Origin of the sequence: Herbaspirillum autotrophicum (genome assembly GCF_001189915.1) — a bacterium.
In the GTDB taxonomy this organism is placed as follows: Bacteria; Pseudomonadota; Gammaproteobacteria; order Burkholderiales; family Burkholderiaceae_D; genus Herbaspirillum; species Herbaspirillum autotrophicum.
On sequence record NZ_LFLS01000002.1, the window covers coordinates 1 to 57,671 of the forward strand.

At 59.6% G+C, this 57,671-nt stretch carries 48 protein-coding genes (1 of these 48 running past the window's edge); 25 read left to right on the forward strand and 23 right to left on the reverse strand.

The window, feature by feature from the left end; translation table 11 throughout:
• The first annotated feature begins 513 nt into the window (after positions 1 to 513).
• The gene (locus AKL27_RS28080; protein WP_408609749.1) at positions 514 to 2,520 is read left to right on the forward strand and encodes a beta strand repeat-containing protein; all 2,007 of its coding nucleotides are present in this window, start codon (positions 514 to 516) and stop codon (positions 2,518 to 2,520) included.
• 87 nt (positions 2,521 to 2,607) lie between these two features.
• On the forward strand, positions 2,608 to 3,456 hold the full coding sequence (locus AKL27_RS01495; protein ID WP_157056747.1) for a hypothetical protein: 849 nt from the start codon (positions 2,608 to 2,610) through the stop codon (positions 3,454 to 3,456).
• Positions 3,457 to 3,497: 41 nt separating this feature from the next.
• Here AKL27_RS01495 and AKL27_RS01500 read toward each other — a convergent pair whose 3' ends face one another.
• The 3 genes from AKL27_RS01500 to AKL27_RS01510 form a co-directional block, all read right to left on the reverse strand.
• Positions 3,498 to 3,833, reverse strand: a complete 336-nt coding sequence (locus tag AKL27_RS01500) for a chaperone modulator CbpM (RefSeq protein ID WP_050460837.1) — start codon at positions 3,831 to 3,833, stop codon at positions 3,498 to 3,500.
• Positions 3,830 to 4,774: a DnaJ C-terminal domain-containing protein gene (locus AKL27_RS01505; RefSeq protein WP_050460838.1), complete on the reverse strand. Its 945-nt coding sequence runs from the start codon at positions 4,772 to 4,774 to the stop codon at positions 3,830 to 3,832. The genes AKL27_RS01500 and AKL27_RS01505 overlap by 4 nt, the downstream gene beginning before the upstream one ends.
• Positions 4,775 to 4,927: 153 nt before the next feature.
• Positions 4,928 to 5,629: a Crp/Fnr family transcriptional regulator gene (locus AKL27_RS01510; RefSeq protein WP_050460839.1), complete on the reverse strand. Its 702-nt coding sequence runs from the start codon at positions 5,627 to 5,629 to the stop codon at positions 4,928 to 4,930.
• A gap of 439 nt (positions 5,630 to 6,068) precedes the next feature.
• On the opposite strand from AKL27_RS01510, the gene AKL27_RS01515 reads away from it, so the two are divergent.
• Together AKL27_RS01515 and AKL27_RS28585 are read left to right on the forward strand one after the other, a co-directional pair.
• Positions 6,069 to 8,678 (forward strand): EAL domain-containing protein, encoded by a 2,610-nt coding sequence (locus tag AKL27_RS01515; protein ID WP_050460840.1) that lies wholly within the window; start codon positions 6,069 to 6,071, stop codon positions 8,676 to 8,678.
• Between the two features lie 55 nt (positions 8,679 to 8,733).
• The gene (locus AKL27_RS28585) at positions 8,734 to 10,377 is read left to right on the forward strand and encodes a methyl-accepting chemotaxis protein (RefSeq protein ID WP_050460842.1); all 1,644 of its coding nucleotides are present in this window, start codon (positions 8,734 to 8,736) and stop codon (positions 10,375 to 10,377) included.
• Between the two features lie 264 nt (positions 10,378 to 10,641).
• Here AKL27_RS28585 and AKL27_RS01525 read toward each other — a convergent pair whose 3' ends face one another.
• The 6 genes from AKL27_RS01525 to AKL27_RS01550 all read right to left on the reverse strand — a co-directional run bounded on the left by AKL27_RS01525 (position 10,642) and on the right by AKL27_RS01550 (position 17,609).
• Entirely contained in the window at positions 10,642 to 11,979 is a 1,338-nt protein-coding gene (locus AKL27_RS01525) for an LLM class flavin-dependent oxidoreductase (protein WP_050460843.1), read from the reverse strand.
• A gap of 68 nt (positions 11,980 to 12,047) precedes the next feature.
• Positions 12,048 to 12,704: a methionine ABC transporter permease gene (locus AKL27_RS01530; RefSeq protein WP_050460844.1), complete on the reverse strand. Its 657-nt coding sequence runs from the start codon at positions 12,702 to 12,704 to the stop codon at positions 12,048 to 12,050.
• A complete protein-coding gene (locus tag AKL27_RS01535) occupies positions 12,685 to 13,857 on the reverse strand; it encodes a methionine ABC transporter ATP-binding protein (RefSeq protein ID WP_083438787.1) in 1,173 nt (390 codons plus the stop codon). Before AKL27_RS01535 ends, AKL27_RS01530 begins: the two co-directional genes overlap by 20 nt.
• A 75-nt stretch (positions 13,858 to 13,932) precedes the next feature.
• Positions 13,933 to 14,754 (reverse strand): MetQ/NlpA family ABC transporter substrate-binding protein, encoded by an 822-nt coding sequence (locus AKL27_RS01540; RefSeq protein ID WP_050460845.1) that lies wholly within the window; start codon positions 14,752 to 14,754, stop codon positions 13,933 to 13,935.
• A gap of 132 nt (positions 14,755 to 14,886) precedes the next feature.
• Complete coding sequence (locus AKL27_RS01545) at positions 14,887 to 16,119, reverse strand: acyl-CoA dehydrogenase family protein (protein ID WP_083438788.1); 1,233 nt, start codon at positions 16,117 to 16,119, stop codon at positions 14,887 to 14,889.
• The gene (locus tag AKL27_RS01550) at positions 16,116 to 17,609 is read right to left on the reverse strand and encodes an FAD/NAD(P)-binding protein (protein WP_050460846.1); all 1,494 of its coding nucleotides are present in this window, start codon (positions 17,607 to 17,609) and stop codon (positions 16,116 to 16,118) included. The genes AKL27_RS01545 and AKL27_RS01550 overlap by 4 nt, the downstream gene beginning before the upstream one ends.
• A 204-nt stretch (positions 17,610 to 17,813) precedes the next feature.
• Between AKL27_RS01550 and AKL27_RS01555 the strand changes: the two genes are divergently transcribed.
• Entirely contained in the window at positions 17,814 to 18,395 is a 582-nt protein-coding gene (locus AKL27_RS01555) for a TetR/AcrR family transcriptional regulator (RefSeq protein WP_198155857.1), read from the forward strand.
• A gap of 28 nt (positions 18,396 to 18,423) precedes the next feature.
• Here the strand turns inward: AKL27_RS01555 and AKL27_RS01560 are convergent, their stop codons facing one another.
• From AKL27_RS01560 to AKL27_RS01585, 6 genes are all read right to left on the reverse strand, one after another.
• Complete coding sequence (locus AKL27_RS01560) at positions 18,424 to 19,794, reverse strand: dihydroorotase (protein WP_050460848.1); 1,371 nt, start codon at positions 19,792 to 19,794, stop codon at positions 18,424 to 18,426.
• Positions 19,791 to 20,864, reverse strand: a complete 1,074-nt coding sequence (locus tag AKL27_RS01565; protein ID WP_050460849.1) for a CobW family GTP-binding protein — start codon at positions 20,862 to 20,864, stop codon at positions 19,791 to 19,793. The genes AKL27_RS01560 and AKL27_RS01565 overlap by 4 nt, the downstream gene beginning before the upstream one ends.
• A 6-nt stretch (positions 20,865 to 20,870) precedes the next feature.
• A complete protein-coding gene (gene folE2, locus AKL27_RS01570; protein WP_050460850.1) occupies positions 20,871 to 21,791 on the reverse strand; it encodes a GTP cyclohydrolase FolE2 in 921 nt (306 codons plus the stop codon).
• 6 nt (positions 21,792 to 21,797) lie between these two features.
• Positions 21,798 to 23,000: a zinc metallochaperone GTPase ZigA gene (gene zigA / locus AKL27_RS01575; RefSeq protein ID WP_050460851.1), complete on the reverse strand. Its 1,203-nt coding sequence runs from the start codon at positions 22,998 to 23,000 to the stop codon at positions 21,798 to 21,800.
• A 448-nt stretch (positions 23,001 to 23,448) separates the two neighbouring features.
• Positions 23,449 to 24,177, reverse strand: a complete 729-nt coding sequence (locus AKL27_RS01580; RefSeq protein ID WP_050460852.1) for a FadR/GntR family transcriptional regulator — start codon at positions 24,175 to 24,177, stop codon at positions 23,449 to 23,451.
• 10 nt (positions 24,178 to 24,187) lie between these two features.
• Positions 24,188 to 24,931, reverse strand: a complete 744-nt coding sequence (locus AKL27_RS01585; RefSeq protein WP_050460853.1) for an SDR family NAD(P)-dependent oxidoreductase — start codon at positions 24,929 to 24,931, stop codon at positions 24,188 to 24,190.
• Positions 24,932 to 25,228: 297 nt separating this feature from the next.
• Between AKL27_RS01585 and AKL27_RS01590 the strand changes: the two genes are divergently transcribed.
• The 15 genes from AKL27_RS01590 to AKL27_RS01660 all read left to right on the forward strand — a co-directional run bounded on the left by AKL27_RS01590 (position 25,229) and on the right by AKL27_RS01660 (position 43,415).
• Positions 25,229 to 26,050 (forward strand): shikimate dehydrogenase family protein, encoded by an 822-nt coding sequence (locus AKL27_RS01590; protein WP_050460854.1) that lies wholly within the window; start codon positions 25,229 to 25,231, stop codon positions 26,048 to 26,050.
• Positions 26,051 to 26,125: 75 nt separating this feature from the next.
• The gene (locus AKL27_RS01595; RefSeq protein WP_050460855.1) at positions 26,126 to 27,361 is read left to right on the forward strand and encodes a branched-chain amino acid ABC transporter substrate-binding protein; all 1,236 of its coding nucleotides are present in this window, start codon (positions 26,126 to 26,128) and stop codon (positions 27,359 to 27,361) included.
• A gap of 130 nt (positions 27,362 to 27,491) precedes the next feature.
• A complete protein-coding gene (locus tag AKL27_RS01600) occupies positions 27,492 to 28,433 on the forward strand; it encodes a branched-chain amino acid ABC transporter permease (protein ID WP_050460856.1) in 942 nt (313 codons plus the stop codon).
• A 4-nt stretch (positions 28,434 to 28,437) separates the two neighbouring features.
• Positions 28,438 to 29,745, forward strand: a complete 1,308-nt coding sequence (locus AKL27_RS01605) for a branched-chain amino acid ABC transporter permease (protein ID WP_083438789.1) — start codon at positions 28,438 to 28,440, stop codon at positions 29,743 to 29,745.
• Positions 29,742 to 30,503 carry an ABC transporter ATP-binding protein gene (locus tag AKL27_RS01610; protein ID WP_050460857.1) on the forward strand — a complete coding sequence of 254 codons (762 nt, stop codon included), beginning with the start codon at positions 29,742 to 29,744 and terminating at the stop codon, positions 30,501 to 30,503. The genes AKL27_RS01605 and AKL27_RS01610 overlap by 4 nt, the downstream gene beginning before the upstream one ends.
• Positions 30,500 to 31,258, forward strand: coding sequence for an ABC transporter ATP-binding protein (locus AKL27_RS01615; RefSeq protein ID WP_050460858.1), 759 nt, complete (start codon positions 30,500 to 30,502; stop codon positions 31,256 to 31,258). Before AKL27_RS01610 ends, AKL27_RS01615 begins: the two co-directional genes overlap by 4 nt.
• Entirely contained in the window at positions 31,255 to 32,100 is an 846-nt protein-coding gene (locus AKL27_RS01620) for an SDR family NAD(P)-dependent oxidoreductase (protein WP_083438790.1), read from the forward strand. Before AKL27_RS01615 ends, AKL27_RS01620 begins: the two co-directional genes overlap by 4 nt.
• A 44-nt stretch (positions 32,101 to 32,144) precedes the next feature.
• Positions 32,145 to 34,334 carry an alpha-ketoacid dehydrogenase subunit alpha/beta gene (locus tag AKL27_RS01625; protein WP_050460859.1) on the forward strand — a complete coding sequence of 730 codons (2,190 nt, stop codon included), beginning with the start codon at positions 32,145 to 32,147 and terminating at the stop codon, positions 34,332 to 34,334.
• Positions 34,335 to 34,346: 12 nt separating this feature from the next.
• Positions 34,347 to 34,838, forward strand: a complete 492-nt coding sequence (locus tag AKL27_RS01630; RefSeq protein ID WP_050460860.1) for a VOC family protein — start codon at positions 34,347 to 34,349, stop codon at positions 34,836 to 34,838.
• A gap of 1 nt (position 34,839) precedes the next feature.
• Positions 34,840 to 36,069, forward strand: a complete 1,230-nt coding sequence (locus AKL27_RS01635) for a pyruvate dehydrogenase complex dihydrolipoamide acetyltransferase (RefSeq protein WP_050460861.1) — start codon at positions 34,840 to 34,842, stop codon at positions 36,067 to 36,069.
• Between the two features lie 7 nt (positions 36,070 to 36,076).
• The gene (gene lpdA, locus AKL27_RS01640; protein WP_050460862.1) at positions 36,077 to 37,480 is read left to right on the forward strand and encodes a dihydrolipoyl dehydrogenase; all 1,404 of its coding nucleotides are present in this window, start codon (positions 36,077 to 36,079) and stop codon (positions 37,478 to 37,480) included.
• 39 nt (positions 37,481 to 37,519) lie between these two features.
• Positions 37,520 to 38,974: an NADP-dependent succinate-semialdehyde dehydrogenase gene (gene gabD / locus AKL27_RS01645; RefSeq protein ID WP_050460863.1), complete on the forward strand. Its 1,455-nt coding sequence runs from the start codon at positions 37,520 to 37,522 to the stop codon at positions 38,972 to 38,974.
• 207 nt (positions 38,975 to 39,181) lie between these two features.
• A complete protein-coding gene (locus tag AKL27_RS01650) occupies positions 39,182 to 40,579 on the forward strand; it encodes a sensor histidine kinase (RefSeq protein ID WP_050460864.1) in 1,398 nt (465 codons plus the stop codon).
• Positions 40,560 to 41,282: a response regulator transcription factor gene (locus AKL27_RS01655; RefSeq protein ID WP_198155858.1), complete on the forward strand. Its 723-nt coding sequence runs from the start codon at positions 40,560 to 40,562 to the stop codon at positions 41,280 to 41,282. Before AKL27_RS01650 ends, AKL27_RS01655 begins: the two co-directional genes overlap by 20 nt.
• Before the next feature lie 198 nt (positions 41,283 to 41,480).
• Positions 41,481 to 43,415, forward strand: coding sequence for an autotransporter family protein (locus AKL27_RS01660; RefSeq protein WP_083438792.1), 1,935 nt, complete (start codon positions 41,481 to 41,483; stop codon positions 43,413 to 43,415).
• Between the two features lie 118 nt (positions 43,416 to 43,533).
• Here the strand turns inward: AKL27_RS01660 and AKL27_RS01665 are convergent, their stop codons facing one another.
• The 8 genes from AKL27_RS01665 to AKL27_RS01700 form a co-directional block, all read right to left on the reverse strand.
• Positions 43,534 to 44,655 (reverse strand): mechanosensitive ion channel family protein, encoded by a 1,122-nt coding sequence (locus AKL27_RS01665; RefSeq protein WP_050460868.1) that lies wholly within the window; start codon positions 44,653 to 44,655, stop codon positions 43,534 to 43,536.
• 431 nt (positions 44,656 to 45,086) lie between these two features.
• Positions 45,087 to 46,160, reverse strand: coding sequence for an ABC transporter substrate-binding protein (locus AKL27_RS01670; RefSeq protein WP_050460869.1), 1,074 nt, complete (start codon positions 46,158 to 46,160; stop codon positions 45,087 to 45,089).
• Between the two features lie 55 nt (positions 46,161 to 46,215).
• Entirely contained in the window at positions 46,216 to 47,295 is a 1,080-nt protein-coding gene (locus AKL27_RS01675) for an ABC transporter ATP-binding protein (protein WP_050460870.1), read from the reverse strand.
• A gap of 21 nt (positions 47,296 to 47,316) precedes the next feature.
• Positions 47,317 to 49,110: an ABC transporter permease subunit gene (locus AKL27_RS01680; RefSeq protein WP_083438794.1), complete on the reverse strand. Its 1,794-nt coding sequence runs from the start codon at positions 49,108 to 49,110 to the stop codon at positions 47,317 to 47,319.
• A complete protein-coding gene (locus tag AKL27_RS01685) occupies positions 49,107 to 50,450 on the reverse strand; it encodes an LLM class flavin-dependent oxidoreductase (RefSeq protein ID WP_050460873.1) in 1,344 nt (447 codons plus the stop codon). Before AKL27_RS01685 ends, AKL27_RS01680 begins: the two co-directional genes overlap by 4 nt.
• 34 nt (positions 50,451 to 50,484) lie before the next feature.
• Positions 50,485 to 51,576, reverse strand: a complete 1,092-nt coding sequence (locus AKL27_RS01690) for an LLM class flavin-dependent oxidoreductase (RefSeq protein WP_050460874.1) — start codon at positions 51,574 to 51,576, stop codon at positions 50,485 to 50,487.
• A 160-nt stretch (positions 51,577 to 51,736) separates the two neighbouring features.
• Positions 51,737 to 52,498: an IclR family transcriptional regulator gene (locus AKL27_RS01695; protein WP_050460875.1), complete on the reverse strand. Its 762-nt coding sequence runs from the start codon at positions 52,496 to 52,498 to the stop codon at positions 51,737 to 51,739.
• 164 nt (positions 52,499 to 52,662) lie between these two features.
• Positions 52,663 to 53,580: a LysR substrate-binding domain-containing protein gene (locus tag AKL27_RS01700; protein ID WP_050460876.1), complete on the reverse strand. Its 918-nt coding sequence runs from the start codon at positions 53,578 to 53,580 to the stop codon at positions 52,663 to 52,665.
• 249 nt (positions 53,581 to 53,829) lie between these two features.
• On the opposite strand from AKL27_RS01700, the gene AKL27_RS01705 reads away from it, so the two are divergent.
• From AKL27_RS01705 to AKL27_RS01725, 5 genes are all read left to right on the forward strand, one after another.
• Positions 53,830 to 54,660 (forward strand): transporter substrate-binding domain-containing protein, encoded by an 831-nt coding sequence (locus AKL27_RS01705; RefSeq protein WP_050460877.1) that lies wholly within the window; start codon positions 53,830 to 53,832, stop codon positions 54,658 to 54,660.
• Positions 54,661 to 54,693: 33 nt separating this feature from the next.
• Positions 54,694 to 55,356 (forward strand): amino acid ABC transporter permease, encoded by a 663-nt coding sequence (locus tag AKL27_RS01710; RefSeq protein ID WP_050460878.1) that lies wholly within the window; start codon positions 54,694 to 54,696, stop codon positions 55,354 to 55,356.
• Between the two features lie 3 nt (positions 55,357 to 55,359).
• Positions 55,360 to 56,085 carry an amino acid ABC transporter permease gene (locus AKL27_RS01715; RefSeq protein WP_050460879.1) on the forward strand — a complete coding sequence of 242 codons (726 nt, stop codon included), beginning with the start codon at positions 55,360 to 55,362 and terminating at the stop codon, positions 56,083 to 56,085.
• Positions 56,086 to 56,089: 4 nt separating this feature from the next.
• The gene (locus AKL27_RS01720) at positions 56,090 to 56,815 is read left to right on the forward strand and encodes an amino acid ABC transporter ATP-binding protein (protein WP_050460881.1); all 726 of its coding nucleotides are present in this window, start codon (positions 56,090 to 56,092) and stop codon (positions 56,813 to 56,815) included.
• A gap of 132 nt (positions 56,816 to 56,947) precedes the next feature.
• Positions 56,948 to 57,671 carry the 5' portion of an NAD(P)/FAD-dependent oxidoreductase gene (locus AKL27_RS01725; RefSeq protein WP_050460882.1) on the forward strand. It continues 593 nt past the right edge of the window, so only the first 724 of its 1,317 coding nucleotides appear in the window; its start codon is at positions 56,948 to 56,950; its stop codon lies beyond the right edge, outside the window.

A 57,671-nucleotide genomic window follows, 5' to 3' on the forward strand; every position in this document is an offset into this window, starting at 1 on the left:
TATGCCGCCTCGAATACCGGCGTCGTCGTCGATCTGAACTACACCAACGGTACCGGCACCTCGGGGGGGTATGCGCAAGGCGATACGCTGGTCAATATTCAGGATCTGACCGGCAGCAGCAGCGATGACACCTTCGTCGCCAGCGCGGCATCCAATAACTTCGACGGCGGCGTCAGCATTGCCGGTTCGCATAACCGCGTCAGCTATGCGGCCTCGAATACCGGCGTCACGGTCGATCTGAATTACACCAACGGCACCGGCACCTTCGGCGGTTATGCCGACGGCGATACGCTGACCAATATTCAGGATCTGACCGGCAGCAGCAGTGATGACACCTTCATTGCCAGCGCCGCGTCCAACAAATTTGATGGCGGCATCAGTACCGCCGCTTCGCATAACCGGGTCAGCTATGCGGCCTCGAATGGCGGCGTCACGGTCGATCTGTCACAAACCAATGGCGGCGGCACCTCGGGTGGTTATGCCGCGGGTGACACGCTGATCAATATCCAGGATCTGACCGGCAGTGGCTTCAACGATACGTTTGTTGCCAATGCCGCCGCGAATAATCTGGATGGCGGCGCCGGCAATGACACGGTCAGTTATGCCACGGCCAACAATGGCGTCGGCGTTACGGTCAATTTGTCGACCGGCCTCGGCTCAGGTGCGGCCGGCAGCTGGGCCGTCGGCGATACCTATACCAATATCGAAAACATCATCGGCTCTCAGTACGCCGATATTCTTACCGGCGCCAACAGCGGCGTCTCGGTACTGAACGGCGGTGTGGGCGCCGATACCCTGATTGCGGTGGCGGCCAATCGTGCCAATACCTTTGCCAGTTATGCCGATATCACCGGCTTTACCGCAACCACCGGCGTCACTGTGGATTTGAGTGCCGGTACCGGCAGCGGCGGCTGGGCGCAAGGGGATATCCTGATCAATATCGATAATGTCATCGGTAGTTCCAAGGACGATACGTTCATCGCCAATGCCTACGCCAATATTCTCGATGGCGGCGCCGGCAATGATACGGTCAGTTATGCGGCTGCCAACAATGGCGTTGGCGTCACGGTCAATCTGTCGACCGGCCTTGGCTCTGGTGTGAGCGGCAGCTGGGCCATCGGCGATACGTATGTCAATATCGAAAACATCATCGGCTCCCAGTACGCCGATATCCTGACCGGCGCCAGTGGCGGCAACTCGGTGTTGCGCGGCGGTGGCGGGGCCGATGTCATGACCGGTATCGGCACCGGCAATTACATCAGTTACGCCGGCTCGGCGGCAGCGGTCAGCATCGACTTCAAGAATGGCACCGGCAGCGGCGGTGATGCGCAGGGCGATACGTTCTTCAATATCTGGAATGTCATCGGCAGCAGCAACGACGACACCTTTTATGCCAGCACCCAGGCTAATGTGTTCAATGGCGGGGGCGGTAACGATACGGTGAGCTACATGTATGACACCGCCGGCGTGGTGGTGGACCTGGCCAATATCACGGCGGCCAGCGGTTTGTACGCCCTCGGCGATACCTTCATCAATATCCGCAATGTCACCGGTGGCAGCGGCAACGACATGTTTTACGCTACCACCGATGCCAATGCCTTCATCGGTGGCGGCGGCAGCGACACCGTCAATTATTCGCACTCAACCACCGGCGTGGTGGTCGATCTGTATCACGGCAACAATAATCTCTTCGCCGGTAATGGTGCCTTTGCCGCCGGTGACAGTTATTCGGGCATTCAGAATGTCGTTGGCAGCACGGCCAACGACACTTTTTACGCCAATGCGGCCGCCAATGCCTTTACCGGCGGTGGCGGCAGTGATACGGTCAGTTATAAATATGCCAACAGTGACGGCTTGTCGACCGCGACCGTGATCGCCAATCTGGCGACCCATGCCGGCACCGGCGGCGATGCCGCCGGTGACACGTATTCCGGCATCGCCAACCTGACCGGCAGCGCGTACGTCAACAGTAATCTGACCGGCGATGGCGGCGCCAACATATTGACGGCGCTGGGGTCCAATACCGTCAACCGGCTCGATGGCGGCGGTGCTGCGTCCGGCATGGATTATCTGTATGCCACGGATGGCGGCATGAATACCCTGATCGCCGGCAGCGGCGCCACCACCTTCATGGTCAGCGCCCACAATTCCAGCACGATCGTCAATTACAGCACCGGCACTGCCAATCTGGCGCTTGCCACCGGTGCCGGTGCGGCGGGCACGACGGTATTGCATTTCGACGATCTGGGGGCGCAACTGAATGTCTCCAGTTTTTCCAATCTGGTACATGGCATCACCACACTCGATGTCAGCAGCGGCACCAACACTAATGTTTTGATCAGCGCTGCCGATGTACAACATATGGGCGTCAATAATGTCCTGACGGTAAAATTGTCGAGCAATGAGAGTTTCCAGATTCCGACCACGGATTATTACCGGACATTCTTCAACGGCGACTATGTGTTTTACGATTCGACCTATACCAATCAGATCGCGATCATTCATACGACGCTGACCTGAGACCGCAATACAGCAACATCAGTACCAATGGAATTGCCGGTCACAGGGGTGGCCGGTGAGGTTCCGATGAACACGGAAAACAAGAAAATGAATAGCACTCCGTTGCAGGAAATCGCAGTTTTTTTCAGCGGCATTGATGCTTGGCGCGCGGCTTACCACCGCGCGCATCTGCATTATCTGGCGCGCGAACAGGATGGCCAGTTGCTGATTGTCGTGGCGCGGCTGGTGCTGGACGTGGCGCCGGATGCAGCGGTCGCGGCCGTGCATCGGGCCGGGCCGTTTCAGGCCGGCCATATTGACTTGTCGGCAGCCCTCAATACGATTGAACACAGCGTGACGGCATTGCTGTCGGATGCCGGGCTGACAGTGGCCGGGCACGGTTGTCTGCGCTTGCAGGCGTCCGCCAGCGGCAGCATTCGCTGTTCGGAACCGACGTTTCGGCAAGTCGAAGGCGTCAACAACGTCGCCCGCCGCATGGCGATGACCGCGCTGGGCACCTCGCAGGAAGAGATCGTCGGTCACGATGCCCATTGGACCCTGCGCGGCGGCGAACTGCCATTTGATACCTTGCACGAGCTGGCGCAAGAATATGAGCTGAATCTGGGCGACGGCCGTCATACGCGCCTGAGCATCGAAGCCCACAATGCGGTACGGGTGTTTGCCGGCTCGGCGATTTTTGGCGACAGCGCCAGCCTCGGCATCTGGACCGCCAAAACACTGGACCGCTCGCGCTTGCGTCTCGGCTATCGGATCCTGGCCGACGATCAGGTAGTGCAACGCTACTCGGTGACGGGGTCGGCGCTGCACTGGAGCGAAGCCGGGGTAGCGGCGGTAGGGCGGGTCGACATCCCGATATATCAGGGCGCCAGCGTGCAGTGTTACGCCTCTTACGACGGACGCGCCTATCACCAGCAATGGATTGCGCCGGCGCAGTAGCCGGGCTGAACGAGTGGCCGTCAGCGCCGGCGCGGCTCAGCTTAGATCTTCCCGGATGGTGCGTGCCGCGCTCTGGCATGCACGTCGCTCAACTGCTGTTCCAGCGTTTCGATACGTTGCAACAGATTCAGCGCCAGCGCCAGGCCGTGATTGTCGAGCTGGAAGTCGTCACGCAAGCGGCGCGCGGTTTTCAGTATCACCACATAGTGCAACTGGAATGCCGGCGGTTGCGCTGCGGGCGTGACCGGCACAATGACGCCGCTGTCGACCAGATCTTCAATCTCGGCAATCGACAGCCCGGAGACTTCGGCCAGATAGTCGATACGGCATACCTGATGCTCATTGAGCCAGACGGTTTCGGTAACCTGCGTAGTCATTTGGCAACTCCTTGCTCCAGGTGTTGGCGGGGATTGAATGCGGATGCGCTGGCCAACTGTTCATACAATGCACGTTCAGCGGCGCTGATACTGGCCGGAACTTCTATATTGACGATGGCATACAGGGCGCCGTTGCCGCCGTCGGCAGTCGGCAAGCCACGGTTTTTGAGGCGCAGCTTTTGACCGCTGACAGCGCCGGGACCGACCTTGAGTTCGACCGTGCCGCCCGGTGTCGGTACCCGCACGGTGGCGCCGAGCACGGCTTCCCACGGTGCCAGCGGCAAATCCAGATAGAGGTCGCGACCGCTGACCCGATACAGCGGATGCGTTTGCAGCGCCAGCGCCACGTACAGGTCGCCGGGCCGGCCGCCATCGAAGCCGGGACCACCTTTGCCGGTCAGCCGCAGACGCTGGCCATCGGCGGCGCCTTTCGGAATATTGATGCGAAAGGTGCGCGCCACATGATGCGCCAGACCATTGGCATCGTATTCAGGCAGGTTGGCGCGGACTTCGATTTCACCGCCCTGATAAATCTGTTCCAGCGTCACCGCTGCCGTGATTTCGTAATCCTGGCCCGATTGCGGCATGTGTCGCTGCGCTTGCTGGCCTTGCCGGCTGCGGCCAAATGCGGCAAACAGGTCGGACAGATCAACATCGTCGAAGCCGGAACCATTCATGTTGGCGTGCTGTTGCCATTCCGGCGGCGGCGTGAACTGTTCGCCGGCGGCGTGGTTGCCGAGATTGTCGTAGGCCGCGCGTTTTTCCGGATCTTTCAGCGTGGCGTAGGCTTCCGCCACTTCCTTGAATTTTTCTTCGCCGGCCGGATCCTTGGAAATATCCGGGTGGTACTTGTGCGCCAGCTTGCGATAGGCTTGCTTGATCTCTTTTTCGGTGGCGTCACGGGCGACGCCCATGATGTCGTAATAATCTTTGAATTTCATGTCTGGCCTCTGGTTGACTTGCGGACACAGCCGGAATACGGATCAGGCGCTGGCAGAAATCATTGCGGTTACGTCAGCCAAACGGCAACTCCGGCGGTGCAGGCGATTACATTGGGATCTAGCATACATCAAGTCCTGCAGACGGTCTGTGCTTCACAATGCAGACAGGCCGAAATCGCGCAGGGCGGGCAAGTCCAGCATGCGTACCGATTGATAAGAAATATCGATGATCTTCAGCGCTTCCAGGTTTTTCAGCGCGCGGTTGACGCGCTGGCGCGACAGGCCGGTCAGCAGGCCGATTTCCTTTTGCGACAATTCCAGCACCATTGAAGTCTGCGGATGCAGCACCGGATGAAACAGTTGCGCGATAGCCTGCGCCACGCGGGCATTGACGTCCAGCAGGCGTTCGGCTTGCAGGGTAAAGATGAACAGTCCCATGCGTTCGTTGAGATGATTGATGATGAAGCTGGAAAAGCTCAGACTTTCTTTGAGCAGCGTATGAAATACCTCAGCGGGAATCATCAGCAGTTCGGAGTTGCGAATCGCCACTACGTCGTATTTGCGCAGCTCACGTTTGATGACGCTGCCTTCGCCGCACCATCCCCGGGGCGGAATTCCGCACAAGGTGCAGCTTTCACCGTCGAGGCTGTATACCGAGAGCTTGATCAGACCCTGATGCACGCCGATCCAATGGGTTGACGGCTGCCCGCGATACGCAACGAAGCCGCCCGCGGCGACGGATCGCAGGGACGCACGGCGCCTGACAAGTGCCTGATGGCGCGGCATGAGATCGGTGAACCACGGGTGCATCAGAAGGCATTGGTTGACTTTTCCCATTATGTTGATAACGAACATCTCATGGCGGAAATTTAATCGCGATTTCTGCATGGAGATGTCTCCCGGGTGACAAACTCCCGGGGACACTGGCGGTACCGTAACTGGCCGCATTGCTGTTCATGGCAGTTCATTGTTGTTGTTTATCGGTCTATGGTACGCAGTGCTGACCGGCAGCAGAAACTATTCGGCAGGGATTTGATCTGGATCAGAGATCGCGCGGGCAACATCTGGAAATGTAGCGTCGGTGTGGCGATGGCACGTTGGTACCTCAGAGACTGCGGCCCGTTGCACGGTAGTTGCAGGCGGCGTTCGGACGCTGCTTGCATGAAATCCGCCGTCGATACGACGGTCATGCAGCTTAATCAGAAAAAAATGGGGCGGGGATGCATAATTTGACGGCGATACGGGCAGCGTCAGGAGCGGCTGACGGCGACACCACAAGAATCCGGAGTTGCTGATGCGGCCGACGGCGCAACTGCTGGAAGACATCTTCCAGGAAATCGGACTCAGCGATAAGGAAATCAGGCTACGGAAAGAGTTTCTCGATTTTACGGAAACCGACGTCACCATGCTGGTGCATGCGCATGCCTTACTGGCGATGCACAAATCCGAATTCGCCGACGCCTTTTACGCGCATCTGCTGAAATTCCCGGCCTTGCAGCCGTTTCTGTCCGACAGCGCTACGCTGGCACGGCTGAAGCTGGCGCAGGCGGCTTATTTCGACAGCATGACTGCCGGCGATTACGACATGGATTATGTGCGTCATCGTTTGCTGGTGGGGGTGGTGCATCAGCAGATCGGACTGGACCCGAAATGGTATATCGGGGCCTACCGCAAATACCTGTCGCTGGTGCTGCCGTTGCTGTGGCGGCTGCTGTCGGCGGACATGAACTGTTTTTTCGCCACCTGCGATGCGTTGCTCAAGGTGGCGTGTTTCGACATGGGCCTGGCGTTCGATACCTACGGCAATGCCAGCCGGCAGAGTATTGCGCAGCATAAAAACTATACCGAACACATTGTCAGTTGCCTGCCGAGCGGGGTGATCGTGGCCGACAGCAAATTGCGCGTGTGTCTGATGAATCCGGTGATGCGCCAGATGCTCAGGATGCCTGCCGCGGCGCCGGCCCCGGAAGGGATGCCGCTGGCGGTGTTGCTGCATTCGCAACAGATGCTTGAAATCGCTGCCGAAGTACTGGAAAACGGTGTCGCCCGGCGCGAGCTTGGCATGTCCGCTGCGGGCCGCCAGGCCGGCCGCTTCGATCTGCAATTCAGCTTCGCGCGCAGTGCGCTCGGGGGCGAGCCGCTGGTGGTGGTGATTTGCGAAGATCTGGCGCCGTTGCTGCAAACCAAACTGGCATTGCAGGAAAGCGAAGAGCGGTTCCGGCTCAGCTTCAGCGACGCCGCCGTTGGCATGGCGCATCTGGCGACTGATTGCCGCATGTTGCGCACCAACCGCAAATTGCAGGAGATGCTTGGCTACAGTGCGGCGGAATTGATGCAACTGACATTGCAGGCCATTACCCATCCCGATGACCACGAACCCGACCGCTTGTTGCTGCAACAACTGCTGCATGGCGAGATCCGCGAATATACGCGCGAAAAACGCTATGTCCATAAAAATGGCAGCTACATCTGGGTCAGCGTGGCGGTTTCGTTCATGCGCGACAGTCGCGGCCGGACCCGGTTCATCGCGGTCATTGAAGATGTCTCGCAGCGCAAACAGGTCGAGCATGAAATATTGCATCTGGCCAATCACGACGCCCTGACCGGTTTGCCGAACCGGGCCCTGATGCAGGCGCGTCTGTACGATGTCATCTTGCAGGCTCAGGACCGGGATGGCCAAATCGCGGTGTTGTTTCTCGATCTGGACCGCTTCAAGAATATCAATGACAGCCTCGGCCATCATGTCGGCGACCAGGTCATCATTGAAGCCGGCAAGCGGATTGCCGGCGTCATGCGCACCAGCGATACGGTGGCGCGCCAGGGCGGCGACGAATTCCTGATCTTGCTCGGTGAAGTCACCAGCTTTACTGATGTCGAGACGGTGGCGCGGCGGATTCTGGACGCCATCGCCAGGCCTATGATCTTGCAAGATCATGAGGTATATATCAGCGCCAGCATCGGCATCAGCATGTATCCCAAGGACGGTCGCGATGGCGTGACGCTGATGAAAAATGCCGATACCGCGATGTATCAGGCCAAGCGCTCGGGACGCGGCCGTTATGAATTCTTTGGCGATGAACTGAACGGCCTGGCGCTGGCGCGCTTCAAGCTGGAAGGGGCATTGCGCCATGCGCTGGAACGGCACGAATTCGTGTTGTATTACCAGCCGCAGATTGACATCGTAAGCAACGATATCGTCGGCCTGGAAGCACTGATCCGCTGGCAATCCGGCACCAGTCTGGTGGCACCGGATGAATTCATTCCGCTGGCCGAAGAGAGCGGTCTGATCATTCCGATGGGGGAATGGGTACTGGCTACCGCCTGCCGTCAAATCAAATGCTGGCACGATGCCGGCCGGTCCGATCTGAAAATGTCCGTGAATTTGTCGGGCTGTCAGTTCCGGCAACAGGACATCGTTGAAATGGTGCAGCGTATTCTGAGCGAAACCGGTTGTCCCGCCAGCGCGCTGGTCCTGGAAATTACCGAGAGCGTGGTGATGGACAATCCGCAAGCGACCGCCGAGATTTTGCGTCGGCTCAGCGCCATGGGGGTGGGGCTGGCGATTGACGATTTCGGCACCGGCTATTCGAGCCTGACGTATCTGAAGCGGTTTCCCATCGATACCCTGAAAATCGACCGCAGCTTCATTCGCGATCTGGTGACGGACAACGACGATGCCGCCATCGTCAAGTCGGTGATTGCGCTGGCCCATGCGATGAACCGCAATATCGTGGCAGAAGGCGTGGAAACCGGGGAACAACTCGAGTTCCTGCGCCTGCACGGCTGCAATCAGGCGCAAGGCTATTACTCCGGGAAGCCGTTGCCGGCAAATTTGACGACGCCGATCCTGCTGGCGCAGCGCATGACCATCATCGGTGATTCGTCCGTCACCATGGAGGATTGAATGCGCGCTGGCCGCGCCGTGGTGCGTTACTTTTTTTAACCCGAATGGATGAAGTATGTTTATTGCGAACTGGAAAGTCGGTACCCGTCTGACGCTGGGATTTGGCATCCTGATATTGATTGCGGCAGTCTCCACCGCCGTCGGCATCAGCCGTATGCGCTCCCTCAACGACAGCATTGATCTTATCGTCAATGACCGCCAGCCGAAAGTGGCCCTGGCCAATAAGGTACTGGACGCGATCAATGCCACCGCAATCGGGTTGCGCAATCTGTTGATGACCGACGATCCCGCGAAACTGGCAGCCTTGCATGCCCGTATCGATGCGATTCACAATCAAGCCAGCGCCAGTGTAGCCGAGCTCGGGCGGCGACTGAATACGCCGCGCGGTATTGAAGTGTTTCGCCAGCTGGAAGCGGCACGCGCCGGATATCTGGCAGTACAGACGGAGTATCTGGCATTGGTGACGCAAGGCAAGAAAACCGAAGCAGCAGCTTTTTTGCTGGACCAGGTGACGCCGGCCGAGGAAAAATATCTTGCTCAGGCCAGCAATCTGGCACAGCTCGGCGCCAAACTGATGACGGAAAGCAGCCTGCTGGCGGCGGATCAATATCGGATCGGCGTGGAGCTGATGTTCGGCCTGGCGGCGGCGTCGATGTTGCTGGCGGCGGCGTTTGCGTATTGGGTCACGCGCAGCATTACGGTACCGTTGCGGGCGGCGGTACAGATTGCCAGCACCGTTGCCAGTGGTGATTTGCGCAGTCGTATCGGGGCCCAGAGTGCGGACGAAACCGGCGACCTGATGCGGGCGCTGGCGGCAATGAATCGCAGTCTGACGGAGATCGTACGGCAGGTCCGTGGCGGCACCGATAATATTGCGGCAGCCTCTACCGAGATCGCCAGCGGCAATCTTGATTTGTCTTCCCGTACCGAGCAGCAGGCAGCGTCACTGGAAGAAACCGCGTCCTCGATGGAGCAATTGACGTCGACCGTCAAACAAAATGCCGAGAACGCCCGGCAGGCAAATCAGATGGCGTTGTCGGCGTCCGACGCCGCGCGTCATGGCGGCGCTGTCATCGATAACGTGGTGGCTACCATGTCGGCGATTCACGCCTCCTCGAAGAAGATGGCGGAAATCATCAGCGTGATCGACGGCATTGCCTTTCAAACCAATATTCTGGCCTTGAATGCAGCAGTCGAAGCGGCACGCGCCGGGGAGCAGGGGCGCGGTTTTGCGGTGGTCGCCAGCGAAGTGCGCAATCTGGCGCAACGTTCGTCCAAAGCAGCCCGGGAAATCAAGTTGCTGATCGATGATTCGGCGCGCGAAGTGGCTGCCGGCAATCTGCATGTCAGCGCCGCGGGTGCCACCATGGAAAGCATTGTCACCAGCGTGCGCAAAGTGACCGATATCGTGGCGGAAATCGCCGCCGCCAGCGAAGAGCAGCAATTGGGTATCGGTCAGGCGTATCAGGCGATCACCGCCATGGATGGCGTGACGCAGCAAAATGCAGCCCTGGTGGAGCAAGCTGCTGCCGCCGCTCAATCCTTGCAGGATCAGGCCGCCACATTGCTCAACACGGTCAGCACCTTTACGCTGGAAGCAGAACCACCGGCGCTTGCCGGCGGCCTGCATGCCGTTGCGGTATCGGTTGCAGTATCAGCGTCAACTTCAACCGCGACCGCGCCGCAATTGGCCGCCTGACCGTTACCAGCGATACGTGGCAGTCAGTCTGGCCGTACGCGGATTGCCGTAGATGCAGCAGATATCGTTGTAGCAACCGGAGATGAATTCCTTGTCGAACAGACAATCGACGGCGCCAGTATCTGGCGCGGGTCGGTACCGGGGTTGTTGTGCACGTTCTGTTCTTTGACCAGGCCTGTCGGGCGAGAGGAAAATGCGCCGCTGTCATCGACGGCATCTCCACCAAGAGGCCGCTGCGATTGTCGCCTGATGCGTTGCCGGCAATCAGGCCGCCCGGCGGCTGAAATGAGGCGGCCGCACCAGCCCCAGATGCTCGCGCAGGGTGCTGCCCTGATAGTCGTGGCGGAACAGACCGCGCCGCCGCAGCTCGGGCAACACCAGTTCTATGAAGTCTTGCAGGCCGCCCGGCAATACCGGCGACATGATGTTGAAGCCGTCGGCGCCGCCTTGTTCGAACCATTGCTGTAACTGGTCGGCAATCGACGCCGGCGTGCCGACCACTTGCAAATGTCCGCGTGCCCCGGCCACGCGCAAGTATGTCTGACGGATGGTGAGGTTGTCGCGCCGCGCCAGATCCAGCAATAAACGCTGGCGGCTCTTCATGCCGTTGGTCTCAGGCAATTCAGGCACCGGGCCATCCACCGGGTAACCCGAAAGATCGGCGCCGGTCAGTTGCGACAGCAGCCCCACGCCGACTACCGGGTGAATCAAGTCCTGTAATTTCTGGAATTTTTCTTCCGCTTCGGCCTGGGTCTTTGCGACCACCGGAAAAATGCCCGGCATGATCTTGACCGCATCCGGTGAGCGTCCGGCAGCTTGTGCCCGGGTTTTGATATCGGCGTAAAAGGATTGCGCTTCCTGCAAGGTCTGGTGGGCGATAAAAATCACTTCAGCGGTGCGCGCGGCCAGACTTTTCCCGGCTTCCGATGCACCGGCTTGCACCATGACCGGCTTGCCTTGCGGCGAACGCGATACATTCAGCGGCCCGCGCACCGAAAAATGCGGACCTTTGTGATGCAGGACGTGCAGCTTGTCGGGTTCAAAATAGATGCCGTTTTCCTGATCGCGGACAAAGGTATCGTCTTCCCAGCTATCCCACAAACCACTGACCACGTCATGAAACTCTTCTGCGCGCTGATAGCGATGTTCGTGCAGTGCATGTTGATTCAGACTGAAATTCTCGGATTCGCCATTGCCGCTCGATGTCACCAGATTCCAGCCGGCGCGGCCGCCGCTGATCAGATCCAGTGAGGCGAATTTGCGCGCCACGTTATACGGTTCGTTGAAGGTTGTCGAGGCGGTGCCGATCAGTCCGATTTTTTCGGTGGCGGCAGCCAGCGCCGACAATAATGTCAGCGGTTCGAACTGGTCGGAGCGGGCGGTGCGCGATAACGACGGCAGGTAACTGCCGCGCACGCCGACCGAATCGGCGACGAAGATGGCGTCGAATTTTGCTTGCTCGGCCATTTTTGCCAGCGCCACATAATGCCGGAAATTGCTGCCGGCATCGGCTTGCGCATCGGGATGACGCCAGGCGGCGATGTGATGCCCGGTCGCCATCAAAAAAGCACCGAGGCTAAGTTGTTGTTTGCGAGATGTCATGAACGGCAAGCTCCTGAGACTGGTAAAGAAACGTTGGTGATGGTGTTGCCGCCCGGGCTGGCGGGTGCTTAGCGGTGGCGGCGCAGATATTGCACAAAGCGGTCGCCAAAGGTTTGCGAGCCGGTGACCAGCACAAACAGCAGCGCCACCACGTACAACATGATGGCGGTGTCGTAGCGCTGATAGCCGTAGCGGATTGCGAGGTCGCCCAGACCGCCGGCGCCGAGTGCGCCGGCCATGGCCGAGGTGTTGAACAGCGCGACGATGGAAATCGTCATGCCGGCGGCAATTCCCGGAAAGGCTTCCGGCAACAGCACATGGCGCACGATGTGCCAGCGACCGCACCCCATTGCCTGCGCGGCTTCAATCAGGCCGCCATTGACTTCGCGCAGGCTGATTTCCGTAATGCGGGCGAAGTAGGGCGTAATGCCGATGGTCAGCGGAATGATCGCCGCCGGTACGCCGATGGCGGAGCCGATCAGCAGCCGCGTCACCGGGATGAACAAGATCAGCATGATGATGAACGGCGTGGCGCGGACGCCGTCGACGACAGTGGCAAGCAGGCGATACACGCGTGGCGAAGGTTCGATGCCGCGCGGCGACGTGACTACCAGCAATACCGCGAGCGGCAAACCGATCAGAAACGCAATCACGGCCGAGACGCTGACCATGGTGAGCGTCTCCAAGAATGCTTGCAGGAATTTTTCAAACAAGGGACTGGACATAGCCGATGATCTCCGGAACAGGTAATTCTTTATCTTGATGCGCTGCTGCATTGAAATCCGGCTGCCAGGCGCCGGGGACGGTAATCAGCAAGCGGCCATACAGATAGCCCTGGACGTTTTCGACATTGCCGTGCAGCACTTGCGCGCCGGGGCCGGCCAGTTGGTGCAACTGCGTCAGATCCAGCTGACCGGACGGATTGCCGGTATAACGCAAGCTGACGACAGTACGGTAAGGCGCAGCCGGCGGCGTTGCCAGCAAGCGACTGCCAAGATTGGCCGGCAACGTTTGCAGCGCGGGATTGAGCAGGGAGGCGGTCACCGGATGCCGCGGATCGCCGAGAACGGTCCACACTTCTCCCTGCTCCACTATCTGGCCGCGGTCCAGTACGGCGACCCGGTCGCAAATCTCGCGCACCACGTCCAGTTCATGAGTGATCAGAATGATGGTCAGTCCCAGCCGGCGGTTGATGTCGCGCAGCAGGGCCAGGATCGATTGCGTGGTTTCCGGATCAAGTGCGGAAGTTGCCTCATCGCACAGCAACAGATCGGGCGAATGCACCAGCGCGCGGGCAATGCCGACGCGCTGCTTTTGACCGCCGGACAGTTGCGCCGGATACGCGTCGCGTTTGTCAGCCAGCCCAACCAGTTCCAGCAAGGCCGCCACTTTGTCGTCGATCTCGCGCTTGGGCGTTCCCGCCGCCAGCAAGGGCAGGCCGATGTTTTGCGCGACGGTTTTGGCCGACAGCAGGTTGAAGTGCTGAAAGATCATGCCGATCTTGCGTCGCAAGGCACGCAATTGCAAACGGTCCAGCGATGCAATATCGCGGCCGTTGATATGTACCGTGCCGGTGCTGATGCTTTCGAGACGGTTGATGGCGCGGATCAGCGTCGACTTGCCGGCGCCGCTGCGGCCGATCACGCCAAATATCTCGCCGCGCACGATATCGAGCGCGATATCTTTCAGCGCGAAGGCATCACTGCGTTGTCCGGCATACTGTTTGGATACCAGGTCGAAGCGCACCAGCGGCAGCGTGTCGGGTGCAGCGGTGCCGGCTGTTGGCGCCACCGGTAAATGCCTCGCGGCGGCTGCCGATCCGGTGGTGTCAGTGCCGGCCTCAAGCTGGCCGGAATCTGATAGAGCAAAAGTTGTCATGGTAAATAGCAGTCGGTGGTTGAGGCGGTGTTGCTCTGCGGCGCGCAACGGCGTGGCAACACCGTGGGGCCAATATCAGAACGCCGGCGTCATTACATTCTTGAATTTGCTGTCGATCAGTTGTCGCACTTCATCTGATTGGTACGACTTGATCAGTGGCGCGACCCAAGGCTTGTTTTTGTCTGCTTCACGAATCACCAGAATCTGGGTGTAGCGTTTGGTGGTTTCCTTGTTTTCCACTGCCAGTGCGTCGCTGAGTGACAGTTTTGCCAATTGGAATGCCAGGTTGGCATTGACGGCACCGGCATCTACGTCGGGTAGCGAGTTGGCCAGAATCGTGGTGGAAATTTCGATCAATTGCAGTTTTTTCGGATTGGCGACGACATCCAGCACGCTGGCATTGCCTTTGAGCGGATTGAAATCGGCCCGCAATTTGATCAGGCCGTTGTCTTGTAGCGCCAGCAGGGCACGGCTCTGGTTGGCTTCATCGGCAGGGATGGCAAACTTGCCGCCCACCGGAATATCGGCCAGCGTCTTGTGCTTTTTGGAATAGATGGCCAGCGGCACGGTGTAGATGTCGGCGGCCTTGATCAGTTTGTATTTGCGGTTGGCCACTTCGCTGTTGAGAAATACCACGTGCTGATAGGCGTTGGCGCTGATGTCGCCGCCGACCAGTGCTTCATTGGGACTGACGATGCCATCGAATACCACCGGCACAATCTTGAGGCCGTTGCGCGGCGCCGCCTTGGCGGCAGCTTCCGTGACTTGCTCGAACGGACCGCCGAGCGTGCCGACGCGTACCGCAGCAGGATCGGCGGCCAGCGCCTGCGCGCTGACGCCAGTCAGCAGCAGGGTGGAAAGGGTGGTGACCAGCAAAGCGTGCAAAGGTTTTTTCATGTAGTTTCCCCGAAAATGTATAGATGAAATTGAACGACGTTGAGTAAAAAAATAAATGAACAGGCGACCAGAAATCCGGCGCTGACGTCGTTGCCGTCGCGCAGCGCATGCGATGTCAGAAGATGGTCCGTTTCAGGTAGCGTTGAGCGGCGCGTTCTGTTCGAGTGCGAGGCAGCCGGCACCTTCCAGAATCAGATCGTTTTGCGGTTGATGTACGCGGCTGCAAAGCACGTCCCGATAATGTCTTTCGAGCGGATTGTTGCGGGTCAGGCCGTGATTGCCGATCAGACTCAGGGCGCGTTCAACCACCGCAATCGCGTTTTGCGTCACGCTGTATTTGATCAGCGCGGGGTTGAGTGCCGGAGCCACTGCCGGGTTCAACGCGGAAGCGGTCGGTTCGCGCTTGCCGCCAAGATCGCGTTTTGCAGCGGCCAGCAACTGGGCATTGACTTGCAGCCAGGCTTCGATTTCACCGACGGCGTGCCGGAAGCGCGGTACCTGCGCCAGCGACGTCTTCAGATTGCTCGGCCGGCGCTGGTTGATCCATGGCAGCAGCCAGTTCCGCGCGGATCTGGCGACACCGTCGTACAAGGCGGACAGCATGACCGGCAGCCAGGCATTGAGGCCGATGTCCTGGCGTGCCCATTCTTCCGGCGTGCGCAGATCGACGGCATGGTTGTCGGGAATCCAGACATTGTCCAGAATCACATCGTGACTGCCGCTGGCGCGCAGGCCGAGGTGATCCCAGGTCGGTTCGATGCGCACGCCGGGCGCTTGCAACGGCACCAGAAATTCGCCGATCCTGCCATCGCTGGCATCGGTAGTACCCCAGACGATGCCCCAGGTCAGCCCCGGTGCACCGGTGGAATACAGCTTGTGCCCGCTGATGCGCCAGCCGCCTTCGCTTCTGACGGCGAGCGTGGCCGGCCTGCCGCCGCGTACCGGACTGCCTTGTTCCGGTTCGACCCGCAGCGCATTGATCAGCGCACCGTCTTGCACCGCGCGGCGAAATACTTCTTGCCGTACCGCCAGCGGCCAGGTGTCATTAACCACGATGGAGCGATGGTGCAAGGTTTGCATCAGCAACACCAGCGCGGTGGAGGGATCGCCGGCGGCGATCAGGCCGATGACATCCACCACGTCAGCGAAATCGGCATCGACGCCGCCCGCCGCCGCTGGCACTGCCAGCGCCAGCAAGCCATGCCGGTGCAGGTCGGCGATGTTGTCATGATTGAAGCTGCCGTCGCGGTCGGCCTGCGGTGCACGCTGCGCCAACTGGTTCACCAGTTGTGCCGCGGCCGCCACCGGGTGCTGTCGGACCTGAGCAAGTGCGGTATGCAAATGGGTGCTGTCGATGGCATTCATGTCAGATTTGCTCCAGCCAAAACAGGGAATTTGTCGTCTTCAAGAGATTCAGTTGCATCGGCATGGGTCTCCTGCTCGATCAATGCCGCCAGTGCCAATGCGGTTGCGGTAGCGCCCGTCAGTTGTTCCGGAATCGAATTGGATTCCCACACCGCGCCGCGCAGCGGATGGCCGACGGCAAACAGCTGCCGGGAAGCGCGGCCATCGCGGCCGATGACGGCGCCACTGGCAGGATCGGCAGCAATGCCGAAGCCGGTTTCGTGCGGCTGCACCAGTTGCTGCTTCAGCAAATTGCGGATCAGTGCATCGTCGATCTTGCGCCAGTCGAATTCATAACCTTGCGCATTGACCACGCGATCCACCAGAATGCTGTGGGAGGTGCCGTCGCTGCGCTGAGCCCAGAGCACGTCGATTTTCTGTCCGGGGCCTGACCGTACTGCGGTGATGCGGCCGGTGAGTTGTTGATAGCGGCCGGCGGCAACGATTTTTTCCAGCTTGTAACCGGACTCCGGCGCTGCGCGGTGCAGCGCAATTTCCCAATAGGGTCGCAAATGGCGCAAGAAGCGCTGCCGGTCTTTGAGAGAAGCGTGGGTCCAGAGTTGTGGCAAATGCGGACGGACTGCACCGGGCAGGCGTTGCCAGTTATGACCGCCGGCACGGATCGCATGCCGCGCCGCTTGCACCTGACGCAACAGCGCGCGCAGTGTGCGGGGCAGATTGTCCGGCGCCAATACGTCGGGCCACGGGTCGGCATCTTCGCGGCGTTTGACCTGCAGGCCACGACGCGAAATGCTGAAGTAATTTCCGTTAAAACCGTGTTTTTCGGCATTCAGCATCGCATCGAGCGCAGTCAGGCTGGAGCCGATCAGCAACAGGCTGCTGTCCGCGCGCACCGCCCGCCAGGCGTCATCACGCCAGACATCGTCAATCAGGCGCGGATCGTGTTGCAATTCCGGTGCAATGGTGAATGTGCTGGCGGCATCGGCACGAAACAGGCCGGTCGCCAGCACCACTTTGTCGGCGTTCCACGTGTCGCCGCTGGCAGCGGTAATCAGATAGCCCCGGTTGCTTTCCTGGAGATCGGTTACCCGATCTTTCACTTTCTCGATGTGGACGCGACGCGCATCCTGCAGCAACGCCGCTTGCAAGGTCGCTTGCACGTAGATGCCGAAAATCCAGCGCGGCGGAAAGCTGTTGTCGAATGCCACGCCGGCCGGTGGTTGCCAGCCATACTGTGCCGCGTGTTGCGCCAGCCATGTAGCCAGATGCCCCGGGTTTTCCGGATACAAGCCGAACATGCGCGCCGGACCGTTGATCAGATGATCGTTGTTGCGGGTACTGTAAGCGATGCCGCGCCCCAGTTCATGCGTGCTTTCAAAGATGATCAGATGCAGCGGCCGGGTGCAGGCCTCGATCAGCTTGAGCGCCGTCACTGCGCCGGCAAAGCCGCCGCCGATGATGGCAATGCGTTGACGTGAGATGGTTGTCATGGTGATGAAATCCGGAAGATGATTTGTCTGAATTGATTTGAATAATAAGACAGACAGACCTGTCTTGTTAGTCTATTTTCTGATATCGTTATGACGTTATTGCCGCGCCGGAAAAATGCATCAGCCGACTGTCGCAAGTACAATCAACAGCATTTCCCGATGATGACGAATCATCAGATTTCATTTACGAAAGTTCTCATTTCCATGCGTGAGCATATTTTGGAAACCGCAGCCGGCCTGTTCTACCGCGAAGGATTGCGCAGCGTCGGAGTGGATCGCATCATTGCCGATGCCGGTATCGCCAAGGCAACCTTGTATCGGCATTTCGCGACCAAGGAGCAGCTGATCGTGGTCTATCTCAAGAGCCGGCACGACATTACACTGGCAGCCATGAGCGCGGCGATCCACAAGGCAGGAACCGATCCCGTGCAGCGTGTCTGTGCGCTGTACGACTGGCTTTACACCAGAGCCAATGCAGAATTTCGTGGCTGTGCCTTTTTGCTGGCGGTGGCCGAACATGGCGATGCCGAGGCAGTCCGGGAGGTGGTGCGCGAGCATAAGGATGCGGTGCGGCTGATGTTCGAAGCGGCGTTGGAGGGTGTCAGGAAACCGGTACTGCAAGAATTGCCGGAACAACTGGCGTTGCTCTACGACGGCGCTCTGGCGACGATCATGGTGCGACGCCGTCCCGATGCCGCCCGTCTGGCCCGCAAGAGCGCATGTCTGCTGATGGAGCTGTATCTGGCGGCACCCAAGAAGCGCGCCGTGCGCAGTGCAGTGGCCTAGTGCGTCATGGCCGGCGCCCGGACCTCGGTTACGCGTTGGCGCGACATTCCAGAAACTGCACCGGTGCACCGCGAGGTGCGCCCGTCAACTGTTCATCACGCACCACGAATTGCCCGCGCAACACGGTCGCTACCGGCCAGCCGGTGACCTGCATGCCGTCATAGGGCGTCCAGTTGGAAATGCTGGCGATCCAGCGATTGGAAATGGTGCGGCGGGCGGCCAGGTCAACCACCGTCAGATCGGCATCGTAACCAAGCGCGATGCGGCCTTTGCCTTGGATGCCGAACACCCGTGCCGGGCCGGTGCTGGTCAGTTCCACCAGTCGTTGCAGACTGAGGCGGCCGGCATGCACGTGTTCCAGCATCACCGGCAGCAAGGTTTGCACACCCGGCATGCCGCTCGGCGAGTGCGGATACGAGGCGGCCTTTTCCTGCAAGGTATGGGGAGCGTGATCGCTGCCGATGACATCCACCAGACCATCGCGCACCGCCTGCCATAAGGCCTCGCGATGCTCGGCGGAACGGATCGGCGGATTCATTTGCGCCAGCGTGCCGAGTCGTTCATAACAATCGGGGGCGGCCATGGTCAGGTGATGCGGAAGAACTTCGATCGTGACGCGCTCTTTGTGGGCGGCCAGAAATGCCATTTCCTGCGCGCTCGATATATGCAGCAAATGCAGACGACGCTGATGCTTGCGCGCCAGCGCCACGATCCGTCTGGTTGCCAGCAAGGCACTGTCGACATCGCGCCAATGCGGATGAGATCGTACATCTTTGCTTTGCTCGGCCAGATGCTTGCGCTGTTGCAGGCGCAAATCATCTTCCGCATGTACCGCCACGCGGCGCCTGCCGCAGCGCAGAATGTCGTCGAGCACATGATCTTCGCTGGCCAGCAGGGCGCCGAAGGAACTGCCCATGAAGACCTTGACGCCGGCACAGCCGGGCAGCATTTCCAGCGCGGCAAGGTGTTCGGCATTTGCGGCCGAACCGCCGACATAAAAGGCGTGATCGCACCACGCATGGCCGGCAGCGCGTTGCAGTTTGTTGTCGATATCAACGCTGGTCAGGGTCAGCGGATCGGTATTGGGCATTTCAAAGATGGCGGTGACGCCGCCGAGTACCGCGCCACGGGTGCCGGCCTCGATATCTTCTTTATGCGTCAGGCCCGGATCGCGAAAATGCACCTGACTGTCAATCACCCCCGGCAGGATATCCAGACCGGCGAGCTGGACGACTTCATCTGCGCTCCAGTCAGCGGCATCGAATGCCACGATTTTTCCGTGCAGACAAACGAGATCACTATGTTGCGGCCCGGCCGGCGTCCACACCCGGGCGCCACGCAGAATGATGTCGGCGTGGCGGGTGCGCAGTTTGTCGCTGATGTCTTGCGGCGGAATCATGGCAGGCTTTCCGCCGCCGGCATCAGTGTGCCGAACTGCTTGAACGTTTCGCTGATCACGATCGGCTTGAGATCCTGCGTGATGAAAACGATGCGGGAACGGTGATCCGGCGATGGCCACGTTTCCAGAAATACAGGTGGATGGAAAATGTGCTGGACGCCGTGAATCACGACCGGACCCGGCTCTCCTTTGACGTTGATGAGTCCTTTGACGCGCAGCATCTTTTCGCCCCTGAGCATGGTCAGCGTGCCGATCCATTGTTCGAACACATCGCCCGTAACCGGCTCGTCAATGACATAGCAAAATGCCTGAATGCGGTCATTGTGGCGGTTGATGTCGTTATGCTTGCCGCGTGACAGATAGTTGAGACGATACGGCGCGCGCGATGCCGATACCAGGGTATAGGCTTCCTGTTGCAGCCAGCGCTGTACATTGGCTGACTTGGTGGTGGTGTCGAACAGCCCCAGATTGAGAATGCTGGCCGGATTCAGGTCGCCGTTGCTGACGCTGATCTGCGGTGCGGCAGGATTGATTTCGAGCAAGCGCTGCTGCAGTCCGGCTACGGCATCGGTGGTCGCGACGTCGGTCTTGGTCAGCAGCAGACGATCCGCCACGGCAATCTGTTTGACCGACTCCGGATGCGCATCCAGGGTGGCGTTGCCGCTGGCAGCATCGACAGTGGTGATGATGCCGTCCAGCTTGTAATGTCCGGCAATGAACGTGTCGGTGATCAGCGTATGCAGAATCGGTGCCGGATCGGCCAGCCCGGTGGTCTCGATCAGCACCCGGTCAAACTGGCATATGCCGTCGCGTGCAAAGCGCCACGTGATATCGCGCAAGGTGTTGGCCAGATCTTTGCGGATGGTGCAGCACATGCAACCGCTGCTCATCTCGACGATCAGGTCTTCCTCGCTGTTGGTGACCAGCAAATGGTCGAGCCCGATTTCGCCGAACTCGTTGATGATGATCAGCGTTCTGTGCAGGTCGGGATGCCGCACCAGTCGGTTCAGCAAGGTGGTCTTGCCGCTGCCGAGAAAACCGGTCAGCAAGGTAACGGGGATCAGATCCATAAGGCCTCAGCCGACTGACGGTTTGAATGAAGAAACCTGCGCAATTGCGTCATGCGGATGCAGGCTTTCCAGGTGCCGGACGTTGACGGCGGATTGCGGGAAGTGCGCTTGCAACGCGTGTTGCACTTTGCGCGCCGCGTCTTCGACATACATCAGGTTGGCGCCGTTGAGGCGGGCGAATGCCTGCTCATCGGCGCGTTTGACGGCGGTCTGTACCGGCGTCGCGAGTGTGTTCTCGACCAGATCGATCAGGCTGACGATGTCGAAATTCAACGCGTCACCGGCGAGGCTGACTTGTGCCTCGGCGAGGCTGCGTTGGCTGTGGGGCGTGGCAAAGGTCGCGTGCCGGTCCAGCCAGGCCGCTGCGTCTTGCCGCGAAACCTGTTGCTGCGCCGCGAAATCGGCATTGAATTTTTCTTGTACCACTTGACGCGCCAGCGCAGCGGAGCAGGGGCAGGTGGAGGAATAGAGCACGGCAACCCCGAGTTGCAAGTGCATCTGATCATCTTGCCAGAGCGCATTGATGGTCACCGGATACGTCTTCCAGCCGTGCAATTCCGGCGTGATCAGTGCCGCTCGCTGGCGCAGCAGCGCAAAGCGGATGGCGAGGCGGGCACGGCTGGATTGACAATCGGCATGGCTGGCGACCATCGCCCGCAAGACATCGCCGATGGCGGCCGGTGTCAGCACTTGTGGTGCGGCCATATGGTCCAGCAGACGATACAGGCGCGACATGTGAATGCCTTTGATGGCCGGATCCGGCAAGTCGACTTCGGCATCGACACTGGCGGCCAAGGAAAATGGGCTATCGGCAGCGGGCCGCAGCGGCAGATCGATACCTTGCATGCCGACCCAGTCAAGACGGGATGGAATCGCGGCGGGTTCATTTGAAGCAACATCAGGCAGTGCGGGAAGTCGTGAGTTCATCGCGGTTCAGTCCCAGGTTGGAAACGGATCGGGCAGCTTGACCCAGCCCAGCGGTCCTGACGCCATTTCGGCATCACTGAGCAAGCAGTTATCGAGTGCCGAGCGCAATTGGTCTTGCGGCATGTCGATCCCGATCAGTACCAGCTCCTGACGGGCATCGCCGACGTGCAAGTCCCAGTTTTGCATGATGAATTCGGTGGTCTCGGCATCCTCCGGCCATTCTTCGCGCGGCACGGCGGCCCACCATTTTCCGGCCAGGCCGTGCCGGCATACGGCGCCGGCTTGCGACCAGGAGCCGGCTTCGGTCGGTCGGCTGGCCAGCCAGAAGAAGCCTTTGGAACGGATCACGCCTTGCCACTCGGTATTGATCAGCGCAAAGAAACGTTGCGGGTGGAACGGCCGCCGCGCCCGATAGACAAAGCTGGCGATGTTGTATTCCTCGGATTCCGGAACATGTTCGCCGCGCAGTTCCTGCAACCAGCCGGGGGCTTTTTGGGCTTCTTCGAAATCGAACAGGCCGGTATCGAGTACTTTATCCAGCGCCACTTTGCCGAAGCTGGAGGCCTCGATGCGCGCGCGTGGATTGAGGCCGCGCAAGATGGCATGCAAATGTTTGTGTTGCTGACCGGTAATCAGATCCAGCTTGTTCAAAATGATCACGTCGCAGAATTCAATCTGTTCAATCAGCAAATCGACCACGGTGCGCTGATCTTCTTCGCCCAGCGATTCGCCGCGTTCGCCGAGACTGTCTTGCGAGCTGTAATCGCGCAGGAAATTGAAGGCGTCGACTACCGTCACCATGGTATCGAGTCGCGCTACATCAGAAAGACTGACGCCATCTTCATCGGTAAAGGTGAATGTTTCAGCGACTGGCAGCGGCTCTGAAATGCCGGTGGACTCAATTACCAATTGATCGAATTTACCTTCGCGCGCCATCTTGCCGACCTCGATCAGCAAATCCTCACGCAAGGTGCAGCAAATGCAACCGTTGCTCATCTCGACCAGCTTTTCATCCGTCCGCGACAGCGCCGAGCCACCGTCACGGACCAGCGCGACGTCGATATTGACCTCCGACATATCGTTGACGATCACCGCCACGCGCCGGCCTTCGCGATTGTTCAGGATGTGATTGAGCAGGGTGGTTTTCCCGGCCCCGAGAAAACCGGACAGCACCGTTACCGGAAGTTTGTTGGCGACTTGTAAATTCATATTGGCTCTCGCTTGATATCGATGGCAGCTATTGCAGATTGACGCGGCGTCATTACCGCGCCTGCGTAAATACAGGGTTGATTGATAAGCGTTGCCGGACAGGTCGGAACTGTTGGAGCGTTCACGGTGTCGTCGTTATTTGCAACAAGGTTGCATAATATACGTAAATGCAACTCGGTTGCGTAAAAAATTTGTGACGTTGCATATGCCGATTGCAGGCGCATTGGCGGCGTGCAGTCATGTTCTGCGGCGTTACAGGCTGAGTAACGATACTGAAATGGATAGCAGCAGGTATGGCAAATGTCGCAGCAATGATCAGGTCAGATGTCTGATGTCGGGCGTGCACCGGCAAGAAAGGCGGATTGACGAGCCAGAGAAAAAGGAGGGGATAGTGCCGTGCGGGATGTTGGCGGCGACGGCGTGAATGCCGTCGTCGTCTGCATCATTGCTAGTCGCGCAGATACTTGTTGAGCCGTTTGGCGGCGTTGCGCAAATGGGTTTCGGCTGCCAGCGCAGCAGCTGCCGGGTCGCGGTCTTCGATGGCTTTGACGATGGCCTTGTGTTCGTCCTGTACCGCCTGCACCAGATTCTGATAATTGGCGGCGGTATTGGTCCGGGCTTGCCGGATCAGGCGCCGTACATGACGCTCAAGATATTCGTTGAGCATGCGGAAGTGCGGGTTCTTGGTGGAATCGACGATGGCCTGATGAAACGAGTAATCCTCTTCATCGCCGAGACGGTCATTGACGATGGCGTATTCCATGCCGACCAGCGCCTGCTTGATGCGCTTCAGGTCATCCGGCGTATGCCGTACCGCAGCATAACGTGCTGCTGCCGCCTCCAGCGTCACCAGCAGTTCGATCACGTGTTCCAGCCCTTCGGCATCATTGAGTGCCGTCACGTCCAGCCGGAAGGTCTGGCGCGAACCCCGTTCGTTGACGAACACGCCGCGCCCTTGCTGGGAGTTGATGATGCCTTCCGACTTCAGTTGCGACAAGGCTTCACGCACCACCGAGCGGCTCACGCCGAATTGTTCGCCCAACTGCTTTTCACTGGGCAGCTTGTCGCCCGGTTTCAGGCGCAGCGAACGAATCTCCTCATTGAGCCATTCGACGATATCGTCCGTGAGCGATTGAGATGGTACTGACGCTGCGTCGTTTGCTGTCTCGTTTTTCATGACTTCGGAATCAATTGATGTACAAGCCGCCATTGACCTGCAAGGTTTCTGCAGTAATAAAACCGGCCAGCGGCGAACACAGGAAGGCAATGCCGCCGGCGACTTCTTCTGCCGTACCGAGCCGCTTGAGCGGCGTATTCTGCAGCAGTGTCTGCTGGTTCTTGGCCAGCAAGTCTTTTGTCATCGGCGTCGCAATGATACCCGGAGATAAGGCATTCACTCGTGTTTTTGGTGCAAGTTCCAAGGCCAGGCTGCGGGAGAAGCTGATCACCGCGCCTTTCGATGCCGCGTAATGCGCATGGCCGTAACTGCCGCGCTGTCCCGCCACCGACGACAGGGTGACGATGGAGCTGTCCTGATTCAGATGCGGAATCACCGCGCGGCAAATGTAGAAGGTGCCGTCGAGATTGATCTGCATGAGCTTGCGCCATTCCTCATCGCGCATGTCGGCCACCAGTTTTTCCGGATAGATACCGGCCGAATGCACCAGATGATCAATGCCGCCGAAGCGGCTTGCCACCGCCTGTACGGTAGCGCGGCAAGCTTCGGCATCGGAGACGTCGGTGACATGAATGCTGATCTGCGCCTGCGGTACCGCATCGCGCAATTCTTTTTGCAGCACTTCCAGCGCCGCCGGATTGACATCGCTGAGCGCCACGTTGGCGCCGTGTCGGGCGACCAGCAAAGCAGTGGCGCGGGCAATGCCACCAGCCGCGCCGGTGATCAGAAAAGTTTTATTGGTAAACGAAATCACTGCATCTCCTCAGGTGTAATCGGGTTTATTTCGGGTGTCAACGCGCAAGCTTCGACGCCGCACGGGCTGTCGCGACGGCCAATATCTTGCGCTTGCTTGTTTGTGCAAGTGAGCGAACGGCGATCTGTTGACACCGCTCAAACTGCTCGGTAGAATCGCCCCTCAACTTGTCTGACATGTTCAATATGTTATCAGACATCTCAGTAAAAACCTACTCCGCCGAAGTAAAAATCCGGTGGCACATCAACGACAAGAAGACTGGCCACGGACGATGGCTGGCGTTAGCGAGGAGTCAGCATGCACAGCAGCACGGAACGCCAGATCACCGGCAATACCAGGGTGGTCGCCATCATTGCCGATCCCATCGGGCATGTCCGCACGCCGCAAGCGTTCAATGCGCTGATGGCGCAACGCGCGGCAGATGCCGTGATGGTGCCGTTCAACGTCAAGCCGGAACACTTCGCCCGGTTCATCGTGGCGGCACCGCTGATCCACAATCTGGCGGGTCTGGTGGTCACGATTCCCTACAAGGAAACCATCCTCGCCCACTGTACTGAATTGACCGATGCCGCCCAACGCATGGGAGCGGTCAATATCGTCCGGTTTGGCGATGCGCAGGACGGCAGTCGCAGTCTGCTCGGCGGAAATTTTGACGGCGCCGGTTTTGTCGGCGGCTTGCTGGCCCAAGGCTATGCCGTGCAGGGACGCCGCGTCTATCTGGCCGGTGCCGGCGGCGCCGCCAAAGCGATTGCGCATGCATTGGCGGCAGAGGGCATCGCCGCATTGGGTATTTATAACCGCAGCCCGGAACGCGCCGAACAGCTGGTGCGCGAGCTGCGTCAATATTATCCGCAACTGGATGCGCATCTGGCCGGTGCCGCACCAGCCGATTACACGCTGGCCATCAATTCCACCTCGCTCGGTTTGCAGTCGGCCGATCCGCTGCCGTTTGCGCCAGACGGATTGCCGGCGGGTGCGCTGGTGGCCGAGGTGGTCATGAAAACCGAGATCACGCCGCTGCTGGCAAAGGCCGGTGCATGTGGTCTGGCGGTGCACTTCGGGCGCCACATGCTGGAAGTGCAGATCGAACGCATGGGCCAATTTCTGGGCCTGATCTGACCGGAAAAAAGAATTCGCAGTTGAAGTGTCTTGCAGTGCCGAATGTTATTTCGAAATCATATTGGAGATATGTACATGAATAAAAAACACATTGGTTTGTCATTTTGCGCGTTGCTCGCAGCAGGCGCTGCGCAAGCAGGTGCGCCGCTGAAAGTGGCGCTGGTGGAAACGCTGTCCGGCCCGCAAGCCTCGACCGGTCTGCTGTATCGCGCTGCCGTCAAATATGAACTGGACCGCCTGAATGCTGCCGGCGGCTGGAACGGGGCACCGATTCAGGTTACCGAATACGACAATCAGGGCGGCCCGGCCGGTGCTTCCGACAAGGTCAAGGCGGCGATTGCCGGTGGTGCCCAAATCATCATTCAGGGCTCGTCCTCGGCGGTATCGGGGCAGATCACGGAAGACGTCCGCAAATACAACTTGCGCAATGCCGGCAAGGAAGTGCTGTTCCTCAACATGGGCGGCGAGGCGCTGGAACTGACCGGTGACAAGTGTCACTTCTACCATTTCCGCTTTACCACCAATGCCGTGATGCGCGTCAAAACGCTGGTGCCGGCGATGAAGGGCACCAAGGAATTGGGCACCAAGGTCTACGCCATGAACCAGAACTATTCATGGGGTGCCGACATGGACAAGGCGATCAAGGAATACGCCGCCACCGGTGGTTATACCGTGGTCGAAAGCACCTTGCATGACGTCAACAAAATCCAGGATTTTTCGCCATATGTAGCCAAGATCAAAGCCAGCGGCGCCGAAACGGTGCTGACCGGCAACTGGTCCAACGACTTGCTGTTGCTGATGAAGGCAACCCGCGCGGCGGGCCTGAAGATCCGCTTCGGCACGGTGTTCCTGGATCAGCCGGGCAACATCGGCAACGCCGGTGACACCGCGCTGGGCCATTACATTTCGCATGCCTTCAATATCGAAACCAGCAAGCAAACTGAACAGTTCGGTAACGATTACAAGGCCAAGACCGGGCACTATCCAACCTTCATCGAACCGCAAACGGTGTTTGGCATCCAGATGCTGGGCGAAGCGCTCAAGCAAACCAAGGCCAGCGGCGACAAGGTCAATGTGACCGAACTGGCGAAGGCGCTGGAGAAGGTCAAGATCGAGACGCCAATGGGTGAAACCTCGATTCGCGCCGCCGATCACCAGATGTTGTTGCCGGTGGTGGTGTCGCGCGTGGAAAAGGACGTCAAGTACAAGGTTGACGGTACCGACATGGGCTTCAAGGTGATCCGCAAGTTCAGCGCGGACGAGGCTGCCAACCCGGTGCAGACCAGCTGCAAGATGCAACGTCCGGCTTAATTCCTTCATTGTCATTCAGACCTCGCCGGTCAGCCGTTCAGGGCTGACCGGATGAGGCTGGCAAGATCAGGCTGCCCGGCATTGCTGCGCAGCGTGGGCCCGCTTTACCTGCTCACTCTGGAAAGTATTTATGGAATTCTTTACCGTCTCGCTTATCAACGGCACCATTTACGGGCTGTTGTTATTCATGGTGTCGGCCGGATTGACACTCATTTTCGGCATGATGGGCGTACTCAATTTCGCCCACACCTCGTTTTACATGGTTGGCGCCTATCTGGCCTACAGCCTGCAAAAGGTCATCGGCTTCTGGCCCGCCATCATCGTTGCACCGATCATCGTCGGCTTTCTCGGTGTGATCGTCGAGCGCTACTTTCTGCGCCGCGTGCACAAACACGGGCATGCCCATGAACTGCTGCTGACCTTCGGCCTGTCGTTCATCATCGCCGAAGTCATCAAACTGTTTTTCGGCAATTATCCGGTCAACTACCAGGTACCGGCAGCGCTGAGTTTTTCCGCGTTCCGTCTGTTCGGCACCGACTATCCGTTCTATCGCCTGATGATCGGCCTGATTTCCTTGCTGATGTTCGGCATGATTTATCTGCTGTTGTCCCGTACCCGCATCGGCATCGTGGTGCGCTCGGCCATTTACCGCCCGGCCATGGCCGAGACCCTGGGCCATAACGTGCCGCTGGTGTTCATGGGCGTCTTCGGTGTCGGCGCGGCACTGGCCGGTCTGGCCGGCGCGATTGCCGGCGCGTTTTACACCACCAATCCGAACATGGCGCTGGAGCTTGGCGTGCTGGTGTTCGTGGTGGTCGTCATCGGTGGCCTGGGTTCGCTCGAAGGCGCGATGTTGTCGTCGATCCTCATCGGTCTGATTTCCTCGTTTGCGGTCGGTGTCGATCTCAGTCTGGCTGATCTGCTGGCCTACGCCGGCCTTGGCGACTGGGCGCAGCAAGTCGGCGGCCTGTTGACGCTCAAAGTGTCGTCGCTGGCGGCAACGATTCCGTTTGCATTGATGCTGGTGGTGTTGTTGGTACGTCCGTCGGGACTGATGGGCGAGAAGGAATGAACAAATGAATAAACCACTGAATCCCGCTGTCGCCATTGCGGCAACACCTGCCGGCATCGCCGGCAAACAGCAGTCCGGCGCGCGACAACTCTATCTGCGCTTGTTGCTGGCAGCGATATTGCTGCTGTTGGTGGCCTTGCCGGGCCTGTTGTCACAGGCGCTGGTCAATGCCGCGATCCAGATGCTGATCGGCGCGTTGTTTGCGAGCGCATTCAATGTGCTGGCCGGGCAGGGCGGCATGCTGTCCTTCGGTCACGCGGCGTACTTCGGCATCGGCGCCTTTGCCACCTTGCATGCGATGAATGCGCTGGGCGGTGCCGGCTTGTTGCCGACGCCCCTGATGCCGGTGTTCGGTGCCTTGGGTGGCGCAGCACTGGGACTGGCCGCAGGCTGGTTTTCAACGCAACGCAGCGGCGTCTATTTTTCGATGATTACGCTGGCACTGGCGGAATTGCTGCATGCCCTGGCCCCGCATCTCAAGAGCACCTTCGGCGGCGAGGCCGGGGTGTCATCGATGCGCATGCCGGCCTGGGGCATCTCGTTCGGCACGCCGACCGAAGTCTATTACCTGACGCTGGCCTGGGTGGTGCTGTCGCTGGCGCTGTTGTTCTTTTTCAGCCGCACGCCGCTCGGACGGCTGGCGCTTGGTTTGCGCGAGAACACGCACCGCCTGAAGTTCCTCGGCTACAACGTGCACGTTTTGCGGGTACTGATCTTCATGATCTCGGCCATGTTCGCCGGTATCGCCGGTGGTTTGCTGGCCATGAACAATGAAGCGGCCAACTATGTGCTGTTCGATGTCAGGCTGTCATCCGAAGTGGTGCTCAATGCCTACATTGGCGGTGTCGGCGTGTTTTTCGGACCGGCGCTCGGGGCCGCTGTCATGACCTTTTTCGGCTATGCGGTCTCCGATCTGACGCGGTCGTGGTTGCTGTATCAGGGCATCATTTTCGTGTTGGTCATGATGTTCATGCCAAGCGGCTTGTCGGGAATTGTCGTCTGGTGGAACAACAGCAAGCATGGCAATGCCACCTTGTTGCGCTATGTCCTGAGCTGGACTGCCGGCATGTTGTGCTGCGCTGCGGCGACCGTATTTACCGTGGAACTGTTGCAACGTGCGCTGGGCACCGACTATCAGTCCTTGCTGACCGACGGCCAGCCGTGGCCGGCGATTGACTTGTTCGGCCACGCCTGGCTGCCTGGCGCCGCGCTGACATGGCTGTTGCCAGTGGTATTGCTGGTGGCCGGATGTCTGGTGCTGCAGCGCACCGGCCATGCCTGGCAGGCGCTTAACGATCAGGAGGCAGTATGAATCCGGCAGTGACCGCATTGCAATTGCGTGACGTCCATAAATCATTTGGCGAAGCGCACATCATTCGTGGCGTGAATCTGGAATTGTTCGAGGGTGAACGGCATGCCTTCATCGGTCCCAACGGCGCCGGAAAATCGACGCTGTTCCATTTGATCTCGGGGCAGTTCAAACCGAGTTCGGGCGACATCGTACTGGGTGAAAAAGCCATCGGCGGCCTGCCGCCGGAGCAGATCAACCGGCTCGGCCTGTCGCGTTCGTTCCAGATCACCAATATCTTTCCCAAGCTGTCGGTCTATGAAAACCTGCGTCTCGGCGTGATGCAGCGCTGCGGCCTGCAATACACCTGGTGGCGTCCGGTCGCCGGCTATGCCAGGGTGCGTGAATTGACCGAGCAGTTGTTGGAGCAGGTACGCCTGACCCGGCATCGCGACACGCTGGGTGGCGAGTTGTCCTATTCCGAGCAGCGTTCGCTGGAAATCGGCATGACGCTGGCGTCCGATCCCAAGGTCCTGTTGCTGGATGAACCGATGGCCGGCATGTCGCGTGAAGAAACCGATTACACCGTGGATTTGCTGCGCGAGTTGTCGGTCGGCCGCACGCTGATGATCGTCGAGCATGACATGGACGTGGTGTTTTCGCTGTGCGACCGCATCAGCGTGCTGGTGTACGGCCAGGTTGTGGCTACCGGTACACCGGAGCAAGTGCGCAACAACGCGCAAGTACAAGAAGCCTATCTGGGCACCGAGGTGAGCGCATGAGTCTGTCAAGTCAATCCATCGTGCCGGCGTCGCGCATCGCGGCGGGCTCGTCCTTGCTGCAAATTCGCGACTTGCACGCGCATTACGGCAAGAGCCATATCTTGCAGGGCGTCAGTTTTGATGTCGGCCACGGCGAGGTCATCAGTTTGCTGGGCCGCAACGGCTCCGGCCGCTCGACCACCGCGCGCGCCATCATGGGACTGGTGCCGCCGAGCGCCGGCCAGGTGCTGCTCAATGGCCAGGATCTGGCCGGTGCGCGGCCGTATGCAGTGTGCCGGGCCGGCATCGCGTTTGTCCCCGAAGAGCGTGAGGTGTTTGCCAATCTGAGTGTCGATGAAAATCTGCAAATGGGTATGCAGCCGCGCCATCCGGATGCGCCCGAATGGAGTATCGAACAGATGTTCGACTTCTTCCCGCGCCTCAAGGAACGCCGCAACACCCGCGCCGGCAATCTGTCCGGCGGCGAGCAGCAAATGCTGACCATTTGCCGGTCCTTGCTGGGCAATCCGAAAGTGATCCTGATCGACGAGCCGACCGAAGGCCTGGCACCGAAGATCGTCACCGTGGTCGGTGAAGCGATTCAGGAAATTCACCGGCGTGGCGTGTCAGTGGTGCTGGTGGAGCAAAAACTCACGATTGCTTTAAAGATTTCTACCGGCGTTTGCCTGCTGGGTCACGGACACATCGTGTTCCGTGGCACACCGGATGAACTGACCGCAAATCCTCAACTTTTGAAAGACTGGCTGGCAGTATGACTAATGCGGTAAACACAGAAGCGCAAGAAATTGACGCCCATGCCTTGCATGCCATTGCGCAATACAAGAATTTTTCCGATCTGGCGGGCAAGGTCGTGTTCATCACCGGCGCCGGCAGCGGCATCGGCCGCGCCATGGCGGATGCGTTTGCCGTCAACGGCGCTCATCTGGCCTTGCTGGATATCAATGCCGATCTGCTGGCGCAGGTACAGCGCGAACTGCATGCCACTTTCCCGCAGATCGACGTGATGACGTTCGTCGCTTCGATTACCGATGATGTCGCGGTCGCGCAAGCGGTCGATGCGGCCCAACAGCATTTCGGTTGCATCGATGTCTTGCTCAACAACGCCGGCATCTCAGCCAACCGGCCGACGCTGGAACTGGCACCGGCCGACTGGCGCCGCGCCATTGATATCAACCTCAATGGCGTGTTCTATTGCGCGCAGGCCGCCGGCCGTCACATGGTGCAACAGGGCAGTGGTGTGATTCTCAACACCGCTTCCATGTATGGCACCGTGGCCGCGCCCGAACGTGCGGCGTATTGCGCCAGCAAGGCCGCCGTGGTGATGCTGACCAAGGTCATGGCAGTCGAATGGGCGCCGGCCGGCTTGCGCGTCAATGCACTGGCCCCGGGTTATGTGCAAACCGCGCTGGTCGATGAACTGGTCCGCACCGGCCGCATGGATCTGGACGCGCTGGTCAAGCGCACACCGGCACGCCGTCTCGGACAGCCGCATGAAATTGCCACGCTGGCCTTGTTCCTGGCGTCCGGCAGTGCCGCCTACATCAACGGCCAGGCCATCGTTGCCGATGGTGGCTGGTCCGCCTACAGCTATATCTGATACCGCATTCACACATACATACCCTCTATCTGGAGATTGACACCATGTCAGACCACATTGCACTCGCCCCCGCATCCGCCTGGGTCGAATTGCGTACTACCGATGAAGATTGGGCCGCAGCAGACCCGGCCGTGCTGGGCACCTTGCTGACCCACTCGCACCTGATCCGGGCCTTTGAAGAAACCGTGCTGGAACTGGCCATGGACGGCCTGGTACATGGCCCGGCGCACTCCAGTATCGGCCAGGAAGGCGGCGCCGCCGGCTCCATCGTGCCGCTGCTGGCGGCTGATCAGGTCAACGGCTCGCATCGCGGCCATCACCAGTTTCTGTCGAAGGCGTTGGGTTATCTGACCCCCGATGGCATTGATCCGGCGGCCGCACTGACACCCGAAATCGATACCTTGCTGCAGCGTACGCTGGCCGAAATCCTGGGACTGGCGCAAGGCTTTTGCAGCGGCCGTGGCGGTTCCATGCACTTGCGCTGGCAAGAAGCCGGCGTGCTCGGTACCAATGCCATCGTCGGCGGCGGTGTGCCACTGGCGGCCGGTGCCGCATGGGCGCATAAGCATGCCGGTACCGACAATGTCGCGGTGACTTACTTCGGTGACGGCGCGGTCAATATCGGTTCGGTGCTGGAAACCATGAATATCGCCGCCGCCTGGAAGTTGCCGCTGTGTTTCTTCATCGAAAACAACGGTTACGCGGTATCGACCACAGTCGAAGAAGCCACCGCCGAACCGCGCCTGTCGGCCCGCGGTGCTGCGTTCAATATCCCGAGCTGGAAGGTCAACGGCATGGACCCGCTGGCGGTCTATCTGGCGATGAACGAAGCACTGGCGCATATGCGCGCCGGCAAGGGGCCAACCATCATCGAAGCCGATGTCTATCGTTTCTTCCATCAAAACGGCGGCTTCCCCGGCAGTGCGTTTGGTTATCGCAGCCGCGAAGAAGAACAGTCATGGCGTCAGCGCGATCCGCTCGATCTGCTCGGCAGCAAAATGCAGGCGCGCGGTCTGATCGATGAAGCTGGCATTCTGGCCCTGCGGGAACGCATCAAGGCGTCGATGGCCAAGGCCGTGGCGGCACTGACGGAAGCTGATCCGAACGGCAAGGCCGGCAAGAAACGGATTCGCCCGGAACTGTGGCCGAGCCCGGATTTCCGCAATGTGGGCGTGCGCGGCGATTTGTCGGAACTGGCCGGTGCCCGCACCGAAGAACAAGACAGCTTCAGCGGCAAGCTGGATACCCGCAAGTTCATTGACGTCGTCGCCGATGTCATGGACCGTCGCATGAGCACCGATGACAGCGTGGTGGTCATGGGCGAAGACGTGCATCGCCTGAAAGGCGGTACCAACGGCGCCACCCGCGGCCTCAAGGATAAATTCCCGGAACGCACCTTGGGCACGCCGATCAGTGAAAACGCCTTCTGCGGTCTGGGCGGCGGTTTGGCCATGGATGGCCGGTTCAAGCCGGTGGTGGAATTCATGTATCCCGACTTCATGTGGGTGGCAGCCGACCAGGTCTTCAATCAGATCGGCAAGGCCCGTCACATGTTTGGCGGCGACATCGAGGTGCCGTTTGTCTTGCGCACCAAAGTCGCGATGGGCACCGGTTACGGTTCGCAACACTCGATGGACCCGGCCGGCATTTTCGCCACCAGCCCGGGCTGGCGCATCGTGGCGCCGTCCACGCCGTTTGACTATGTGGGCCTGATGAATGCCGCACTGGCGCTCAAAGATCCGGTGCTGGTGATCGAACACGTCGATCTGTACAACGCGTCGGGTATCGCCCCGGTCGATGATTTCGACTATCAGACGCCATTCGGCAAGGCCGCCATCCGCCGCACCGGCAAGGAAGTCACCGTGCTGACCTATCTGTCGATGGTGGCGCACAGTCTGGAAGCAGCAGCCCAGACCGGCATCGATGCCGAAGTGGTGGACCTGCGCTGGCTGGATCGCGCCAGCCTCGACTGGGACACCATCGAAGCCAGTATCCGCAAAACCAATAACGTCCTGATCGTGGAACAGGGTTCGGTCGGCACCTCGTATGGCGGCTGGCTGGCCGACGAGATTCAGCGTCGTTGCTTCGACTGGCTGGACCAGCCGGTACAGCGTGTCTCCGGCAGCGAGGCGTCGCCGAGCATTTCCAAGGTGCTGGAGCGTGCGGCTGCGGCGCGTACCGAAGAAGTGGTGGCCGGTTTGCAGCAAATCATGCGCGACAAGGGCGCAGCTTAAGGAGAATTGAACATGAGCATCAATCAGATTGTGCCACTCGAAGTCGGCATTGCCTGCCGCGACTTGCCGCGCCTGCGCGCGTTTTATCAAGACGTCATGGGTTTTTCCGTGGTCAGCGAAATCGTGGTGCCGGCTGCCAAGGCGGCGCCATCGGCGTTGTCGGCTGACGGCTACACCGTGACGCGTTTGCAGACACCGTATGGCGAGCGCATCAAACTGCTGGCACCGAATTCGCCGCCGGCGGCAGCATCGGCATCAGTTGCCGATTACATTCTGGACCGGCCGCACGCCACGTATCTGACCTTCATCGTGGCCGATATCAATGCCGCCATCGGCACCTTGCTGCAGGCCGGCATCCGGTTCCTGACCGGCGCCCAGCGGGTCGAAGCGCGTCCCGGCGTGTATCTGGCGTTTTGCGAAGACCCGGAAGGCAATCTGCTGGAACTGGTCGAGTACAGCGATATTGCGGCTTACCGCCCCGATCTGAAAAAAGGAAGCAACTGAGATGGCGAAACTGATTCTGATGCCCGAGATCGCCGCCAACGCGACCTCGGCAGTGATCAAGCAATGGTCCAAACAAGAGGGCGAGAGTATCCGTGCCGGCGAATGCCTGGCGGAAATCGAAACCGACAAGGCGCTGATCGAATTTGATGCCGACGAAGCCGGCGTGCTGGGAAAAATTCTGGCTGACGCCGGCAAGGATATCGAAGTCGGTACGCCGATTGCGGTGTTGTTCGCGGAGGGCGAAACCAATGTCGATATCGCCGCCGTGCTGGCGGCTGCCGGGGTCGAAAAACCGGCCACGCACGCTGCCGCTGAACCGGCACCGGTGGTGGCCGCTGCCGTTGCGACCACTGCAACCGCATCGGGACGCCTGTTCGCCAGTCCGCTGGCGCGGCGTCTGGCGAGGGATCGCGGCATTGATTTGCACGGCGTCAAAGGCAGCGGGCCGCATGGTCGCATCGTGAAGTGCGATATCGATGCCATCGGCGTCGCCGTTGCCGTCACCGCCAGGGCCCCGGTTGCTGCGGCTGCCGTCGCGCCGGCAGCAGGTGCCGCTTATGTGGAGGTGGCGCATTCCGGCATGCGCAAGACGATTGCCCGCCGTCTCAGCGAAAGCAAGGCCACCATTCCGCACTTCTATCTGAGCGCCGCTTGCCGCATGGACAAGCTGATGGCGCTGCGCGCGGAAATCAATGCCAGCAGCCCGCGCAAGATTTCCATCAATGACTTCATCATCAAGGCGGCGGCCGCAGCATTGAAGGCATCGCCGCAAATGAATGTGAGCTGGACCGACAGCGCCTTGCGTCAGTATGCCGCAGCCGATATTTCGGTAGCGGTATCGACGGATGGCGGCCTGATTACGCCGGTAGTACGCGCCGCCGACAGCAAATCGCTGTCGGCCATCAGCGCCGAAGTCGCCGATCTGGCCACGCGTGCGCGCGCCAGCCAGCTGACGCCGGATGAGTATCAGGGCGGCAGCTTCACCATCAGCAATCTGGGCATGTTCGGCGTGCAGGAATTCAGCGCCATCATCAACCCGCCGCAAGCAGCGATTCTGGCAGTCGGCACGACATCGCAGCAAGCCGTGGTGACCGAGGGCGTGCTGGCAGTGGCGTCAGTCATGACGGTGACCTTGTCGGTCGACCACCGGGCGATTGACGGCGCAGTGGCGGCACAATGGCTGGCGTTGTTCCAACGCTATATCGAACATCCCCTGAGCACATTGATCTGAGGCCATCGTGACACAAGCACAATATGATCTGGTAGTGGTCGGAGGCGGCCCCGGCGGTTACGTGGCAGCCATCCGCGCGGCACAACTGGGATTGAAAACGGCGTTGGTGGAAAAGGCCCAGCTCGGCGGCATTTGCCTGAACTGGGGCTGCATTCCGACCAAGGCCTTGCTGCGTTCTGCCGATGTCTTGCGGCTGGTGCGGGATGCCGGGCGTTTCGGTGTACTGACGGCGGCGCCGCAAATCGATCTGGCGGCGATGGTGGAACGTTCGCGGACGGTAGCGGCGCAGTTGCAAGGCGGCGTCGGTTATCTGATGAAAAAGAACAAGGTCACGGTGCTCAACGGCCATGCCAGACTGGCGGGACGCGGCAAGCTCAGCGTCACCAATGCCGACGGTGTATCGACGCTGGCGGCCAGGCATATCATCCTGGCCACCGGTGCTCGCGCACGTCCGTTGCCAGGCCTGACGCCGGATGGCGACAGCGTCTGGTCGTACCGCGAAGCCCTGGTGCCCAAGCGCGTGCCGCAACATCTGGTGGTGATCGGGGCCGGCGCCATCGGCATCGAGTTCGCCAGTTTTTATCATGCGCTGGGCGCCAAGGTCAGTGTGATCGAAATGGCCGACCGCGTATTGCCGGTGGAAGACGAGGAAGTATCGCAGTATGTCGGCGATGTGTTGCGCAAGCAGGGCATGCACCTGTACACCGGCTCGCGCATCCTTTCCAGCAGCAAGCGCCGGGTTGGTCAGACCCAGGAGTGGACGCTGCAACTCGATGGCAAGCACAAGGATAGTCTGACCGCTGACGTGATCCTGACCGCCGCCGGCATCATCGGCAATGTGGAAGAGCTCGGCCTGGAAGGTACGGCGGTCAAGGTCGAGCGCAGCCATATCGTCACTGATGCGTATGGCGCGACAGCAGAGCCGGGCGTCTACGCCATCGGCGACGTTGCCGGTGCACCGTGGCTGGCGCATAAAGCCAGTCACGAAGCGGTGATTTGCGTGGAGAAAATTGCCGGTCTGGCGCCCCATACGCTGGATATCACCAAGATTCCCGCCTGCACCTACAGCCATCCGCAGGTCGCCAGTGTCGGTCTGACCGAAGCGCAAGCCAGGGCCGGCGGACGTCAGGTCCGGGTCGGAAAATTTCCGTTTGCGGTCAATGGCAAGGCAATCGCATTGGGCGCGACCGCAGGTTTTGCCAAGGTGGTGTTCGATGCGGCCAGCGGCGAATTGCTGGGCGCGCACATGGTCGGGGAAGAAGTCACGGAAATGATCCAGGGCTATACGGTGGCACGCGAACTGGAAACCACCGAAGCCGAACTGATGGCCACCATCTTCCCCCATCCGACCCAGTCCGAAGCCATGCATGAAGCCGTATTGGCGGCGTATGAACGGTCCTTGCACATGTGACCGGCGGCAGTGCCGCCAGCTATTTTTGAAAGAAACACTATGTTGACACTGAAGCGTGCGGAGTTATTCCGCCAGCAATGTTATATCGATGGCCAATGGGCAGATGCCGATGACGGCGGCGTGGTGGCGGTCACCAATCCGGCCACTGGCGAGCGAATCGGCACCATTCCCAAAATGGGCGGCGCCGAAACACAGCGTGCGATTGCCGCTGCCAATGCCAGCTGGCGCGGCTGGCGCAGCAAATCGGCCAAGGAACGGGCGCTTATCTTGCGCCGCTGGTTCGATCTGATGCTGGCGCACGCCGATGATCTGGCGCAGATCATGACGGCCGAACAAGGCAAGCCGCTGGCCGAATCGAAAGGCGAGATTGCTTACGCTGCCTCGTATCTGGAATGGTTTGGCGAAGAGGGCAAGCGGGCCTATGGCGACACTATTCCGGGTCCGGCGGCAGACCGCCGGATTGTGGTGATCAAGGAACCGATCGGCGTCTGCGCGGCGATTACACCGTGGAACTTCCCGGCCGCGATGATTACCCGCAAGGCCGGCGCGGCACTGGCAGCAGGTTGTCCGATCGTGGTCAAACCGGCGACCCAGACCCCGTACTCGGCGCTGGCGCTGGCAGTACTGGCAGCGGAAGCCGGCGTACCGGCTGGCGTGTTTTCAGTCGTCACCGGTTCGGCTGCTGCCATTGGCGCCGAAATGACCAGCAACCCGGTGGTGCGCAAACTGAGCTTTACCGGCTCCACCGAAATTGGTCGCATGCTGATGGCGCAAAGCGCGGCCACGGTGAAAAAGGTATCGATGGAACTGGGCGGCAATGCGCCATTCATCGTGTTCGACGATGCCGATCTGGATGCCGCCGTGGAAGGCGCGCTGGCCAGCAAATTCCGCAATACCGGCCAAACCTGTGTCTGCGCCAATCGCCTCTACGTGCAAGATGGTGTCTATGACGCCTTTGCCGAAAAACTGGTGGCCGCCGTCAACCAGATGAAGGTGGGGAATGGCTTGACTGCCGGCGTCAATCAGGGACCGCTGATCGATGAAAATGCCGTGGCCAAGATGGAAGAACACATTGCCGACGCCATCAGCAAGGGCGGCACGGTGATTGCCGGCGGCAAGCGCCACGCGCTGGGACACACCTTCTTTGAGCCAACCGTGGTGCGCGACGCCAATGCCGGCATGCTGGTCGCCAAAGAAGAAACCTTCGGCCCGCTGGCGCCGCTGTTCCGTTTCCACCAGGATCAGGAAGTCATCGATCTGGCCAACGACACCGAATTCGGCCTCGCGAGTTATTTCTATACACGCGATATCGGCCGCGTCTGGCGCGTGTCCGAGGGTCTCGAATACGGCATGGTGGGCATCAACACCGGCATTATCTCGAATGAAATGGCGCCGTTCGGCGGCGTCAAGCAATCGGGTATCGGCCGCGAAGGTTCGCATTACGGCCTCGATGACTACCATGTCACCAAGTATCTGTGCATGGGCGGCATTTAGTTTTTCTTGAAAAAAGAGTTGTCGGCCTGAGTAAGGGCCCCGTCAGTCATGACGGGGCTTTTTTTTGTCCGGCAGATTGGCAAACAGGCAGCGCCGGCACCGACGTCATAGCGCTGACAGCGCTGACAAAGCGGACGTCTATCGGCTACACTGGCGCGCTTTACCTGCTATTTCGTCACCGTTCGCTGCCATTACGCACCGCTATCAATGGATCCACTTACCGCCAGCATCGCGCTGTCCATCACGCAGTTATGCATCTCGGCGATCATGGCGGGCATCTATTTTGCCGCCCCGGTCGAGCGCTGTACGCGGTTTTGGGCCATGTCCGGGATCCTGACCGGCAGCGGCATCACGATTGTGCTGGTCAATGCCGGCCGGCCCGCCGGTCTGCTGCTGGCGGTGGGTAACATCGGTTTGTTTGCCGGCTGCGTAGTGGTCTGGATGGGATTGAAAATTTTCTTCGGACAGGCGGCAACGCGCTGGGGCTATTTACTGATTGCCCTGTTTTCCTTCCTGTTCTTGCTGCTGCTGGCAAACAATGCCGGTTTTACCACCCGTTCGCACCTGATCAGCGCCAGTCTGGTGCTGGTGTTTGTGCTGTGCCTGCAAACCCTGTTGGCATCGGGTCCGGCCGTAGTCGGCAGCAAACGCAGTTTCGCCCGTGGCATGGGGACTGCCGGCCTGCTGTTGCTGATCGGCGCGCATATGTTGCGCATTGCCGTGTCGCTATATGAACCCGCGTTATTCAGACCCGCCACCATTTCGCATTTCGGCGCGGTGGTACTTTATCTGGTGCCGCTGGCCGGCACCTTGCTGTTTTTTTCCGCATTGTTGCTGCTGTATTTCGAGCGCATCAAAAACGATCTGTTGTTGTCGCTGGCGGCCAAACAGGATGCGCTGGAAACCCAGATACGCTTTGTCGACATGTTTTCCCATGAATATCGCACGCCGTTGGCGGTGATTCGTACCAATCTGGATATCTTGCAGAGTAAAGATCAGGCCAACGGCGACCGGCTGAGTGCCAATCTGGCAAAAATGCGACGTGCCGTGCTGCGGCTGGTAGAGGTGGCGGAAACGGCATTGACACAGGAGCAAACCGAGCAGGGCTTGCCCGACATTCAGCGCGAAGCAATCTTTCTGCCTGATTTCCTGCATGCCGTCATCGACGAGGCGGCCGTCTTCTGGAGTGACCGCGTGCCACAACTCAGGCTGGAACAAGCCGATGCACTGGTCATCAGCGGCGACCGCAAACTACTCAAGACAGCGTTGCTGAACCTGCTCGATAACGCCATCAAGTATGGACCGAGGCAGGGCGCCGTCACCGTGGCACTGACGGCAACCGACGGCGCGCTGACGTTGACGGTCAACGATGACGGGCCAGGTATTCCAGAGCAGGAACTGGGGCAGGTGTTTGGCAAATATTTTCGCGGCAGCCGCACCGGCCTTATCCGCGGCAGCGGCATGGGGCTGTATCTGGTGCAGCGCATCGTGGCCCGGCACGCCGGCAATGTCAGCCTGCGCAATCGGGCGACCGGCGGCACGAGCGCAACAATTACATTACCGTTTCACACAGGGGAGGCCGGGGGTGGCAGAGTCAGACATTAACGTGGTGCTGGTCGAGGATGACGAGGATTTGCGCGACAGCGTGGTCGAATGGCTGGAACTGGCCGGTATGCAGGTCAGTGCCGTGGGCAGCGCGGCCGAGTTTTATCAGGTCTTGCCCAAACGCGATTTTCAGGTAGCGGTGATCGACGTCGGCTTGCCGGACCAGTCGGGCCATGTGCTGGCGCAATACCTCCGCGCCAATACCGGTACCGCAGTCATCATGCTGACTGCGCGCAGCACAATTGATGACAAGATCAAAGGGTATGACAGCGGTGCCGACCTCTATCTGGTCAAGCCGGTGGACTGCCGTGAGCTGTCAGCAGCGATTGTCAGTATTGCGCAGCGGGTACGCAAATTTTCCCCGGAACCGCCGGCAACGCAACATATGCCGGCCGCTCAACATCTCTGGACCATCTCCGCCGCCCAGTGGCAACTCAGCGGGGCCGGCGATGCGCAGATCTCGCTGAGCGTGAAAGAATTGAAGTTCCTTGCATTGCTGGCAGCCACGCCCGGCCAGCCGGTGTTGCGCAAAACCGTGCTGACCGAACTGTATCAGCGCCATGACGACTATACCGGGCGTTCGCTCGACTCCATGGTGCGGCGTTTGCGTGCGAAAGTGGTAGCCGCAACCGGTGTCGCCATTCCGATCCGGACCGTGCATGCGGTCGGCTACTGCTTCGCCGGCGCCATCGCCATGTGCTGAATGTTCTTTCCGGGCCGCTATCCGGCTCGCATGCAAAAACGTCACATTCGGTCACATTTGGTGGTAACTGGTAGCTTGCGACGCGGCAAGTGACTCTCTATTCTCCTGCGTTGAAATTTCATAAAAATCAACGGTCGCGACTCGCGTTTCCTGTGTCACGGGAAGCACCGCCGCAAATGGGGAAAGCTCGTCACTATCATGTCTCACATCAAATCTCAATTGAAACGCTCGTCCATCGCGCTGGCCGTCATGGCAACGCTTGTCAGTACATCCGCACTTGCCGAAGACGTCCTGATCTATAACGTCATTCCAGTTCATGCCAGCACTGGCCCGACACTGGCGGGACGGCTGACAGCCGCCGGTCTTTCGTCAACCGTTGTGGCGTGGCAAGGCGGCAGCATCGCACCGTTACCTGGATTGTCCGGTTTCAAGCAGGTGTGGGATTTGAATGCGACGGGAGCGTTGACTGCCGACGAAAAGTCCAGTTATCTGAGCTATCTGCAAGGCGGCGGTGCCATGTTCATGATGGGAGAAGTTCCAGGCTATGGCGGGGCGCGCAATGCCAGCCTGCTCAGCTTCTTTCAAACAGCCGGTGGTGGCAATCTGACTATCACTGCCAGTGCGGCGCAGGACCAGCAAACTGTCACAGATGCTTTCAAAATTCCAGGTGGTGCCACGACGATCACTTACCCTACGCCTGGCGGTTTCACCAGCCTTGGTACCAGCACCTGCCTGACGGTTGACAGGAATAATGCCTGTGCGGCAATCGCGTTCAAGGTCGGATCGCTGGCCAATGCAACCAAGGGCTCAATCGTGAGTGTATTGGACGTCAATTTTCTCGAATCCCAAAGAATTGGAACTTATCAGGGATTCATCGACGGCCTGATCTCCTTTGTCACAATCCAATCCAACGGCGGCGACGGCAGCAGCGGTGGCAACAGCAGCAGCGGATTCGTTCCCAATTCCAACAATGCCAGCGTCGGTGCTGCTGCGGTGCTGGACAAACTGACGAACGCGACGACCATTGATGTCTACATGGCGTCGGCTATCGGCCGCCTGGCAGCGCTGTCAGGTCCGAAGCAGGCACAGGCACTGCAACGCATCGCACCGCAAACCGGGCAGGTGCAGACGGTAGCGGCAACCCAGGTGGTCAGCGGTGCGCTCGACACGATTCAGACCCGCTTGGGCGGCATTCGCAGCACCAGCGGTTTCAGCGTCGGCATGGTCGATGATCTGCAAGACGGCAAGATGATGCTGGCCAGTAATGGTGACACCGTCGGACTGTTTACTGAAGCCACCAAAAAATACGGGGTCTGGACCAAAGTGTTCGGCAGCCGCGCCAGCCAGGACATGCAAAGCAGCTACGCTGGCTATACCTCCAACAGCTGGGGTCTTGCTTACGGTATGGACACCTTGCTGCGCAGCGGCTGGGTGGTCGGCGGTGCGTTCACCTATGCCGACACCAATATCAACATGAGCGATTTCCGCAGCGGCGACAGCAGCAAAATCCGCACCTATCAGTTGAGCGCCTACGCCAGCCGCGATTTCGACAACTGGTATCTGGAAAGCATGCTGGCGTATGCCAAACAGAAAAACAGCGGCAGCCGCGACACCGCCGTTTCCGGCATCGCCTACAGCAGCTATGACGGTCAGCAAGTCGCCGCGCGCGTCACTGCCGGTTATCCGATTACCCTCAACGACAAGTGGACCGTCACGCCTACCGCCGGTCTTGAATATACCTATCTGAGCCAGGACGCCTATCAGGAAACCGGCGCCGGCCCGCTGTCGCTGAGCATCAATGGTCAATCGGCCAACCGCGTGCGCAGTGTCATCGGCAGCAAGCTGGCGACACAACTGGAAACCGCCGATGGCGTGACCATTACGCCATCGGCCAATATCGGCTGGCGTCATGAGTTCAACAACAGCGGCATGGATTCCACCGCGACATTTACCGGCGGCGGGGCCGCGTTCAAGACGCCGGGCCAGTCGCTGACGCGCGACACCATGAATCTGGGTGCGGCGGTATCGTTCCAGAAGTCGAAGAACTTCGTGCTGAGTCTGCAACTGGATGGCGAAAAATCGGCCGGCTACTACAGCGTTGCCGGGCAAGTTACCGGACAATGGCGCTTCTGATACTGCGGTAAGCACGGATACGCAGTCGTCGTCTCAGCAAAAATCCACAACCTCACCGTTGTGGATTTTTTGCATGTAAAGGAAGTATCTCGCCCGGCACCGGCCCGCGCGCGCTGCCTCAATGCGAGGACGAGGTCCGCCAGCGCGGATCGCGGAAATCATCCCGCAACGGCTTGGCAGCGTCTTCCCGCTCGGGCACGACCTGGATGGTACGGGTCGGCAGGGCAAACCGGATGCCGTTGGCAGCAAGCTCGGCAATCAATTCGAAATTGATGCTTTGCTGAATATCCATGTACACGTTGTAGCTGGCGTCCGTGACGTAATAGACCACTTCGAATTCCAGTGCATTGACGCCGAAGCCTTTCATGTGTGCGCGGTCGAAACGGGTCGTGCCGGCTGATTCAACGGCGTGCTTCACGATCTCCGGAATTTTCCTGAGTTTCTCGGGGGCGCAGTCATACGTCACGCCAAACGCGAACAGGATGCGCCGCTCGCTCATGCGCTTGTAGTTGTGGATGGTGTTCTTGAGCAGCTCGGTATTGCTGCACACGATCTGTTCGCCGCTGAGACTGCGGATGCGGGTGGTCTTCAGGCCGATATGTTCGATGCTGCCGGCGATATCGCCGAAGACAATGAAGTCGCCGGTTTCGAATGGCTTGTCGAGACCGATGGCAGCCGAAGCAAACAGGTCACTCAGGATGCTCTGGACCGCCAGCGCCACGGCGACGCCGCCGACCCCGAGGCTGGCCACAAAGGCAGTGATGTTGACGCCGACGTTGGACAGTACCGCCAGCAACAGGATCGACCACAGCAGCGCCCGCAGCGCCCAGGAAATCATGGTGGTGATGACCGGGTTGTGCGCGGTGGCGCTTTGTCCCTGCAAGCGCTGCGCGGTCCAGATCGACACCCCGCGGTTTACCCACAGCGCCACCTGAAAGCCGATCACGAGAAACCATAAGTGATCGATGCGGTTATCCCACTTGTCGGGCAGGGTCAGGAACTGGACTCCGATCAGCAGCGCGGCAAGCATGATGGCGAAGCGGTGGGTACCTTTCAGGATTTCGACGGCGATGTCGTCAATCCGTGCAGAGGTGCGACTGGCCAGTCGCTGCAAGCGCGCGATAAGAAATTTCAGCAAATACACGATAAACAGGTAACTGACAACGACTGCAATCAGTGCATGCAGCCATTCGGTAGCAGGCAGTCCCTGCATGGCATTCCAGGCTGGCCAGGTATCCATCTTCACTCCTTCACTTCAGGATGCAATAAGAACATCACATCGGATTGGCAACATATTCCGGTAAGCAAGTTTGTTGCGGATCAACTGCATTAGTTCCGGTTATCTGCACACCGTCGCCATGATGGCGGGGCGGGCGGGAGAGAAGGCGGCATGCACTGACGGCGCATGCCGGGCATGAGGCGTAGGAACAAGACGCCGCACGGTTCGTGCAAGCCACTGGTGCCGGCGACGTATACGTTGTTTGGCGTGACTGGCGTAATACCGCTGGTGCTCAACGGCAGCCGATTTGTTTCGGGGAATGGGAGGAAGAGCGCGTGGTGCCGGCCAGCGCGGGGATAGAGCGCGTGACCGCTGGCAACCGAGCGAATGCTGCGTTGAACAAGCGAGTTCAGGTCTTGACGATGCTCGGGACCCGGACTCGCCCGCGATGCTTATACCGACGCCAGCCAATCCTGCCAGCGACGCAGTACGCTGGCGCCATGCTGGCCCCACCATGCCGAATTCAGATAGAAGCTGTTGTTCCGGGTGTACTCGGTCCCGGCCAGATCGCGCGCCTGTTCCGGCGCAATTTCCGCCAGCACCGACTTAAGCGTTGGCGTGTAACCGAGGCTTGCCAATACTTTTCGCTGCGGTGCCGGTTGCAGCGAATAAGCCACCGCGTCGTAAGCATTCTTCAGGTTGGGCGCACCCTTGGGGATCACCAGTTGCTGAATGTCGACCATCGCCTGACCCCAGGAATACTTGACGTTGACGCCAGCTTTTTGCACCGATTTCAGTCGCGCCAGATTGATGATGCCCGTCACCACTTCTTGCGACGTGATGGCGTTGGCTAGTGCGCTGGTGTCGAGGAACACCGCATGCTTCTTGATGCGGTCCAGGCTGGCGAAGGCGCGGTCTACATCCAGCGGATACAGTTTGTCGAGCGCTACGCCATCGGCCAGCAACGCGATTTCAAGCGAAAACCAGGGCAGCTTGGACAGTCCGCGTTTGCCCGGGTATTTCTCCACATTCCAGACGTCAGCCCACGAATTCAGTTCACCTTTGATGGCATTGGCGTTCCAGAAAATATTCAGGCTGAACTGGTACCACGGCACGCTGTAAGGTGTCGCCAGTTTCGGATTGAACAGCAGGTTGGGCGATACCAGTCCGGCCGGTAATGGTTGCAGCAGGTCGGCGGCAATGAATTGCGCCAATGTCGCCCCCTGGGCATCAATCAGATCCCATTCGGTGCGACGCGCACGGACCATCGCGGTGGCCTTGGCGACATCCGAGCCGCCGGTGGTGGTCAGCACTTTGACATTGGTGCTCTGGGCGAACGGATCGAACACCGCGGTGCGGATCGCCTGTTCGTAGCTGCCGCCGAAACCGGCATACACCAGATTACCCGTGCTCTGGGCCAAGACGCTGTTGGCAGACAGGCCGAGCGTGCCCAGTCCGGCGCTGAGTCCGGCCAGTCCGGTGGTGCGCAACCATGCGCGGCGTTGAGGTTGAAAATCTGTGGTCATGAATTTCCCCGTGGTTGGAAGTGATGATGGAATACGTGATACTTGAGATCGTTGCTCAGGACACGGCAAAGGCTTGCCAGTCCTGGCTACAGAACGTGAGACCGACGGCTTGCCCGGCAATGAAGGCAGCATGGCGACCATCATTGATGACGCGCGCCATGATGATGGCCGTGCCGTCAAGCGCGATGCGGTATTCGTAATAGCGTCCCATGAAGATGCTTTCAATGATGTTGCCGCGCAATGGTGCCGCTGCAATATCGGTGCTGACGGCTACGCGTTCCGGGCGAATCGCGAGTGTCACTGCGGTGTCGGGACGAAACCGGCCGGCCCCGATATCGATCAGCGCGCCATTGCTCAGGCGCACGCTGTTGCCCAGCTCGATACGGCCGGAAAAGATATTGTTGTCACCCAAAAAGTCGGCTACGAACAGCGTTGCCGGACGCTCGTACAACTCGGCCGGGGTGCCGACCTGTTCCACCTTGCCCTGATTCAGGATGGCGATGCGGTCCGACATCGCCATTGCTTCTTCCTGATCATGCGTGACATACACCACCGTGATGCCAAGACGGCGTTGCAGGCGTTTGAGTTCGCCTTGCAGATGCAGTCGCAGGTTGCGGTCAAGTGCGCCCAACGGTTCATCCATCAGCAGCACCGGCGGATCGAAGATCAGTGCGCGCGCAATCGCCACGCGCTGTTGCTGGCCGCCGGAAAGCTGCTCTGGCAGGGCATCGGGGTTCTTGAGCTGCACCAGCGCCAGCGCTGCGCTGACACGCTGTTCGATCTCGGCACGCGAACGGCCGCGCACCTCAAGCGGGAACGCCAGGTTTTGCGCCACGCTCATGTGTGGAAACAGGGCGTAGTTCTGAAACACGATGCCGAGCTCGCGCGCTTGCGGCGTCAGACCGGCCAGATCACGGCCATCAATGGCAACGCTGCCGGCATCGGGTTCGGCAAAGCCGGCCAGTAACATCAGTGTGGTGGTTTTGCCGCAGCCCGAGGGGCCGAGAATGGTAAAGAATTCACCGCTGTCGATGTTCAGGTCAAGATTGCTGACGCCGGTGTGATCAGGAAACTGTTTGCTCAGCTTGCTTAATTCGATTCGGCCGCGGGTGGCCGAAGGTGTTGGATTTTGCATCTGATTCCACATATCAAGTGATCAACGCTGACGTTGAGATGGCCGGGCGCGTACAAATCGGGCGCCGCCGGCGATGGCGAGGGCAGTCACCACCATGGTCAGTACCGCAATTACGCCAATGGTGGGGTCGCTCTCGAATGACAGCGCTTCATACATGCGGCGCGGCAAGGTCTTGACTTGCAGCCCGGACAGAAAGACCGCGATTGAGGCTTCATCGAATGACGACAGGAACGAGAAAAAGGCCCCGGTCAGCAAACTGCCCGACAACAGCGGAATCAGAATGCGCCGCACCTGAGTCGCGACGGAGGCGCCCATGCTGGCGGCGGCACGCTCCAGTGACGGGTTGAGCATCTGCAAATTGGCGCCGACCAGGATAAAGACAAACGGCAGGGCAATCGTCAAATGCGCCAGCAAGATGCCGAACTTGGTGTCGGTCAATCCCAGCGGCAGCCATGCGAGGAAAAATGCAGCGGCGGCCACCACGGTTGGAAACACCAGCGGAAAATTGAGCAGCACGGTTGCTGCCAGCGCCGGCTTGCCGCGCCAGCCGCGGGCCACGCCAACCGCAGCAAAGCCGCCGAGGATGCAAGACAGCACGGTGACGCCGGCGGCGATTTCGATACTGGTCCATAACGGCGCCAGCCACTGTGCGCTGAAGAAGCCGGAATACCATTGGGTTGACCAGCCCGGCGGCGGGAAGATCAGCGTGCGTGTCGAGGAAAATGAAATCGGGATCGCGATCAATTGCGGCAGCAGAATGATCAGTCCGGCCACCAGTGCATAGCCGGTGATCAGTCCCGGCACGCGCGACAGGCCCGATTTGTCGATGGCGATGGCCAGCCGGCTGGCCCACTGCGCGATGCGCGAATGACGAGGTGCGCGCCGTTGCCGATGCTGCTGAGCTTGCCGGATCGACGATGGCGAAACCAGTTCTGCCAGGCGACCGCCGAGGCCCCAGCGAAAGACCAGCAATATCACCGCCACCCCGGCCGCCAGCAGAATTGATGCGGCCGCCGCCAGCCCGTAATCAGCCTGTTGCGAAATCGCACTTTCGATCAGGGCCCCAATCATGCGGCCGCTGTTGCCGCCCAGCAGGGCCGGCGTGACAAAGGCGCCGACGCCGTAGACGAAGCACAATACCGTGCCGACCTTGATACCGGGCCAGCTGGCTGGTACGAATACCTTGACGAAGCCGGTGGCCGGACCGGCACCGAGGCTGGAACTGGCGCGCAACAGCGATGGTTCGATATTGCGCATGACGCTGACCAGCGGAAAGATCATCATCGGCAGCAAGAAGTGGGTCAGACCGATGATGACGGCGGTGGCGTTGAACAGCAATTCCAGCGTATGCCAGCCGGCCGCCTGCAAGCCTTGATTGACCAGGCCGATGCGGCCCAGCAGTATTTGCCAGGCGAAGGTGCGGATCAAGATGCTGGTCAGGTAAGGCGCAGCCACGCACAGGATCAGCAGGCGGCGCAACCATGCTCGCGGGCTGGTGGCAATGCGGTACGCAATCGGATAACCGATGAGCAAGGCCAGCATGGTGGAAATCGCCGCCAGCCCCAGCGTACGGCCGAGCGTGCGCAGATAGCCGGATTGCGTCAGCAGGCGGCTGTAATTGCCGAAACCCCATTCCGGATCGGTTACGCTGTGCAGCAGCAGGATGCCCAATGGCACAACATACAGCACGCCAGTGACGATCAGGGCCGGATAGGCCAGGGCGCGCCATGCGATGTTGCCGGCGCGAACCTTGGGTGAGGGCGTCGCCGCGCCGGTACTGAGCTGGTTGGGCAAAGCGGATTGCAGCATTGTCATGCAGCCTCTGATCCGGACGCTGCCGGATGCGCCGGGCGCGTGACATGCAGGTTTTCTCTGAGCGTGCTGCCTTCGTAAGCGGTGCGGAACAAGCCACGCCGTTGCAGGATCGGTACCACCTGATCAAGAAAATCGGTCAGGCCGGCGGGGAAATACGGCGCCATGATATTGAAGCCGTCGCACGCCTCATCCTGGAACCAGTCGGCAATCTGATCGGCGACATCCTCGGCCGTGCCATGAATTTCAAGATGACCGGCACCGCCGATCATGGATTGATACAGTTGGCGGATAGTCAAGCCCCTGGCGCGTGCGCGGTCCAGAATATCGGTGGCGCTGCGGATGCCATTGGATTGCGGGAAGTCGTGCGGAATCGGGCCATCCAGCGGATAAGCCGACATATCGCCAAACTTGGTGGCCAGCGCGGTCAGGCCCAGCTGCGGATGGACCAGTTGTTGCAAGGCGTCGTACTTGTCCTTGGCTTCCTGACGGCTGTGGCCGATGATCGGCAAGATGCCGGGCATGACGTTGAGGGCCGACGGCGCGCGGCCGAAGGCAACGGCTTTTTGCCTGATCTCGGCATAGAACGCGCGGGCGGCCTGTTTGTCGTTTTGTGCGGTGTACACCAGGTCGGCAAAGCGCGCGCCAATTTCCTGACCCGGTCCCGACGAACCGGCCTGCGCAATCACCGGCCATCCCTGTACCGGTCTTTCGATGTTCAAGGGGCCGCGTACATGGAAGTGCTCGCCCTTGTGATGCAATACATGCATCTTGTTGGTGTCGATGTAGCGACCGCTGGCCTTGTCGCGCAGGAAGGCGTCGTCTTCCCAGCTATCCCACAGACCGGTCACCACTTCCACGAATTCTTGCGCCCGCCGGTAACGCAGATCATGCGCCAGATGAGATTCGCGGTTGTAGTTCTTGGCCTCCGCTTCACTCCATGAGGTGACGATGTTCCAGCCGGTGCGGCCGCCGCTCAGGTGATCCAGCGAGGCAAACTTGCGGGCGATGGTGTACGGCTCGTTGTAGGTCGTCGATGCGGTGGCGATGTAACCGATGTGCCCGGTCACTGCAGACAGCGCCGCGATCAGCGTGGTCGGTTCGAATTGTTCGATGCGCCCGACATATTGCAGCGAATCATTATCGGCGGCGGCACTGCGCACGGCGGCGCCATCGGCGAAAAAGATGAAATGAATACTGGCGCGTTCCGCCGCCAGCGCGATGTTTTTCCAGAATTTGAAATCCAGTGCGCAGTCCGCTGCGGCTTGCGGCAGGCGCCATCCGGATGGATGGGTACCGTTGGACACCAGACTGAGACCGAGTTTGAGTTGTTTTTTCTGCATTGTGGCTACCATCAAAAAGAATCGGACAGAGGACTCAAATACCGCGATCTTGCGTTGCTGCACGCAACGCGGGAATGAGTTGCCGTCCGTATTGTTCGGCATCGGCGGCGATATCCCAGCCGCGCAAATAGATCGCGTGCGCGCCGAGGTCGTAATAGCGCAGATACGCCTCGACCACCTGGTCCACCGTGCCGACCAGCGCCGAAGTGGAACCGCCGCGCCCGACCAGACGGGTAAAGCCGAGCCACAATCGTTCATCGTGAACGTCGTTGTCATGGGCGTAAGCATTGAGCCGCTGCGCGCCGACCGAATGCAACTTGAAAGCACCTTGCGTGAGCGTGGCCGGCGCCTTGCCGGCTTGCGCCAGTTGCTGCGCGGCGGCGGCATAGATATGTTCGGCACGCTGCCATGCGTCGGCTTCGGTGGCGCCGATGATGGCGCGCAACGACACGCTGAAGCCGGGACTGGGGCGTCCCAATTCCTGCGCCCGGCTGCGGACGTTGTGAATGCATTCAGCGATGCCGGCCAGCGGTTCGCCCCACAACATGTACTTGTCCGCATATTGCGCACCGACGTCAATCGCTTCCGGCGATGAGCCGCCGAATGACAGTGTCAATGGGGCGTCGGAACGGATGGCACTGAAGCCTTGCTCAAACTGATAGAAGTCGCCGCGGTGATTGAATGGTTCGCGCGCGCTCCAGATGGCGCGCAGCAATTTCATGTATTCGGCGGTGCGGGCGTAGCGCAGGTGTAGCGGCAGGGTATCGCCGTCGCGCAGCAGTTCGCCGCCGGGGCTGCCGCTGATGATGTGTAGCGCAATGCGTCCGCCGCCGCTGAGCTTGTCGAGCGTGATGGCCTGACGAGCCGCGACGGTCGGCTGGACAAAGCCGGGCCGGTGCGCAATCAATACCTTGAGAGTGGTGGTGACGCGCAGCACGTGCGCCGCGATTTGCCAACTGTCCGGGCCCCACGAGTCGGCACCGATCAGGACCGAATCAAAGCCGGCACGCTCGTGTGCCAGTGCGGTCTGTTCGATATAGTCGATGTCAAAATCGTCCGACCACCAGAGTCCGGTGGTCTCGGTCTGGCGTGTATGCGTGACATATCCAATGATTTCTGCTGCCAAGATTTTTCTCTGTTTGTTGATTCAACTAAAAACATGAATTTCTAAATATGAAATTCAATTTCTCTATTTGAATTATTATAAACAGGCGAAAAAATCCCTTTAAGTCCTAAATTCTTCTTTGCAAATTACAAAAACGAACTTGGGCGGCGCAGGAAGCTATTCAGGAAGTTTTCAGATAACCGAGTTGTCGCGAGATGCCTTGGGCTGTGGCGATCAGCAGTTCACTGGAGGTTTTGATGAAGTCGGGCGTCATGCGAACGGCCGGGGCCCAGATACCTACGCCCAGCGTGACTACGCCGAAGCGGTCATAGACCGGCGCCGCAATACCGACCATTTCACCCATGAATTCGCCACGGGCAATCGAGTAGCCGCGTTTGCGGGTGGCCTTGAAATCGGCGGCGAGCTTGTCCGGATCGACAATCGTGGCCGGGGTTACCGGCGTCAGCGGTGCTTGCAGCACGGCGGCTTCGAACGCGGCATTGTGCGCGATGATGGTCTTGCCCATTGCTGAAGAATAAGAGGGGACTTTGCTGCCCAGTTCGGTCACCACGCGCACCGGCTCGGCACTGTCGACGCGGTCGACATAAATTGCGGTCAGCGGGTCTTCGGCCGGGATCATGCCGAGATGGATGGTCTCGCCGCAGTTCTCCACAAACTTGTGCAGCAGTGGCCGTGCGCTTTCAGCGATTTCCCGGAAATTCACCGCCGCGCAGCCGATTTCCCATAACTTCACGCCCAGCCGGTAACGCTTGGTGCGCGGGTCCTGGGCGATCCAACCGGCAGCCCGAAACGAGGCCAGGAAATGGTGTATCGTCGGTTGCGGCATGCCGGTCTCGGCGCACAACTCAATAATGCTCCAGTCCCGCTGCGGCCCGACGAAGGCCTCGATCAGAGTGGTCGCTTTTTTGATTGAGGTGAGCACGCGCGGCTTTCATGGCTGAATTGGTAGCTGCGCATTATACAAGTGATGTTCTGCCGACGGGCAACGGTGCCGGACCATCAGACAGTCGGGTCGAGCCGGAACCGAACGCAACCTCGGACATGCCACGCACGACAATGACAACGCCGTTTGCGGCGCCGGCCAGTTCAGGAATCTTTGGGATCTTTCGCATATTTGGCGACGATTTGCTCAATGTGTTCACGCGTCATGCGGATGAAATCCTTGACCACCGGATTATGGTCATGCAGGCGCGGGTAGACCACGTAGCCGCCAAATGAGATATCCGCATCGAAGGGACGGAACACTACGCCGCCGTGCTTGTTGCTGGCTGCCACCAGCGGATTGACCAGGCCGATGCCAAGACCTTGTGCGGCCAGCATGCAGGTCAGTGCGCCATACGGTGTTTCAATCGCCGGGATCGGCGTGACGCCGGCTTGTTCCAGTGCCTTGTCCAATGTCAGGCGGGTTTCTTCGGCATGCGACGGCAAGATCAGATTTTCACCTTCCAGGTCATTGACCCGAATGACCTTGCGGCGCGCCAGCGGATGACGCGAGGGCAGTGCGCACAGTGCCGGCAGTTTGTACAGGGTTTCGGCATTGACGCCCAGGGTTTCCGCGGCGATGGTAGCGAAGCCGATGTCGCAGTAGGAGGACGAAGTCCAGCGCCGCACCGTCGATTCGCTGCGCATTTCCAGCGACACCACCACATTTGGATATTTTTCCCGGTACTCCACCATTACTTGCGGCAGCACCGATTGCACGATGGCAGGCGTGCCGGCGACACGCAAGCGGCCGGTGCCGAAGATACGGATCTGGCGCGCCGATTGCGTCAGATTGTCGAGGCCGACGAAACTGCGTTCGACTTCCTGATAAAACGAGGTACCGGCATCGGTCGGTTGCAGGCGGCCCGCATTGCGGGTAAACAATTTCAATTTGAGTGCATCTTCCAGCTCTGCGATCAGGCGGCTGATACTGGGTTGCGAGGTGTGCAATTCTTCGGCCGCCGCTGTCATGGTCCCGCGCAGCATGATCAGTCGAAAGGCTTCAATCTGTTTGAAGTTCATGTTGGTCTCTCAGTCTCCGCATCTTTTATCGCTTGCCTGTTCTTTCCCGTATCGTGCCGCAGGGCCGCAAACAGCCGAGCAAGAGCTGTGCCAATACAGTTGAAACGGGTTGGGAAGCGCCTTTTTTGGCTATGGTAACCCCATATCAGAAATGAATAGTAAATGTAAAAAATGGTATTTGACGATATGTTCCGGCGACTCATAGAATTTGTTCCACTGACTCGTCGACAACTTCAAAGGGAGTAATTCATGGTACGCATCAAATCGGGGCTTTCCGCGCTTTGCGCATCGTTGTTGCTGGCGAATGTGGTGCATGCCGCCGAGCTGCCGCCGTTGCCCAAGGAGATCAAAGACAAGGGCGTCCTCAAAGTCGGCGTACGCTGTGATCAGCCGCCGTATGGTTTCAAGGATGCCTCCGGCAACTACGCCGGCATCGAAACCGAGATGGCGTTGCAGATTGCCGAGTGGGCCTTCGGTTCGCGCGACAAGGCCGAACTGACCTGTGTCACTGCGGAGAACCGGATTCCCCAGCTTACCGGCAAGAAGGTCGATATTCTGTATGCCACTCTGGGCGTGACACCGGAACGGGCGCGTGTGGTGGCATTCAGCGATGCGTATCGCTGGGATGGCTCGGACGTGGTGGTACTCAAGGACAGCCCGGTCAAGCATATCGCCGATCTCAAGGGCAAGACCGTGATCGCCCTGAAAGGCTCGAATCAGGCGCGTTGGTTTGAAGAGAAACAACCGGATACCGAAAGCATGCGTCTGAACTCCACCGCTGATGCCTTGCAGGCGCTGAAGCAAAAACGGGCCGACGGCGCGGCCTTTGATATTGCCTTGCTGGTCGGCATCACCAAAAATGACAGCAGCCTGCGTCGTCTCAATGAGCCATTCCTGCTGGTGGATGCCGCCGCCGGCTTGCGCAAGGGTGAAACCGAATGGCTGGCCTACGTCAATGCCGCCCAGACACGCATGAAGGCCGAGGGCTTGTATCGCAAATGGGCTGTCAAATGGGCTCCGGAAGGCACGGTCGAGCATTACGTATCGGGCTTCGAAAGCAAGCGCCCGGCCGAGAAATAATCACCATCAGTCATTCACCGGGGTAAGCGCATCATGGACTTCGACGTTCACTATATCTACGCACAGTTGCCGGCGCTTTGGCGCGGACTGCTGATGACGCTTGAAGTCAGCAGCATCTCGATTGCGATTTCCATCCTGGCCGGCATGGCAGGCGCGGCAATCAAGGTGATGCGCCTGCCGGTGCTGACACCGGCCATCAATGCGTATGTCGAGTTCATTCGCAACACGCCGCTGCTGGCGCAAATGTTCTTCATCTATTTCGGCTTGCCCAGCGCCGGCGTTACGCTGTCGCTGTTCTGGTCGGGCGTGCTGACGCTGTCGTTGTGGGCCAGCGCGTACCAGATTGAAAACATTCGCGGCGGTCTCAGCACGGTGCGGGCCGGTTTGCAAAATGCCTCGCTGGCGCTGGGCATGCGGCCGTGGCAATACATGCGCTTGATTGCCATGCCGCTGGCGCTGCGGGTAAGTCAGCCCTCGATTCTGAATACGTCGATTTCCCTGCTCAAAAACTCCTGTTTTCTGCAGGCGGTGGGACTGGCTGAAATCACCTATGTCGCCATGGACCGTATCGCGATGGATTTCCGTACGCTGGAAATGATGCTGGTATTGGGAGTGACTTATCTGGTGCTGGTGTTGTTGATGTCGCTGCTGTCCGGCTGGCTCGAACACCGGCTGCACAAACCGTTCAGGATGTAAGCCATGGACCTGCTGACCAATAATCTCGCCTTCATCGGCAAGGGCTTGCTGATGACGCTGGCACTGTCGCTGCTGACGCTGTTCTTCGCCACCGTGGTGGCAGCGTTGATGGGGCTGGCGGCGATGGCGCATTCGACGCCGCTGCGCTGGACCGTGCGCAGTCTGACCGAGCTGTTTCGCGGTGTGCCGCTGATCGTCAATGTGTTCTTCATTTACTTCGGCATGCCGATTTTCGGCCTGGAATTGTCGCCGTTTGTCTCGATTGTCATCAGCCTGACCATCTGGGGCGGCGCCAATGGCGCCGAGATTGTGCGCGGCGGATTGCGTGCGGTGCCGGCGCATCAGCTCAGCAGCGCGCTGGCGCTGGGCATGAAGTCGTGGGAAGTATTGCTGCTGATTCAGGTGCCACAGGCGATTCGCAGCATCTTGCCAGCCTATGTCGGGATGATGACGCAAATCGTACAGGCGACGTCGCTCGGCACCCTGATCGGCGTCACCGAATTCATGCGCACCGGACAGAGCATCGTCGACCGCGTGACCGTGATGGAAGGCTGGAACCCGGCATTTGCCGTCTATGCCGGCGTGCTGCTGGTGTACTTTCTGATCTGCTCCTTGCTGAGCGCCTGGGGCCGCCACCTGGAACGCCGCGCCACGCACGAACGGACACGTCATCCGACACCGGAAGACGAGCCGCTGAGCGAGGTTTCTGCAACGATGTTAAAGGTGTAAACCGATGATCTCTCTACGCAATGTTTGCAAGAAATATGGCGACAAGGACATCCTGAAAGGGATCGACCTTGATGTGCAAGCGGGTTCCTGCACCGTATTGCTGGGACCGAGCGGTTCCGGGAAAAGCACCTTGATCCGTTGCATCAATGGTCTGGTGCGGCCCGAAAGCGGTGAGATTGCACTGGCCGGCACGGCGGTGGCGCTGCATGACGAGCGCAACTGGCAGCAACTGCGCACGCAGGTCGGCATGGTGTTTCAGGACTACAGCCTGTTCGCGCATCTGAGCGTGATGGATAACATGACGCTGGTGCCGGTTCGGCGCGGCCTGATGGATAAGGCCACCGCGCAAAAGGAAGCGCTGGCGCTGCTGCACAAGGTCGGTCTGGCGTACAAGGCGCAGGCGCATCCAGGCGAGTTGTCGGGCGGCCAGCAGCAACGCGTAGCCATCGTCCGGGCCTTGTTGATGCGGCCCAAAGCCATGCTGTTTGACGAACCTACCTCGGCGCTTGATCCGGAAGCCATCGGCGGCGTGCTGGCCATCATGCGCGAATTGGCAGCAGATGGCATGACCATGATCGTGGTTACGCATGAAATGCGTTTTGCGCGTGAAGTGTCGGATCACATTGTGTTCATGGAGGATGGCCGGATTGTCGAGCAGGGGCCGCCCGCAGACATGTTTGAACGCCCCGCGCATGAGCGAACGCGCCGGTTCTTTTCCAATATCCATTGATCGCAAGCGCGATGGCCGCGAGGACTGTCCGATGCAGAAAATCACCAGCACTTCCTGACTGAAGTCTCCTTTTCGTTTGTTGACACCGGCGTTCCGAAGAACTGCCGGCTTACCCTCTCTTTGTCTGAAAAAATGGCTAATTCACATCAATTGCTTGCCGGAAATTTCAATACCAATCCCTATTGGTGGGACGCGGCGCCGCCCGAGACCGCCATGCATGACTTGCCGGGCCAGGTCGACGTGGTAGTGGTGGGCAGCGGTTACTGCGGCATGACGGCCGCCGCCGAACTGGCAGCAGGCGGTGTCAGTGTGGCCGTGCTGGATGCGCAAGAGCTTGGCAGCGGCGGCAGCACGCGCAGCGGCGGCATGGTGTCGAGCGGCCAGAAACTGGTGGTGTCGAACGCCATCAGCGGTGCTTCGCCGGAGCGATTGGAGCGCCTGATGCGCGAGTCGCTGGCCAGCTTCGACTATCTGAAAGAACTGGTCGCCAGCGAAGCGCTCGATGCCGACCTGCATATCAGCGGCCGCTTCTTCGGCGCCTATACGCCGGTGCATTATGAGCGCCTGCGGGCGCAGGGACAATTGCTGCGCGAGAAAACCGGCGTCACGGTGCATGAAATCGCGCGCAGCGAACAACACAGCGTGATCGGCAGCGACTACTACCATGGCGGCATCGTGGTGGATGAATATGGCGGCCTGCATACCGCCAAGTACCATCGCAGTCTGCGCGATCTGGCGCGCCGCCGCGGCGCTGGTCTGTATTCACATGCGCCGGTGGTGCGTATCGAACGCAGCGCCGGCGGCTTCAAGGTGGTCACCGGACGAGGTGCCATCAACGCCGCCCATGTGGTGCTGG

Bases quoted from the DNA above. Each gene is read 5' to 3' on its own strand.
- AKL27_RS01495 (WP_157056747.1), top strand. From the start codon at position 2,608: ATGAATAGCACTCCGTTGCAGGAAATCGCAGTTTTTTTCAGCGGCATT.
- AKL27_RS01500 (WP_050460837.1), bottom strand. From the start codon at position 3,833: ATGACTACGCAGGTTACCGAAACCGTCTGGCTCAATGAGCATCAGGTA.
- AKL27_RS01505 (WP_050460838.1), bottom strand. From the start codon at position 4,774: ATGAAATTCAAAGATTATTACGACATCATGGGCGTCGCCCGTGACGCC.
- AKL27_RS01510 (WP_050460839.1), bottom strand. From the start codon at position 5,629: ATGTTCGTTATCAACATAATGGGAAAAGTCAACCAATGCCTTCTGATG.
- AKL27_RS01515 (WP_050460840.1), top strand. From the start codon at position 6,069: ATGCGGCCGACGGCGCAACTGCTGGAAGACATCTTCCAGGAAATCGGA.
- AKL27_RS28585 (WP_050460842.1), top strand. From the start codon at position 8,734: ATGTTTATTGCGAACTGGAAAGTCGGTACCCGTCTGACGCTGGGATTT.
- AKL27_RS01525 (WP_050460843.1), bottom strand. From the start codon at position 11,979: ATGACATCTCGCAAACAACAACTTAGCCTCGGTGCTTTTTTGATGGCG.
- AKL27_RS01530 (WP_050460844.1), bottom strand. From the start codon at position 12,704: ATGTCCAGTCCCTTGTTTGAAAAATTCCTGCAAGCATTCTTGGAGACG.
- AKL27_RS01535 (WP_083438787.1), bottom strand. From the start codon at position 13,857: ATGACAACTTTTGCTCTATCAGATTCCGGCCAGCTTGAGGCCGGCACT.
- AKL27_RS01540 (WP_050460845.1), bottom strand. From the start codon at position 14,754: ATGAAAAAACCTTTGCACGCTTTGCTGGTCACCACCCTTTCCACCCTG.
- AKL27_RS01545 (WP_083438788.1), bottom strand. From the start codon at position 16,119: ATGAATGCCATCGACAGCACCCATTTGCATACCGCACTTGCTCAGGTC.
- AKL27_RS01550 (WP_050460846.1), bottom strand. From the start codon at position 17,609: ATGACAACCATCTCACGTCAACGCATTGCCATCATCGGCGGCGGCTTT.
- AKL27_RS01555 (WP_198155857.1), top strand. From the start codon at position 17,814: ATGCGTGAGCATATTTTGGAAACCGCAGCCGGCCTGTTCTACCGCGAA.
- AKL27_RS01560 (WP_050460848.1), bottom strand. From the start codon at position 19,794: ATGATTCCGCCGCAAGACATCAGCGACAAACTGCGCACCCGCCACGCC.
- AKL27_RS01565 (WP_050460849.1), bottom strand. From the start codon at position 20,864: ATGGATCTGATCCCCGTTACCTTGCTGACCGGTTTTCTCGGCAGCGGC.
- folE2 (WP_050460850.1), bottom strand. From the start codon at position 21,791: ATGAACTCACGACTTCCCGCACTGCCTGATGTTGCTTCAAATGAACCC.
- zigA (WP_050460851.1), bottom strand. From the start codon at position 23,000: ATGAATTTACAAGTCGCCAACAAACTTCCGGTAACGGTGCTGTCCGGT.
- AKL27_RS01580 (WP_050460852.1), bottom strand. From the start codon at position 24,177: ATGAAAAACGAGACAGCAAACGACGCAGCGTCAGTACCATCTCAATCG.
- AKL27_RS01590 (WP_050460854.1), top strand. From the start codon at position 25,229: ATGCACAGCAGCACGGAACGCCAGATCACCGGCAATACCAGGGTGGTC.
- AKL27_RS01595 (WP_050460855.1), top strand. From the start codon at position 26,126: ATGAATAAAAAACACATTGGTTTGTCATTTTGCGCGTTGCTCGCAGCA.
- AKL27_RS01600 (WP_050460856.1), top strand. From the start codon at position 27,492: ATGGAATTCTTTACCGTCTCGCTTATCAACGGCACCATTTACGGGCTG.
- AKL27_RS01605 (WP_083438789.1), top strand. From the start codon at position 28,438: ATGAATAAACCACTGAATCCCGCTGTCGCCATTGCGGCAACACCTGCC.
- AKL27_RS01610 (WP_050460857.1), top strand. From the start codon at position 29,742: ATGAATCCGGCAGTGACCGCATTGCAATTGCGTGACGTCCATAAATCA.
- AKL27_RS01615 (WP_050460858.1), top strand. From the start codon at position 30,500: ATGAGTCTGTCAAGTCAATCCATCGTGCCGGCGTCGCGCATCGCGGCG.
- AKL27_RS01620 (WP_083438790.1), top strand. From the start codon at position 31,255: ATGACTAATGCGGTAAACACAGAAGCGCAAGAAATTGACGCCCATGCC.
- AKL27_RS01625 (WP_050460859.1), top strand. From the start codon at position 32,145: ATGTCAGACCACATTGCACTCGCCCCCGCATCCGCCTGGGTCGAATTG.
- AKL27_RS01630 (WP_050460860.1), top strand. From the start codon at position 34,347: ATGAGCATCAATCAGATTGTGCCACTCGAAGTCGGCATTGCCTGCCGC.
- AKL27_RS01635 (WP_050460861.1), top strand. From the start codon at position 34,840: ATGGCGAAACTGATTCTGATGCCCGAGATCGCCGCCAACGCGACCTCG.
- gabD (WP_050460863.1), top strand. From the start codon at position 37,520: ATGTTGACACTGAAGCGTGCGGAGTTATTCCGCCAGCAATGTTATATC.
- AKL27_RS01650 (WP_050460864.1), top strand. From the start codon at position 39,182: ATGGATCCACTTACCGCCAGCATCGCGCTGTCCATCACGCAGTTATGC.
- AKL27_RS01660 (WP_083438792.1), top strand. From the start codon at position 41,481: ATGTCTCACATCAAATCTCAATTGAAACGCTCGTCCATCGCGCTGGCC.
- AKL27_RS01665 (WP_050460868.1), bottom strand. From the start codon at position 44,655: ATGGATACCTGGCCAGCCTGGAATGCCATGCAGGGACTGCCTGCTACC.
- AKL27_RS01670 (WP_050460869.1), bottom strand. From the start codon at position 46,160: ATGACCACAGATTTTCAACCTCAACGCCGCGCATGGTTGCGCACCACC.
- AKL27_RS01675 (WP_050460870.1), bottom strand. From the start codon at position 47,295: ATGCAAAATCCAACACCTTCGGCCACCCGCGGCCGAATCGAATTAAGC.
- AKL27_RS01680 (WP_083438794.1), bottom strand. From the start codon at position 49,110: ATGACAATGCTGCAATCCGCTTTGCCCAACCAGCTCAGTACCGGCGCG.
- AKL27_RS01685 (WP_050460873.1), bottom strand. From the start codon at position 50,450: ATGCAGAAAAAACAACTCAAACTCGGTCTCAGTCTGGTGTCCAACGGT.
- AKL27_RS01700 (WP_050460876.1), bottom strand. From the start codon at position 53,580: ATGAACTTCAAACAGATTGAAGCCTTTCGACTGATCATGCTGCGCGGG.
- AKL27_RS01705 (WP_050460877.1), top strand. From the start codon at position 53,830: ATGGTACGCATCAAATCGGGGCTTTCCGCGCTTTGCGCATCGTTGTTG.
- AKL27_RS01710 (WP_050460878.1), top strand. From the start codon at position 54,694: ATGGACTTCGACGTTCACTATATCTACGCACAGTTGCCGGCGCTTTGG.
- AKL27_RS01715 (WP_050460879.1), top strand. From the start codon at position 55,360: ATGGACCTGCTGACCAATAATCTCGCCTTCATCGGCAAGGGCTTGCTG.
- AKL27_RS01720 (WP_050460881.1), top strand. From the start codon at position 56,090: ATGATCTCTCTACGCAATGTTTGCAAGAAATATGGCGACAAGGACATC.